Source organism: Allobosea sp. (assembly GCF_030695125.1).
Taxonomy (GTDB): Bacteria; Pseudomonadota; Alphaproteobacteria; order Rhizobiales; family Beijerinckiaceae; genus Allobosea.
Window position 1 is genome coordinate 277303 of record NZ_JAUYTP010000031.1, and the last position, 56621, is coordinate 333923.

Annotated in this window: 51 protein-coding genes (2 of these 51 only partly in view); 29 read left to right on the forward strand and 22 right to left on the reverse strand. The window is 68.4% G+C overall.

Going from position 1 to position 56621, the window contains the following annotated elements; all coding sequences use genetic code 11:
* Window positions 1-163 carry the start of an ATP-binding protein gene (locus tag Q8S38_RS13290; RefSeq protein WP_305680891.1) on the reverse strand. Its footprint begins 1526 nt before the window's first position, so only the first 163 of its 1689 coding nucleotides appear in the window; it begins with the start codon at window positions 161-163; its stop codon lies off the left edge, out of view.
* Window positions 164-416: 253 nt separating this feature from the next.
* Between Q8S38_RS13290 and Q8S38_RS13295 the strand changes: the two genes are divergently transcribed.
* On the forward strand, window positions 417-1166 hold the full coding sequence (locus Q8S38_RS13295) for a pyridoxine 5'-phosphate synthase (protein WP_305680892.1): 750 nt from the start codon (window positions 417-419) through the stop codon (window positions 1164-1166).
* Window positions 1167-1175: 9 nt separating this feature from the next.
* Complete coding sequence (gene acpS / locus Q8S38_RS13300) at window positions 1176-1583, forward strand: holo-ACP synthase (RefSeq protein WP_305680893.1); 408 nt, start codon at window positions 1176-1178, stop codon at window positions 1581-1583.
* A gap of 140 nt (window positions 1584-1723) precedes the next feature.
* On the opposite strand, the gene aqpZ is transcribed toward acpS, so the two are convergent.
* Both aqpZ and Q8S38_RS13310 read right to left on the reverse strand, forming a co-directional pair.
* Window positions 1724-2449 carry an aquaporin Z gene (gene aqpZ / locus Q8S38_RS13305; protein WP_305680894.1) on the reverse strand — a complete coding sequence of 242 codons (726 nt, stop codon included), beginning with the start codon at window positions 2447-2449 and terminating at the stop codon, window positions 1724-1726.
* A gap of 101 nt (window positions 2450-2550) precedes the next feature.
* Entirely contained in the window at window positions 2551-3564 is a 1014-nt protein-coding gene (locus tag Q8S38_RS13310) for a sensor histidine kinase (protein WP_305680895.1), read from the reverse strand.
* 231 nt (window positions 3565-3795) lie between these two features.
* On the opposite strand from Q8S38_RS13310, the gene lepB reads away from it, so the two are divergent.
* The 5 genes from lepB (at window position 3796) to Q8S38_RS13335 (ending at window position 7957) form a co-directional block, all read left to right on the forward strand.
* Window positions 3796-4563: a signal peptidase I gene (lepB, locus tag Q8S38_RS13315; RefSeq protein ID WP_305680896.1), complete on the forward strand. Its 768-nt coding sequence runs from the start codon at window positions 3796-3798 to the stop codon at window positions 4561-4563.
* 63 nt (window positions 4564-4626) lie between these two features.
* Window positions 4627-5358, forward strand: a complete 732-nt coding sequence (gene rnc, locus Q8S38_RS13320; RefSeq protein ID WP_305680897.1) for a ribonuclease III — start codon at window positions 4627-4629, stop codon at window positions 5356-5358.
* Window positions 5351-6280 (forward strand): GTPase Era, encoded by a 930-nt coding sequence (gene era / locus Q8S38_RS13325; RefSeq protein WP_305680898.1) that lies wholly within the window; start codon window positions 5351-5353, stop codon window positions 6278-6280. The genes rnc and era overlap by 8 nt, the downstream gene beginning before the upstream one ends.
* A gap of 314 nt (window positions 6281-6594) precedes the next feature.
* Window positions 6595-7179, forward strand: coding sequence for an orotate phosphoribosyltransferase (gene pyrE / locus Q8S38_RS13330; RefSeq protein WP_305680899.1), 585 nt, complete (start codon window positions 6595-6597; stop codon window positions 7177-7179).
* A gap of 142 nt (window positions 7180-7321) precedes the next feature.
* Window positions 7322-7957: a LabA-like NYN domain-containing protein gene (locus Q8S38_RS13335; protein WP_305680900.1), complete on the forward strand. Its 636-nt coding sequence runs from the start codon at window positions 7322-7324 to the stop codon at window positions 7955-7957.
* A 911-nt stretch (window positions 7958-8868) separates the two neighbouring features.
* Here the strand turns inward: Q8S38_RS13335 and smpB are convergent.
* Genes smpB through dapA form a run of 3 tightly spaced genes read right to left on the reverse strand, consistent with a single transcriptional unit; the run spans window position 8869 to window position 10933 of the window.
* Window positions 8869-9342 carry an SsrA-binding protein SmpB gene (gene smpB / locus Q8S38_RS13340; protein WP_305680901.1) on the reverse strand — a complete coding sequence of 158 codons (474 nt, stop codon included), beginning with the start codon at window positions 9340-9342 and terminating at the stop codon, window positions 8869-8871.
* Window positions 9339-9986, reverse strand: coding sequence for an FMN-binding negative transcriptional regulator (locus Q8S38_RS13345; RefSeq protein WP_305680902.1), 648 nt, complete (start codon window positions 9984-9986; stop codon window positions 9339-9341). The genes smpB and Q8S38_RS13345 overlap by 4 nt, the downstream gene beginning before the upstream one ends.
* 53 nt (window positions 9987-10039) lie before the next feature.
* Window positions 10040-10933 (reverse strand): 4-hydroxy-tetrahydrodipicolinate synthase, encoded by an 894-nt coding sequence (dapA, locus tag Q8S38_RS13350; RefSeq protein ID WP_305680903.1) that lies wholly within the window; start codon window positions 10931-10933, stop codon window positions 10040-10042.
* 169 nt (window positions 10934-11102) lie between these two features.
* Here dapA and Q8S38_RS13355 point away from each other — a divergent pair, with 169 nt between their 5' ends.
* Together Q8S38_RS13355 and Q8S38_RS13360 are read left to right on the forward strand one after the other, a co-directional pair.
* Complete coding sequence (locus Q8S38_RS13355; protein WP_305680904.1) at window positions 11103-13190, forward strand: lytic transglycosylase domain-containing protein; 2088 nt, start codon at window positions 11103-11105, stop codon at window positions 13188-13190.
* A gap of 138 nt (window positions 13191-13328) precedes the next feature.
* Window positions 13329-14234 (forward strand): alpha/beta fold hydrolase, encoded by a 906-nt coding sequence (locus tag Q8S38_RS13360; protein ID WP_305680905.1) that lies wholly within the window; start codon window positions 13329-13331, stop codon window positions 14232-14234.
* A gap of 6 nt (window positions 14235-14240) precedes the next feature.
* Here the strand turns inward: Q8S38_RS13360 and Q8S38_RS13365 are convergent, their stop codons facing one another.
* The 6 genes from Q8S38_RS13365 to Q8S38_RS13390 all read right to left on the reverse strand — a co-directional run bounded on the left by Q8S38_RS13365 (window position 14241) and on the right by Q8S38_RS13390 (window position 26727).
* The gene (locus tag Q8S38_RS13365) at window positions 14241-14909 is read right to left on the reverse strand and encodes a hypothetical protein (protein ID WP_305680906.1); all 669 of its coding nucleotides are present in this window, start codon (window positions 14907-14909) and stop codon (window positions 14241-14243) included.
* A gap of 11 nt (window positions 14910-14920) precedes the next feature.
* Window positions 14921-17302 (reverse strand): OmpA family protein, encoded by a 2382-nt coding sequence (locus Q8S38_RS13370; RefSeq protein WP_305680907.1) that lies wholly within the window; start codon window positions 17300-17302, stop codon window positions 14921-14923.
* Between the two features lie 273 nt (window positions 17303-17575).
* The gene (locus Q8S38_RS13375) at window positions 17576-18952 is read right to left on the reverse strand and encodes a porin (protein WP_305680908.1); all 1377 of its coding nucleotides are present in this window, start codon (window positions 18950-18952) and stop codon (window positions 17576-17578) included.
* A gap of 566 nt (window positions 18953-19518) precedes the next feature.
* Entirely contained in the window at window positions 19519-23850 is a 4332-nt protein-coding gene (locus Q8S38_RS13380; RefSeq protein ID WP_305680909.1) for a translocation/assembly module TamB domain-containing protein, read from the reverse strand.
* Window positions 23850-25859: an autotransporter assembly complex protein TamA gene (locus Q8S38_RS13385; protein WP_371125879.1), complete on the reverse strand. Its 2010-nt coding sequence runs from the start codon at window positions 25857-25859 to the stop codon at window positions 23850-23852. Before Q8S38_RS13385 ends, Q8S38_RS13380 begins: the two co-directional genes overlap by 1 nt.
* Before the next feature lie 115 nt (window positions 25860-25974).
* The gene (locus tag Q8S38_RS13390) at window positions 25975-26727 is read right to left on the reverse strand and encodes a hypothetical protein (protein WP_305680911.1); all 753 of its coding nucleotides are present in this window, start codon (window positions 26725-26727) and stop codon (window positions 25975-25977) included.
* Window positions 26728-26910: 183 nt separating this feature from the next.
* Between Q8S38_RS13390 and Q8S38_RS13395 the strand changes: the two genes are divergently transcribed.
* The 12 genes from Q8S38_RS13395 (at window position 26911) to Q8S38_RS13450 (ending at window position 38073) form a co-directional block, all read left to right on the forward strand.
* The gene (locus Q8S38_RS13395; protein ID WP_305680912.1) at window positions 26911-27408 is read left to right on the forward strand and encodes a DUF4142 domain-containing protein; all 498 of its coding nucleotides are present in this window, start codon (window positions 26911-26913) and stop codon (window positions 27406-27408) included.
* 86 nt (window positions 27409-27494) lie between these two features.
* Entirely contained in the window at window positions 27495-28424 is a 930-nt protein-coding gene (locus Q8S38_RS13400; RefSeq protein ID WP_305680913.1) for a LysR family transcriptional regulator, read from the forward strand.
* Between the two features lie 111 nt (window positions 28425-28535).
* Window positions 28536-29420 carry a shikimate dehydrogenase gene (locus tag Q8S38_RS13405; protein WP_305680914.1) on the forward strand — a complete coding sequence of 295 codons (885 nt, stop codon included), beginning with the start codon at window positions 28536-28538 and terminating at the stop codon, window positions 29418-29420.
* Window positions 29421-29500: 80 nt separating this feature from the next.
* A complete protein-coding gene (locus Q8S38_RS13410; protein WP_305680915.1) occupies window positions 29501-30637 on the forward strand; it encodes an ABC transporter substrate-binding protein in 1137 nt (378 codons plus the stop codon).
* Window positions 30638-30801: 164 nt separating this feature from the next.
* Window positions 30802-31680, forward strand: a complete 879-nt coding sequence (locus Q8S38_RS13415; protein ID WP_305680916.1) for a branched-chain amino acid ABC transporter permease — start codon at window positions 30802-30804, stop codon at window positions 31678-31680.
* A gap of 23 nt (window positions 31681-31703) precedes the next feature.
* Complete coding sequence (locus Q8S38_RS13420; protein ID WP_305680917.1) at window positions 31704-32699, forward strand: branched-chain amino acid ABC transporter permease; 996 nt, start codon at window positions 31704-31706, stop codon at window positions 32697-32699.
* Complete coding sequence (locus Q8S38_RS13425) at window positions 32696-33439, forward strand: ABC transporter ATP-binding protein (protein ID WP_305680918.1); 744 nt, start codon at window positions 32696-32698, stop codon at window positions 33437-33439. Before Q8S38_RS13420 ends, Q8S38_RS13425 begins: the two co-directional genes overlap by 4 nt.
* A 102-nt stretch (window positions 33440-33541) precedes the next feature.
* Complete coding sequence (locus Q8S38_RS13430; RefSeq protein WP_305680919.1) at window positions 33542-34279, forward strand: ABC transporter ATP-binding protein; 738 nt, start codon at window positions 33542-33544, stop codon at window positions 34277-34279.
* A gap of 202 nt (window positions 34280-34481) precedes the next feature.
* Window positions 34482-35531, forward strand: coding sequence for a Gfo/Idh/MocA family protein (locus tag Q8S38_RS13435; protein WP_305680920.1), 1050 nt, complete (start codon window positions 34482-34484; stop codon window positions 35529-35531).
* Between the two features lie 5 nt (window positions 35532-35536).
* Window positions 35537-37432, forward strand: a complete 1896-nt coding sequence (locus Q8S38_RS13440; protein ID WP_305680921.1) for a bifunctional sugar phosphate isomerase/epimerase/4-hydroxyphenylpyruvate dioxygenase family protein — start codon at window positions 35537-35539, stop codon at window positions 37430-37432.
* A 67-nt stretch (window positions 37433-37499) separates the two neighbouring features.
* A complete protein-coding gene (locus tag Q8S38_RS13445) occupies window positions 37500-37787 on the forward strand; it encodes a type II toxin-antitoxin system RelE/ParE family toxin (protein WP_305680922.1) in 288 nt (95 codons plus the stop codon).
* 1 nt (window position 37788) lies between these two features.
* Complete coding sequence (locus Q8S38_RS13450) at window positions 37789-38073, forward strand: addiction module antidote protein (protein ID WP_305680923.1); 285 nt, start codon at window positions 37789-37791, stop codon at window positions 38071-38073.
* Between the two features lie 57 nt (window positions 38074-38130).
* Here Q8S38_RS13450 and Q8S38_RS13455 read toward each other — a convergent pair whose 3' ends face one another.
* The 5 genes from Q8S38_RS13455 to ccrA all read right to left on the reverse strand — a co-directional run bounded on the left by Q8S38_RS13455 (window position 38131) and on the right by ccrA (window position 44091).
* A complete protein-coding gene (locus Q8S38_RS13455) occupies window positions 38131-39201 on the reverse strand; it encodes an HD-GYP domain-containing protein (RefSeq protein WP_305680924.1) in 1071 nt (356 codons plus the stop codon).
* A gap of 103 nt (window positions 39202-39304) precedes the next feature.
* Complete coding sequence (locus tag Q8S38_RS13460) at window positions 39305-40990, reverse strand: acyl-CoA dehydrogenase family protein (protein ID WP_305680925.1); 1686 nt, start codon at window positions 40988-40990, stop codon at window positions 39305-39307.
* Window positions 40991-41093: 103 nt separating this feature from the next.
* The gene (locus Q8S38_RS13465) at window positions 41094-41978 is read right to left on the reverse strand and encodes a DMT family transporter (RefSeq protein WP_305680926.1); all 885 of its coding nucleotides are present in this window, start codon (window positions 41976-41978) and stop codon (window positions 41094-41096) included.
* 104 nt (window positions 41979-42082) lie between these two features.
* Window positions 42083-42742 (reverse strand): glutathione S-transferase family protein, encoded by a 660-nt coding sequence (locus tag Q8S38_RS13470; protein ID WP_305680927.1) that lies wholly within the window; start codon window positions 42740-42742, stop codon window positions 42083-42085.
* 77 nt (window positions 42743-42819) lie between these two features.
* Window positions 42820-44091: a crotonyl-CoA carboxylase/reductase gene (gene ccrA, locus Q8S38_RS13475; RefSeq protein ID WP_305680928.1), complete on the reverse strand. Its 1272-nt coding sequence runs from the start codon at window positions 44089-44091 to the stop codon at window positions 42820-42822.
* A gap of 221 nt (window positions 44092-44312) precedes the next feature.
* Here ccrA and Q8S38_RS13480 point away from each other — a divergent pair, with 221 nt between their 5' ends.
* Window positions 44313-44621, forward strand: coding sequence for a hypothetical protein (locus tag Q8S38_RS13480; protein WP_305680929.1), 309 nt, complete (start codon window positions 44313-44315; stop codon window positions 44619-44621).
* Window positions 44622-44649: 28 nt separating this feature from the next.
* On the opposite strand, the gene ubiG is transcribed toward Q8S38_RS13480, so the two are convergent.
* The gene (gene ubiG, locus Q8S38_RS13485; RefSeq protein ID WP_305680930.1) at window positions 44650-45420 is read right to left on the reverse strand and encodes a bifunctional 2-polyprenyl-6-hydroxyphenol methylase/3-demethylubiquinol 3-O-methyltransferase UbiG; all 771 of its coding nucleotides are present in this window, start codon (window positions 45418-45420) and stop codon (window positions 44650-44652) included.
* Window positions 45421-45568: 148 nt separating this feature from the next.
* Here ubiG and Q8S38_RS13490 point away from each other — a divergent pair, with 148 nt between their 5' ends.
* The 5 genes from Q8S38_RS13490 (at window position 45569) to Q8S38_RS13510 (ending at window position 52040) form a co-directional block, all read left to right on the forward strand.
* Complete coding sequence (locus Q8S38_RS13490; RefSeq protein ID WP_305680931.1) at window positions 45569-46807, forward strand: aspartate kinase; 1239 nt, start codon at window positions 45569-45571, stop codon at window positions 46805-46807.
* An 81-nt stretch (window positions 46808-46888) separates the two neighbouring features.
* Complete coding sequence (locus tag Q8S38_RS13495) at window positions 46889-48271, forward strand: methyl-accepting chemotaxis protein (protein WP_305680932.1); 1383 nt, start codon at window positions 46889-46891, stop codon at window positions 48269-48271.
* Window positions 48272-48341: 70 nt separating this feature from the next.
* Window positions 48342-49382, forward strand: coding sequence for a phosphotransferase family protein (locus Q8S38_RS13500; RefSeq protein WP_305680933.1), 1041 nt, complete (start codon window positions 48342-48344; stop codon window positions 49380-49382).
* A gap of 175 nt (window positions 49383-49557) precedes the next feature.
* Window positions 49558-50835: an acyl-CoA dehydrogenase family protein gene (locus Q8S38_RS13505; RefSeq protein WP_305680934.1), complete on the forward strand. Its 1278-nt coding sequence runs from the start codon at window positions 49558-49560 to the stop codon at window positions 50833-50835.
* Between the two features lie 113 nt (window positions 50836-50948).
* On the forward strand, window positions 50949-52040 hold the full coding sequence (locus Q8S38_RS13510; RefSeq protein ID WP_305680935.1) for an NADH:flavin oxidoreductase/NADH oxidase: 1092 nt from the start codon (window positions 50949-50951) through the stop codon (window positions 52038-52040).
* Window positions 52041-52047: 7 nt separating this feature from the next.
* Here Q8S38_RS13510 and Q8S38_RS13515 read toward each other — a convergent pair whose 3' ends face one another.
* A complete protein-coding gene (locus Q8S38_RS13515) occupies window positions 52048-52326 on the reverse strand; it encodes a hypothetical protein (RefSeq protein WP_305680936.1) in 279 nt (92 codons plus the stop codon).
* Between the two features lie 83 nt (window positions 52327-52409).
* Between Q8S38_RS13515 and Q8S38_RS13520 the strand changes: the two genes are divergently transcribed.
* A complete protein-coding gene (locus Q8S38_RS13520; protein WP_305680937.1) occupies window positions 52410-53903 on the forward strand; it encodes a carboxypeptidase M32 in 1494 nt (497 codons plus the stop codon).
* A gap of 7 nt (window positions 53904-53910) precedes the next feature.
* On the opposite strand, the gene Q8S38_RS13525 is transcribed toward Q8S38_RS13520, so the two are convergent.
* Window positions 53911-54660, reverse strand: a complete 750-nt coding sequence (locus Q8S38_RS13525; RefSeq protein ID WP_305680938.1) for an SDR family NAD(P)-dependent oxidoreductase — start codon at window positions 54658-54660, stop codon at window positions 53911-53913.
* A 294-nt stretch (window positions 54661-54954) separates the two neighbouring features.
* On the opposite strand from Q8S38_RS13525, the gene Q8S38_RS13530 reads away from it, so the two are divergent.
* Window positions 54955-55263, forward strand: coding sequence for an Rdx family protein (locus tag Q8S38_RS13530; protein ID WP_305680939.1), 309 nt, complete (start codon window positions 54955-54957; stop codon window positions 55261-55263).
* A 152-nt stretch (window positions 55264-55415) separates the two neighbouring features.
* On the opposite strand, the gene Q8S38_RS13535 is transcribed toward Q8S38_RS13530, so the two are convergent.
* Complete coding sequence (locus Q8S38_RS13535; RefSeq protein ID WP_305680968.1) at window positions 55416-56030, reverse strand: thiamine phosphate synthase; 615 nt, start codon at window positions 56028-56030, stop codon at window positions 55416-55418.
* An 11-nt stretch (window positions 56031-56041) separates the two neighbouring features.
* Window positions 56042-56621, reverse strand: the 3' portion of a protein-coding gene (locus Q8S38_RS13540; protein ID WP_305680940.1) for a thiazole synthase. 194 nt of this gene lie beyond the right edge of the window; 580 of the gene's 774 nt are visible here — the last part of the coding sequence; the start codon falls outside the window, past its right edge; its stop codon occupies window positions 56042-56044.

Consider the following 56621-nt stretch of genomic DNA (forward strand, 5'->3'; position numbering starts at 1 on the left):
CGGTCCAGGAATCGGGGCCGAGATGGGCCATGCCGCCGACCGTGCTGGCGATGGTCGCGCGCGATCCGTCACAGGACACGACGCGGCCGAGCGCACGCTGCAGATCCTGCGTCTGGTCGCGCCGGTCCTGCGTCAAATTGTTCTCGAACGTCGCCGTCTTCACCGCAAGCTGCACGATCTAAGCCCCATCGACCCCTCGATCCCCAAAGGTGACGCTAGGGCGGAAGCCCTTACGATTGCCTTATCCGGCGCTGGATGCGCGCCCCCCGTGCTGACGCGGTTACCAAATCGCCAAGGCGGCCCGGCCAATGCCGCGCGACCGATCAGCTTGCGTGGTGTCGGCCATGACAATCCCTGCCTTGAGCGCGGCTTGCGTTCTCGTCTATGCACAGGCCGGCTTTGAGGAGAGGTGACCCATGGCGAACCGGCTGCGACTGGGCGTGAACATCGATCATGTCGCGACCATCAGGAATGCGCGCGGCGGCGCCCTGCCCGATCCGGTGCGCGCCGCGCATCAGGCCGTGGCGGCCGGCGCCGACGGCATCACCGCGCATTTGCGCGAGGACCGCCGCCATATCCGCGACGCCGACATGGAGCGCCTCGCCGCCGAACTGACCAAGCCGCTGAATTTCGAGATGGCCGCGACGCAGGAGATGGTCGCGCTGGCCGAACGGCTGAAGCCGCATGCGGCCTGCCTGGTGCCGGAGAAGCGCGAGGAACGGACCACCGAAGGCGGCCTCGACGTGGTCGGCCAGGAGGCGGCGCTGACGCCCTTCATCGCGCGGCTGAAGGCGGCCGGCTGCCGCGTCTCGCTGTTCATCGAGGCCGACGAGGCGCCGATCCGCATGGCGGCGAAGCTCGGCGCGCCGGTGATCGAACTGCACACCGGAACCTGGTGCCATGCGGTCGCAGACGGACATCACGACAAGGCGCAGGCCGAGTTCGCACGTCTCGCCAGGGGCGCGGCTTTCGCGGCATCGCTCGGGATCGAGGTCCATGCCGGGCATGGGCTCGACTACGACACGGCGCGCCAGCTCGCCGCCGTTTCGGAATTCGTCGAATTCAACATCGGGCATTTCCTGATGGGCGAGGCGATCTTCGTCGGGCTCGATGCGGCGATCGGCGCGATGCGGCGGGCGATGGACGAAGGCCGCATCGCGACGTAAATCGTCAGCATGATCCTCGGCATCGGCTCCGATCTCTGCGACATCGACCGCATCCAGAAATCGCTCGACCGGTTCGGCGAGCGCTTCACGAATCGCGTCTTCACGCCAAGCGAGCGCGCCAAATCCGATCGGCGGGCGACGCGGGCGGCATCCTATGCGCGGCGCTTTGCGGCGAAGGAAGCCTGCTCCAAGGCGCTCGGCACCGGCCTGCGCGCCGGCGTGTTCTGGCGCGACATGGAGGTGGTCAACCTGCCCAGCGGCGCGCCGACGATGAAGCTCACCGGCGGCGCCGCGCTGAGGCTAGCCGCGATGACGCCGGCCGGCCACGAGGCCATCCTGCATGTCTCGATGACCGACGACCCGCCGATGGCGCAGGCCTTCGTCGTGATCGAGGCGCGGCCTCTGTCCGGCGGCTGACATTTGCGCCCGAGACCAAGGCGCAGCCCCGTCATTGCGAGGAGCGACGCGACGAAACAATCCAGGGCGGCAGAGCATTTCCGTCTGGATTGCTTCGCTACGCTCGCAATGACGAATGCGACGCGGCGTTGCTCCAGCCCTCACTCCGCCGGCGCGGTTCCCACGACCTGGCCGCTCGGCTCCTCGCTGAGCCAGCGATAGGCGATGCCGCCGAGCGCGCCGCCGATCAGAGGCGCGAGCCAGAACAGCCAGAGCTGCCCCATCGCCCAGCCGCCGACGAAGAGCGCCGGGCCGGTGCTGCGCGCGGGGTTCACCGAGGTGTTGGTGACGGGGATGCTGACGAGGTGGATCAGGCACAGGCCGAGCCCGATCGCCAGCGGCGCGAAGCCCGCCGGCGCCTTGCCATGGGTCGCACCCATGATGATGAAGAGGAACATCATGGTCATCACGACTTCGGTGAGGAAGCCCGCGAACAGGCTGTACTTGCCCGGCGAATGCTCGCCATAGCCGTTCGAGGCGAAGCCCTTGGCGAGGTCGAAGCCCGGCGCGCCGCTGGCGATGAGATAGAGAACACCCGCCGCGACGACGCCGCCGATCACCTGCGCCACGACATAGGGCAGGATCTGGCTGGCCGGAAAGCGCCCGCCCGCCGCCAGCCCGACCGTCACGGCCGGGTTGAGGTGGCAGCCCGAGATGTGGCCGATCGCGTAGGCCATGGTCACGACCGTCAGGCCGAAGGCGAGCGAGACGCCGAGCAGGCCGATGCCGACCTGCGGAAAACCGGCGGCGATGACCGCGCTGCCGCACCCCGCGAAGACCAGCCAGAAGGTGCCGATCGCTTCCGCCACGTATTTCTTGCTGTTCATGATCGCCCCCCGACGTAGGGGAAGATCGTGCATCCGGAGCGGTTTCGCGTCAATCGGGCCGCACCTTCAAACGGCAGGATCCAGCCGCGGCGCGAGGCGGGTCAGAGCGGAAAGGCGATCCGGGTCGAGAGGCCGGACTGGGAGACCTGCTCGCTCGTTCCCTTAAGCTGCTTGGCCAGGGCCTCGATGATGCGGTTGCCGAGCCCGTGGCCGGCCTGCGCCTCTTCGGGCGCCTGTGGCAGACCGACGCCGTCATCGGTCACGGTGAGGACCGCCATCCCGTCGTCCGCGCGCACGATCGTCACAGCGATGCGCCCCGTGCGCCCCTCCGGAAAGGCATGCTTGAGCGAGTTGGTCACGATTTCCGACACGAGCATCGAGATCGTGGTGAGCTTGCGGATGTCGAAGCTCATCGGCGGCACATCGACATGGCAGGACACGCCGGACACGCCGCTCGCCTCGATCACGTCGGCGCAGAGGTCCTCGAGATAGCGCCCGATCGGCAGATCGACCTGATGGGGGTCGTGCAGGCGCCTGTGGATGCGCGCCATCGTCTCGATCCGGTTGCGGGCCTCGTCGATGATCGCCGGCGCGGCGGCGGGATCGGCGAGGACGCGCCGGCGCGACATGTTCAGCAGGCTGGCGACGAACGCCATGTTGTTGGCGACGCGATGCTGCAACTCCTCGAACATCGTGCGCTGCTGCTCGGCCAGAGCGGTGGACACGCCCTTCTCGACCTCGAGCCGGCGCATCGCCCGGGTCATCGCATGGATCAGGGCGATGTCGACGGCGACGATGAAGACATAAAACAGCAGCGCGAAACCGCTCTGGAAATCCATGGCGAAGCCGGCCGGCGGAATGAACCAGTACCACGCGGCCAGCCCGCAGAGCAGCGCGCAGGCCAAGCCCGCCGCGGTCCCGCCGACGAAACTCGTCAGGATCACCGCCGGAAAGAAGGTCAGGAAGGGATAGCCGGGCGGCAGCGTGCCTTCGAGCGCGAAGCGGCCCAGGACAGCCGCCGCCGAAATCGCGCAGGCCAGCACGAGCGCCGGAAGCGGCTCCATCGCGCTGCGGGCATGGGGGAGCAGAGGGTTGAAGCGGTCGAGGAGTTTCACAGGTGCCTGGTCGGAACGGTCGAGAGGGTTGCGAGGGGCAGGCATCCTGGCAGACACCCCGGGGACAGTGTCATCCCGCGCGAATTGACCTCTTAGATCGGTTTCACGCAACCTCCATGTCAAAAAATGGGTGCGCAAGAGACGATCGGGCCGGCCGCACTGTCCCGACGTTGTCTGCCGGCCAACATTCCGCTAGACCGCCGGTCGGACCCCCGTCCCAGGAGCGCCCGCGTGGCCAACGACGTCGATTCCAAGAAAAAAACCGTCAAGGACGAGGGCGGGATCGTCGAGACGATCAAGGTCGTCGTCCAGGCGCTTCTGATCGCGCTGGTGATCCGGACGCTGCTGTTCCAGCCGTTCAACATCCCCTCGGGATCGCTGATTCCGACGCTGCTGATCGGCGACTACCTGTTCGTCTCGAAATACACCTATGGTTATTCCAAGCACTCGATCCCGTTCAGCCCGCCGCTGTTCTCGGGCCGGGTCTGGGCGGCGGAGCCCAAGCGCGGCGACATCGCCGTGTTCAAGCTGCCAACCGACAACACGACCGACTACATCAAGCGTGTGATCGGGCTGCCGGGCGAGCGCATCCAGATGATCGACGGCATCCTGCACATCAACAACCAGCCGGTGAAACGGGAGCGGATCGCCGATTTCGTCACCACCGACAATTGGGGCCGCAGTTCGCCCGCGATCCAGTATCGCGAGACTTTGCCCAACGGCGTCTCGCACCAGATCATCGAACGCGAGGGCGACAGGGGCACCTTCGACAACACGCCGGTCTTCGTCGTGCCGCCCGGGCACTTCTTCATGATGGGCGACAACCGCGACAACTCGCTCGATTCGCGCGACCGCAGCGTCGGCTTCGTGCCGTTCGAGAACTTCGTCGGCCGGGCCGAGATCATCTTCTTCTCGATCGAGGACGGTGAATCGGCCTGGAAGCTGTGGGAATGGCCCTGGACGGTACGCTGGAACCGCCTGTTCAGCGCGATCCGATGACGACGATCCGCAATGAAGAACACCCGCCAGTGAAGAAGATCAGCACGTGAGCCAGAGACACCCGTGAGCAAGGCCAGCGACAACGCGCGCAAGCCGCCCGACACGGCCCGGCTGCAAGCGACGCTCGGGCATGTCTTCGCGGACCAGACCCTGCTGATCACCGCCCTGACCCATATGAGCGCGGAGGGGCCGCGGCTCGAAAGCTATCAGCGGCTCGAATTCCTCGGCGACCGGGTGCTGGGCCTGAGCATCGCCGACATGCTGTTTGCGCGCTATCCGCTCGCCGCCGAAGGCGACATGTCGCGGAGGCTCGCCGATCTCGTGCGCAAGGAGACCTGCGCCGAGGTCGCGATCGCCTGGAATCTCGGCGCCTTCATGCGGCTGGGCGAGGGCGAGATCCTCGGCGGCGCGCGCAAGAACAAGGCGATCCTGGCCGATGCCTGCGAGGCGATCATCGGCGCCGTCTTCATCGACGGCGGCTATGAGGCGGCCCGCGGGCTCGTCGAGCGCGGCTTCGGCGAGCGCCTGCTCAAGCCGGTGCGGCCGCTGCGCGACGCCAAGACCGCGCTGCAGGAATGGGCCCAGGGCCAGGGCTACCCTACGCCGACCTATACCGAGCGGGACCGTTCCGGCCCCGATCACGCTCCCGTCTTCCGCGTCGCGGCCCGCATCACGGGCCTTGTCGATGCGGAAGCGCTGGGGCCCTCAAAACGACTGGCCGAGCAGGCGGCGGCGGAAGCCTTCCTGCGGCGCGAAGGCCTGTGGAGCGAAACGATGGAGAGCGACAATGGTTGAAGCGGAGACAGGCGCGCCCGCCCGCGGGCCGACGCGCTGCGGCTTCGTCGCGCTGATCGGCGCGCCCAATGCCGGCAAGTCGACGCTGCTGAACCAGCTCGTCGGCGCCAAGGTCTCGATCGTCTCGCGCAAGGTGCAGACGACCCGCACCCAGGTGCGCGGCATCGCGCTGTCGGGCCCGATGCAGGTGATCTTCGTCGATACGCCGGGCATCTTCCAGCCCAAGCGCCGGCTCGACCGCGCGATGGTGACGAGTGCCTGGGGCGGCGCCACCGATGCCGACCTGATCGGCGTGCTGATCGATGTCGAGCGCTTCGACAATGAGGAGAACACTCGGCTGCTCGAAAAGCTCGCCGAGCTGAAGCAGCCCAAGTTCCTGATCCTCAACAAGATCGACGTCATCGCCAAGGACAAGCTGCTCGAGATCACCGCCAAGGTGAACGCGCTGGGCACCTTCGAGACGACGTTCATGATCGCGGCCCTGACCGGCTATGGCGTCAAGGACATCCTGACCTGGCTGGAGACGCGGCTGCCGCTGGGCCCCTGGCTCTATCCGGAGGACCAGATCTCGGATGCGCCGCTGCGCTTCCTCGCCGCCGAGATCACCCGCGAGAAGATCTTCGAGCGGCTGCACGATGAACTGCCCTATCGCTCGACCGTCGAGACCGAGCAATGGCAGCAGCGGCCCGACGGCTCGGTGCGCATCGAGCAGACGATCTATGTGGAGCGCGAGGGCCAGCGCAAGATCGTGCTCGGCGAAGGCGGCCAGACGATCAAGGCGATCGGCCAGAAGGCCCGCATCGAGATCGCGGAAGCCGCCGAGGCGACCGTGCATCTCTTCCTGTTCGTGAAGGTGCGCGAGAACTGGAGCGACGACCCGGCGCGGTATCGCGAGATGGGGCTGGAGTTTCCGAAGGGGTAGCTGGGACGCTCGTCATGGTCGGGCTTGACCCGACCATCTCGGAACCCAGCGTCTTCTCGTCACGAGATTCTCGGGTCTGCGCTTCGCTCCGCCCGAGAATGACGTAACGTTACCAAGCCCTCATCCTGAGGAGCCGCGGCACGCGGCGTCTCGAAGGATGCTTCCGATGTCTCCGGAACCTCCTGAAGCATCCTTCGAGACGCGCCTTTGGCGCTCCTCAGGATGAGGGCTGTGAATGAGGGGCTCCTCACGCCTTGCGCCCACCCGTGATCCGACGCAAAGACGCCGCCGACCGTTCTGTTCAGGAGCCAACCATGACCAACGACGAGGTTCTCGCCGAATTCCGCGAGGCGGGTGCGCTGCTCGAGGGGCATTTCATCCTGTCGTCGGGACGGCGCAGCGCCGTCTTCCTGCAGAAGATGTTCGTCTTCCAGGACCCGGTGCGCACCGAGCGCCTGTGCAAAGCGCTCGCGGCCAAGATCGAGGCGCGCTTCGGCAAAATCGACTACGTCGTCTCGCCCGCGGTCGGCGGCATCGTGCCGGGCTACGAGACCGCGCGGCATCTCGGTGCCAAGGCTGTCTTCGTCGAGCGCGAGGGCGGCAGCTTCAGGCTGCGCCGCGGCTTCACCCTGCCGGCAGGGGCCCGCTGCATCATCATCGAGGACATCATCACCACGGGGCTGTCGCTGCGCGAATGCCGCGACTCGGTGATGAACGAGCCCGGCACCATCGTCGGCGCCGCCTGCCTGATCGACCGCTCGGCGGGCCGCGCCGAACTCGGCATGGAGCTGGTCAGCCTGATGGAATACGCCGTGCCGGATTATGCGCCCGACGCGCTGCCGCCGGAGCTCGCAGCGATTCCCGCGACCAAGCCGGGCAGCCGGGGCCTGAGCGCCTGAACGACTTCCGTTTTGCCGGCTGCGGCGAGAGGTCACAGCCCGCGATGGCTGCCGGACGACGATTTCGGCCGATCCGACATGGTTCGACCGTGTTTGCTTTTCATTTGAGTTTTTCAAAGCGATTTCAGACGGAGTGATTTCTATGGCGGCCGACCCGCGCATCGCCCTTTTCATCGATGGCGCCAATCTCTACGCGACCTCGAAGCAGCTCGGCTTCGACATGGATTACCGCCGGCTGCTGCGGGAATTCCAGGGCCGCGGCAACCTGATCCGGGCCTTCTATTTCACCACGCTGATCGAGAGCGAGGAGTATTCCTCGATCCGGCCGCTGGTCGACTGGCTCGACTACAATGGCTACCGCGTCATCACCAAGGCGGCCAAGGAGTTTACCGACGCCACCGGGCGCCGGCGGATCAAGGGCAACATGGACATCGAGCTGGCGATCGAGATGCTCGAGCTCGCTCCCCATCTCGACCAGATCTACCTGTTCTCGGGCGATGGCGATTTCCGCCCGCTGGTGGAGGCGGTGCAGCGCAAGGGCGTCAAGGTTTCGGTGGTCTCGACCGTCTCGACCAGCCCGCCGATGGTCGCCGACGACCTGCGCCGGCAATGCGACGAGTTCATCGACCTCGCGCAGCTGATGCAGAAGATCGGCCGCGACCCCTCCGAGCGCAACGCCCGCACCAGCTCCGCGCCGGGCGCCCCGGTGACGCCGGGCAATCCCGGCCTCGAGCGGCGCTACGGCATCCGCCAGGGCGACGAACCGGTCGAGAGCTGAGCCTCACGCACCGAAAGCCCCGGCCGGCTCGCGCCGCGGGGGTTCGGGCCTTGAAGCGAATCCAAGGGGATGCGCGGGACGATGGTAGCGTCGCAGCCGACGACTGCGTGCCGGTGTCGGTGTCGATGTGTCGTGTCGAAGCAGCGCCAACAGCCGCCACCCCGTCCCGCACGCGGTTATCTGGGGGTCCCTCGTCGTCCCTACGTCCAGGCACGGGCTCGGGCCTGCCCAGTTTCGGCCCTGACGATCGACGGCACCTCCATGGCGTCCGGCCCGCGACGGCCTTCCCCCATGAACACCGCACCTCCCCCGGCCGCACGACGCCTCGCGTCAGCCCCCTTGGTCGGGGAAAGCGCGCGGAGAATAGGGTCGCGTTGGGGGCGCGGGGATAAGATTTGTCGAAGGGTGCAAACGTGCCCGGCCAAGGCGCGGGGAACCCTCTCCTGTAAGGAGAGGGCAGGGTGAGGTGTCGGCCGTTCGCCGCAGAGGGCGAGCCCTCCCCGCCGGCTGCGGTTGGCGCGGCGTCTTACGGGTCAAGGGGCCGACACCTCTCCCCTGCCCCTCTCCTTACAGGAGAGGGGTTCCCCGCGTTCCTCTTGTCGAATTGTGGGCGCCTTGTACCGGCCGCACCGTCATGGTCGCCCTTGTGGCGACCATCCACGTCTTCGCGGGTCGAGGGCGGCGTTCAAGACGTGGATGCTCGGGACAAGCCCGAGCATGACGGGATGCGGAACCGCGACGCCTCTTCCCTTCTCCCCTCGCGGGAGAAGGTGCCCCGGCAGGGGCGGATGAGGGGGCGCCGTGCCCCCTCCGGTTAGCGTCGCGGTCGGTGGAATTCTCACGGCGCCCCCTCATCCGTCGGCGCTGCGCGCCGCCACCTTCTCCCGCGAGGGGAGAAGGGAGGTCGTGCCTCACGCACCCGTCTTCATGATCCTCGCCTTGTCGCGGTTCCAGTCGCGGTTCTTCTCGGTTTCGCGCTTGTCGTGCAGCTTCTTGCCGCGACCGAGCCCGAGCTCGACCTTGGCGCGGCCCTGGTCGTTGAAATAGACCTTGAGCGGAATCACCGTGTAGCCGTCGCGCTGGATCGCGCCCATCAGCTTGTTGATCTGGCGGCGGTGCAACAACAGCTTCCGCGGCCGCTTGACGTTGTGGTTGAAGCGGTTGGCCTCGAGATACTCAGGGATATGGGCGTTGAACAGGAAGAGCTCGGTGCCCATCGGCCCGGCATAGCTCTCGCCGATCGTCGCCTTGCCGCCGCGCAGCGACTTGATCTCGGTGCCCTGAAGCGCGATGCCGGCCTCGAGCGTCTCGATGATCTCGTAATTGTAGCGCGCCTTGCGGTTGTCGGCGGCGAGCTTGTAGCGTTCTGGATCTGGCTTTTTCATTGGGTCCGGCCGAGCGCATGCGCCTTGACGAGGGAGGCCATGGCCTGGGATTCCGATTCAGGATCGGCCGCCAGGCCGTTGAAAACGCCCAGCTTGTCGGCTTCCTGGCGGTTCTGGCTGAGCTTGAACTTGCCGACCAGCGAGGCGATGTCGATCTCGATGCCGACGATGCCGCGCATCTGGGCTGCGACGAAAGGCTCGGGCGCATCGCCGACGCTCCAGGGCTGCGCGCGCGGCGCCTCCTGCTGCGCGGTCAGCGCGTCGAGTTGCGCGCGCAACCAGGCGCCGTCCTCGATCGCGCGGGCCGGCCCGCGTGCCTGCACGGTGACGTAGTTCCAGGTCGGCACGACCTTGCCGTGCTCCTGCTTGGACGCATACCAGGCCGGCGTGACATAGCGCTCGGTGCCGGTGAAGATCACCAAGACCTCGGCGCCGGCCGCGATCGCCTTCCATTGCGGGTTGGGCCGCGCGAGATGGGCGCGCAGCACCCCCTGCTCGCCCTCCTCGGCATGCAGGACGAAGGGCACCGGGTTGGCGATCAGCCCGCCCTCGCCCGCCGTCACCAGCGTCGCGAGTGGATGCGCGCGCATGACCGCAAACAGCGCCTCGCGATCATCGACCTTGAAATGGCTGGGCTCGTACATCGTCGGGTTCCCTGGCGTCGGCCGGGGGGACCGGACGGACGCGACGCTCCTATCTAGGCATTCAACAGGCCGGCGAACACCATGGCGTCGCGGATGATCTTGCCCGTCGGCGCGGTCACCGGCAGCAGCGGCAGACGAACCTCTTCCTGGATACGGCCCAGCAAAGCGAGCCCGTGCTTGGCGCCGGCGAGCCCTGGCTCCTTGAAGATCGCATCATGCAGCGGCACGAGCCGATCCTGGAACCTGAGGGCCGCCGTATAGTCACCCTCGAGGCAATGCTGCATCAACTCCGCGCACAAACGCGGCGCGACATTGGCGACGACCGAGATGCAGCCATGGCCGCCGGCCGCCATATAGGCCAGCGCGGTCATGTCCTCGCCCGAGAGCTGGATGAAATCGGGCCCCATGGCGTGGCGCTGCTGCGAGACGCGGGCAAGGTTGGCGGTGGCGTCCTTCACGCCGGCGATGTTCTTCAACTCGTAGAGCCTGGTCATCGTCTCGACCGACATGTCCACGACCGAGCGTGGCGGGATGTTGTAGATGATGATCGGGATCCCGACCGCATCGTTCACCGCCTTGAAGTGCTGGTACATCCCCTCCTGGGTCGGCCGGTTGTAGTAGGGCGTGACCACCAGGACCGCCTGGGCGCCAGCCTTCTCGGCATGAACAGCGAGGTCGATCGCCTCGGTGGTGTTGTTCGAGCCCGCGCCGGCAATGACGGGCACCTTGCCCTTCGCCTCCGCGACCACGATCTCGACCACGCGCTTGTGCTCGTCATGGGAGACCGTCGGGCTTTCGCCGGTGGTGCCGACCGGAACGAGCCCCGAGGAGCCGCTCTCGATCTGCCAGGCGACCAGCGCGCGCAGCGCGTCTTCGTCGATCCGGCCGCCCTTGAACGGCGTCACCAGCGCGGGAAGCGAACCGGTGAAGGCGGAATGCTTGGTCATGACAGCGGCGTCCTGGCGCGAAACGGGCGTGGAGAGGGCGACACACATAAACTGTCCCCTGCGGCAGGCAAAGCCGGCTCGCCATAAAAACGCGGCGGCGCATGGTTAAGAGTTCATAAACCCGCTTCCGCGAGCATCACAGGCTACGCGTCCGACCGTGGAGCCTGCCATGGCCTCGCCTGCCATCCGCTTGCGGATGATCCGCCTTCTTGTGCCGCTGATCTTCGCTGCCCTGCCCGCCGCCATGCCGGCCAGGGCGGCCGACGACAGCGCGCATGCGCTGCAGCGCGACGATATCGCCGGCATCGAGGTCGAGACCACGGGCGCCTTGCCGCCCTATCCGGGCGAGGCGCTGCGCACCGAGGCGGTCGACATGGACCGGCTGAAGAGCGCGGTCACAGCCTATCGGCGCGGGTCCCTGCGCGACGGCGACGCCATCGCGCAGACGATCGACGACCGGACGGCCCGGGCCCTGCTCGAATGGGTCGCGATCCGCAGCGGCGCCAGCCTGATCCCGTTCGCGCGGATCGACGCGTTTCTGAAGGCGCATCCAAATTATCCGGCGACGAGCCTGTTTCGCCGCCGGGCCGAGGAGATGCTGATCGCCGAGAAGAAGAGCCCGGCCGTCATCCGCGCCTTCTTCCATGGCCAGCGCCCGGTCAGCCCGGCCGGGCGGATCGCGCTGGCGCTGACGCTCAAGGCCGAGGGCCGGATCGAAGAGGCGAACACCCTGGCGCGGCAGAGCTGGCTGCAGGACCATCTCGGCGGGCCACTGGAGGCCATCGTGCTCGACGCCTTCGGCGCGGCGCTGTCCCCGGCGGATCACCGCCTGCGGGCCGAGCGCTACATCTTCCGCGGCAACTCGGCGGCGGCGCTGCGCAACGCGGCGCGCGTCTCGCCCGATTATGTCCTGCTGGCGCGGGCGCGGCTCGCCAGCGGCGCGGCGCGTCGGCCGATCGCACCGGCGCTGATCGCGGCGGTGCCGGCCTCGCTACGCGGCGACATCTCCTTTGCCTTCCTGCAGGCGCAGCAGGCCAGGCGCGCCGACAAGCCCATTGAGGCCGCCGCGGCGCTGGCGAACGTACCCCGCGACCCGGCCCTGCTCGGCGATGGCGACGGCTGGTGGATCGAGCGACGGCTGATCGCGCGCGAACTGCTCGACGAAGGCGACGCGGCCCGGGCCTACGGCGTCGCGGCCGGGCATGGCGCCGAGGATGCCGCCGAGCGCATCGACGCCGAATGGCATTCGGGCTTCATCGCCCTGCGTTTCCGCGACCAGCCCGGCATTGCGCTTGAACATTTCAACGAAGCCGCCCGCCATGCCGAGACGCCGATCTCGGTGTCGCGCGCGGCCTATTGGCAGGGCCGCGCCTTCGAGGCGATCGGCAAGGCCGACGAGGCCCAATCCGCCTATGAGCGCGCCGCCGAGCACCCGATCGCCTATTACGGCCAGCTGGCGCGGGCGCGGCTGCGCCTGCCCGACCTGCCGTTGCGGCGCTCGGTCGCCGCCGCGCTCCAGCATCTGCCGGGCCATCGCGGCGTGCGCCTGCTCTACGGGATCGGCGAGCGCGATCTCGCGGTGCAGATGCTGACCGACCTCGCCCAGCGCCTGCATACGACGCCGGCGCTCGAGGCCCTGGCGACCATCGCCCAGCGCGAGGGCGACACCCGCGCCCTGCTCGCGCTCGGCAAGGCTGCGCTGCAGCGTGGCTTACCGCTCGACGCCGCCGCCTTTCCGACGACAGGGGTGCCGGAGTTTGCGGTCCTGGGGGACCCGATGGAGCGCGCCATCGTCCACGCCATCGCCCGGCAGGAAAGCGCCTTCGACCCGACCGCGATCTCGCATGCCGGCGCGCGCGGGCTGATGCAGATGATGCCGGCGACCGCACGCGAAACGGCGCGGCGCGCCAACCTGCCCTTCGACTGGCCCAGGCTCGGCCGCGACGCGCTCTATTCGGCGCAGATGGGCGCCGCCCATCTCAACGACCTGCTGAAGGAGTGGCGCGGCTCCTACATCCTGACCTTCGCCGCCTACAATGCGGGCTCCGGCAATGTCAGGAAGTGGATCGCAGCCTATGGCGACCCACGCCTGCCGGAGGTCGACGCCGTCGACTGGGTCGAGCGCATTCCGTTCTACGAGACGCGCAACTATGTGCAGCGGGTGATGGAGAACCTGCAGGTCTATCGCCAGCGGCTGAACCAGCGCACGGCCTATCTGATCGACCACGACTTGAAGCGCGGCGGGCGGCGGGATTAGGTTCGCGGGGAGATCGCTGGTGTCGCGCAGCCCTCATCCTGAGGAGCCGCGGTAAGCGGCGTCTCGAAGGGTGCTCCAGCGCGATCTGGAACCATCCTTCGAGACGCGCCTGGCGGCGCTCCTCAGGATGAGGGCTGAGTGTTGACTGCGACAGAAACAAAAACCGGCTTCACCTCGCTCTACACCAGCGCCCGCGACGGTCTGCGGCTGCATGCGCGCGATTATGGGCCGCTGGCGGCAACCGCGCTGCCGGTGATCTGCCTGCCAGGCTTCGCGCGCACGGCCGCCGACTTCCACGAACTCGCGCTGGCGCTGTCGCAGGACGAAGCCAAACCCCGGCGCGTGCTGGCGCTGGATTATCGCGGGCGCGGCCTCTCGGGCTATGACCGCGACTGGAAGAACTACGACATCCGCATCGAACTCGACGATCTGATGCAGGTGCTGGTCGCGGCGGGCATCGTGGCGGCCGTGTTCGTCGGGACCTCGCGCGGCGGCCTGCTGACCATGGCGATGGGCGCCGCGCGGCCGGCCGCGATCAAGGGCGTGGTGATGAACGATATCGGGCCGGTGATCGATGCGCGCGGCCTGCTGCGGATCCGTGGCTATGTCGGCAAGCTGCCCTTGCCGCGCAGCTTCGCCGAGGGCGCCGAAATCCTGAAACGGCTCTCGGACCAGCAGTTCCCGCTCTTCGGCGAGGCGGAGTGGGACGTCATGGCGCGCCGGACCTGGACCGACCGCGACGGCCCGTTGCGGCCGGACTACGACACCAACCTGATGAAGGTGCTGGAGGAGCTCGACCTCGAGGCACCCCTGCCGATTCTCTGGCCCTATTTCGACGGTCTCAAAGCCGTGCCGATGCTGGCGATCCGGGGCGCCAATTCCGACCTGCTCGCCGACAAGACGCTCGCCGAGATGGGCGAACGCCACCCCGATTGCGAGACCTTCACGGCGCCGGGCCAGGGCCATGCGCCCCTGCTCGGCGCCAAGGACATGGTGCGCCGGATCGGCCGGCTGATAGCCCGCGCCGAACGCCGAGCCGCCTGACGCCGCTCACGCCTTCGCGGGCTCGCCCTCGTCGCGCGATGTCTCGACCAGACCGGCGCGGGCCCGCGTGGCGAACTCGGTCTCGCCGCCGGCAGCCAGCGTCATGGCCTGGCCGACCCAGTCCTCGCGCTCGATCCGGCCGGGGAAGGCGAGATAGCTGCCGACCCATTCGACATTCTGCGGCGTCCAGGCGGCGATCTGCTGGAAATGCCAGATGCCGAGCGCCTGCAGCCGGTCCTCGTTCTGGCGGCCGATGCCCTTGATCAGCTTGAGATCGTCGGGCTTGTCATCCCTGGCCGCGACGAGCCCGGCCGGGCGCTGCCCGGCAATGTCGGCCTCGCCGGCGACGGGGGGCAGCGTGGCTGCGGGGGCCGCCGTGGTAGCGTGGCCGGTTGCGACCGGAGCGCCGGCGCCGCGCAGCAGAGCCCCGACGATGCAGCCGGCGACATAGACGCCGGTGAACAACAGCGCGGTCTCGACCCAGATCGCCGGCTCGCCATTCAAAAACTGCAGCCAGGTCAGCGCGGCGCCGAGCCCCCAGAGCGCGGCAAACCAGCCGGCGACAGCGCCGCCGAGCCTGAGCTTGCCACCATCATGGCCGATCCAGCCCATGACGAGGCCGAGGACGAAGGCGGCGGCGAGAAACCAGACGAACTGGCTGGCGAGATACAGCATGTCGGCCCCCCTTACTTCGCGACCGTGAACTGGACGCGCCGGTTCAGCGACCGGGCTTCGGGCGCGCCATGGGGCACCAGCGGCCGCGCGCTGCCGAAGCCCTGCGTCTCCAGCCGCGCCGGATCGATGCCGCGCTGGACCAGCTCGTCGCGGACGCGCAGCGCGCGGCGCGCCGAGAGATCGAGATTGTTGAAGCCGCCGCGCTCGCCGTCCCTGTTGGCGTGCCCCTCGATGGTGATGCGCGCGGCCGGGCATTGCGTCAGGATGGCGACCGCCTCCCCGATCACACGCTCCGTCTGCGGATCGAGCGCCACCACGGCCGTTCCTTGCGCAAACAGCACGGTATTGCGCTTGGTCAAGGCGTCGAGATCGTTCTGGCAGGTCGCCGGCGGATCGACGACGCAGCCGGTCTGGCGCAGGCCGATCGCGGTATCGGCCCGGAAGCCGGCGGGCAGGCCGGTTCCGGCGCTGGTTTCGACCTCGCGCTGGATCAGGTCCCGGCAGGTCAGGCCGCGCAGCGTCACGAGACCATCGACGAGCAGGGCCGTCCCCAGATCGAGGCGCAGCAGATTGGTGACCGCGACGGCGGCCGCGGCAGCGAAGCCCTCGGGCGCGCCGGGCAGGATCTGCGTCTCGTCGTGCAGCCTGCCCTGCAGCGGCGAGGCCTCGACCAGCGCCCGCAAGGCGTCGCGCGTGCGGGTGTCGGGGAGCGAGCCCGTCAGGGTCAGCCCGGTGCGGTCGGCGATGATCGACAGGACATATGGGCGCACCGCGATCGCGGCCGCGCCTTCGCCGGCCAGGCTCAGGCCGGCCGGCAGAGGCTGCCTGCGCAGCGCCGCATCGAGCCGCGACCACGCCGCGCCGTCCGCGACCTCGCCTGCGAGGCCGAGCGCTGCGCCGGCGAGCGAGACCGAACCCCGCTTCAAGGTGCCGAGCAGTTCCAGCGCGAAGCCTGTCGCGGCGGCGAAGTCGGGCTCGCCGCGCAGGTTGGGCTCCAGCGTCAGACGGTCGGAGACAGCGCCCGAGGGGGTGAGGGCGCGCGCCCGCGCCAGCAGCGCCTCGCGGGCCGCCGTGTCGGGCACCAGCCCCTGAAGCGTCACACCCTGTTCGCCGATGATCGCGCTCCAGCCGAGCGCGACGGCCGGCGGCGGTGGAGGCGGCGGAGGCGCAGGCGGGGCTGCGGCTTCGATCGGCGCCCTCGGAGCGGGCAGTTCCGACGGCAGGAAGATCGGAGCCGGGATGTCCGGCAAGGGCGGCATCAGGCTTTCGACCGGCGGCAGCGACGGCAGGTCCGACGGCACGAAAACCGGCTCCGGAATCTCCGGCAGCGGCGGCATCAGGCTCTCGACCGGCGGCGGAGGCGGCGGGCAGGCGATTACCGCCTGAGCGACGGCGCCGCTCACATCGCCTTGTGCGATCTGCACGAGCGCGGCGCGGCACGCTTCATAGGTCGCAGGCCCTTCTCCCGACAGCGCATAGGAGTCGCCGTTCAGGATCGCCTTACCCTGGCGCAGCCGGGCGAGATCGCCGATCGCGCGGCCGACCCGCGCCAGAAAGCCGGACGGTTCTCCCGCGCCGGGCAGCAAACGGTCGTCGATGGCGATCGGACCCGGAAAGGTCCTGCGGAGCAAGGCCAGCATCTGCTGGCGGACGGCCTCCGACGGGTAGAAGCCCTCGAGCTGGAGCCTGTCCTCGGCCAGCCGCTCAACGCTCCAGCGATAGGGCGTGACGACCGGAGGCTCGAGCGCGCAGGGCACGGCCTGGAAGCCGTCGCGGGGCAAACCGGCGATAGCCGCTTGGAGCGACAGGAATTGGCTCGGTGTGTCGGCCCTGCCCTCGATGCAGAAGCGCATGTCGTCGAGCGCGACCTTGCCGGTTGCAAGCCGCGGCAGTTCCGTCAGCACAGAGCCGGCCATCGTCTCGAAGCCCGCAGGCGCGCCGAAGGCGAGGCTCTGGCGATCGACGATGCGCAAGCCCGGCAGGGATTTCTCGGCCGCCGCGACCAAAGCGCGGGCGGTCGCTTCGTCGGGAACGAAGCCATTCAACGTTACGGCATCGCCATCACGGCTTGCCGACCAGCTATAGGGCTTCTGGGCGACGACCTGCGAAAGTCCGCCGAGGGCACGGCGCACGCCGAACTCGCCGCGCAGCCGCGCGATCGCGCGAGCGGCACCATCGGCCGACAGGGCCTCGCCGGAGATCGTGACGTCGCGGCCGTCAATCTGTGCCGTCACCGGACGCGCGCCCGGCGCCTGACCGGCCACGGCCGCTGCGGCTTCGACTGCACGGCGGCCGACATCGCGCTCGATCGCCTGGTCGAGGAAGAGGTTACCGGCGCCCCAGAGCAGCGCCAACGGCACGAGCCCCCAAAGCCAACGTCCCGGCTGCGACATGCCCCCTCCCCCGAAACCCCAGGCCTGGGAGCGAACGCATTCCGCGTCTCGGCTCCAGAACCCACCCCATTCCGCCACCATCCACACGCCAGCGCGCCGCGACCCGCGCAGGCGAGATGGCTTGTGGCGAACAAACGACAGCGATCTCTAGAAGGCGTCTCGCAGGCCGGCTGTCAACCGGCCCGCCAATCGAGCGGGAGCCCTCATCCGCCACAAACATAAAAAAAGCCCCGGGTTTCCCCGGGGCTTTCCGACTAGGACCGCGTGAAGCGATCAGAAGTCGCGCTGGATGCGGAAGCGCGCGGCGACGGCGTCGTCGGACTTCACGAGACGACCACCATTGGCCAACGTCGGGCGAGCGCCAGCGTTGTTGGCAGCCAGGACAGCCTGCTTCAGCTCGGTGCGGGTGTAGACCACTTCGACACCGATATCGAGACCCGAAACCGGCGACCAGATCAGGTTACCAGCAACGATGAACTCCTTCGGATCGAGCGGACGAGCGACAACACCCGGAACCGCCTGGGCGGCGAGGGTGTAGCCCAGCTTCAGCTCGCTATACGAACCGTAGATCTCGGTGCGCAGCTGCGGGGTCCAGAAGTGACGCAGACCAGCGACGAGCGACCAGCCGGTGGCGGTCTTCGTGTTGCCGAGCGCGTTCACGCCGATATCGCCGACGGTGAGCTGGTTGCCGGCGACCGAAGTCGTCTGACGACCGGCACCGAACTGACCACCCCAGCCGAGATAGCCGAGCGCGCCATCAGCGTAGGCGGCCTGCAGGAACAGGTGATCGCCAGCGGCCAGCATCGGGAGGTTGATCTTGACACCGCCCTGAACGGCGAAGCCCATCTCATCCTTCGACGCGTTGAAGAGCGGGCCGACGTTCGAGATGTTGCGCTGGGTGATGGCACCCGAGAGCTGAGCCGAACCCCAACCCTGATCGACGCGCAGCGAGGCGACGACATCCGGGAAGTCCTGGCCGAGCAGGTTCGAAACGCCACCGGGGCTGATGACCGTGTTCTCACGGGTGCCGGTGCCGGTGTTGCGGTCTTCGAGCGAGACGGTGGCCGAGAAGCCCGAACCGAAGGTGGCGGTGTAGGCCAACAGGTTCAGACGGCTGTCAGCCGTGCGCAGGGTCGAGAAGCCGAAGTCGTTGGCGTAGAAGTCGAAGAACGACTGCGCGCGACCAGCGGTGATCGGACCGAACTGGACGAAGGCCAGGTCGAGGTTCGAGGCGGTGCCCGAAGCCGTGTTGCGGCCGGTGCCCGGAGCGATGATGCCCTGGTTGCCGTTGGTCGTGCCGGCGTAGAAGCCCGACGAAACCGTCAGCTCGTAGCGGAAGAAGGTACGCAGCGTGCCGTAGGCGGTCGCGGTGCGGGCGTCGACGTTCAAGCGACCGCGCGAGCGGGTGCCGTAAGCGTCCTGACCTTCGCCGTAGCGGGTGCCGACGGTGTACTCGGCGCGAACACGGCCGCCAACGCGGAGGCAGGTCTCGGTGCCGGGGATGTAGAAGAAGCCAGCGCCGTAAGCCGAGCAGACGCGGACGTATTCAACGGGGGCCGCCTTCCGCGAGGGAAGATCGGCAGCGTGAACCCCGGAGACCGCGGCGAAGCCGGCGGCGGAACCGAGGAGGAGGCTCTTGACGAGCTTCATTGGTAACCTCCAAAAAAAGTTTCGAGACCCTCGGGCTTTCGGCCGGCTCATTGGTGGCTGGCCCCAGGAGACCCAACCACCGAACCTGCTTGTTCCCGGTCTTTCGCCCGCGTCCCTGACCATTCAGAGGCGAAGACGAAAAACAGCGACCGGGAACGTCCCGACGCAGGACAACCATACGAATGCCCGGGGGGCGATCAACCTTCATCACGCCGCCGAGAGGTCCCGGGGGGTGCTTTGGACCCCGGTGTTGCCGGCAAGCCACGCTTTGACCGAGGAAATTTACCGACCGTTAACCGCATCCCGACGGCTGGCCGTTTTTGGAGCCATTCCAGAGCGGAATCACCCTGCAGCGGAGGGGGCGTCGCGGCGCAGCGATTCTGCCGCTGCCGTCAGAAGGCTTTCTGGACCATCCCTCCGCCCCCATCCCGGGGCCCCGTTCCGCAAGGAACGGCGTCTCGAACGAGGCTCGGGCAGACTCCGGGGATATCCGGGGCGTCCTTCGAGACACCGCTTCGCGGCGACTCAGGATGAGGGCGGGAGTGACCGAACCGGCGCCGGGCGGGTCAGTATTCCCACTCGGCTCCGACACCGACGGAGGCGCTGCCATCGGCATTGGTGTCGGCCTGCAGCTTGATCCGCCGGGTGACGTCGATGCCGACCGAAACGCCGCTGTCCTCCGGCTTTGCGCCGGCCTTGATGCCGACCGTGACATTGTCGCTGATCGCGCGCGACACGCCGACGGTGGGCCCGCCGGCGCCGACCTGGATGTCGAGATTGTCGACGCCGAGCGATTTGCGCAGGCGCTCGAAGGAATCGTCCCCGCCGCCGCCGGCGAACTGCGCCGCCGTCTGCGCCAGCTGCAGCGCCTGGAAGGGCGAGAGCGAGCCCGACGCCCTGGCGAAGAGCAGGCGCGACAAAACCTCGTCCTGCGGCAGGTCGGGGGTCGATGTGAAGGCGAATTCGGGCTGGTCGGCCGGGCCGCTGACGAGGATGCGGGCGGTGACGTCGGCGGCGCGCGTCTCGGCGATGAAATCCAGCTCCGGAATCACCCCGCCCGTGAAGGCCAGGCGTCCGCGGCTGAAATCAAGGCGCTGGCTCAGCACCGTCAGGCGCCCGCGCCGGAGTTCGAAACCGCCATCGAGCTGCGGCGCCGCCAGGGTGCCGCCGACGCGGAGCTGGCCGCCGAGTTCGGCATCGATGCCGCGGCCGCGGACGAAGACGCGGCCCGGCGCCGAGACCGTCATCGCCAGCGCCGCGTCGAAGGCCGGGGCCGGGCGCGCGCCGCGCGCCGGGCGGTTGGCGCGCTTCTGCGCCGCGAGACGGGCCGCGGCCGTGCCCTTGGCGCCGACATGCTTGATGCCATCGACCGGACGCAGGGAGCCTGGCAGACGGTCGGGCACCGCGACCTCGAGCGAGAGCACGTCGATGCGCCCGCCGATCTGCGGCCGTTGCGCCAGGGGCCCCGCAAGCTCGAGGTTCAGATTCGCCACCGCGGTGACGATGTCGCTGGAGACGAGCTGGGCGCGATTGCCCTGGATCCGGATCTGGCCCGGGAAGCCGGCCGCGGGATCGAGCGCGACCCGGCCACTCGCCTGGAGCGTGCCGCCATTGGGCGTGGCGGCGCTGGCGCGCTCGATCGTGAGGTTCTCGCCGTTGGCGGCGATGCGGGCCTCGACCGCCGTCAGGCGGATGCCCTGCAGCACGTCGGTGAAGCTGCCATTGCTCAGCGCCGCCGAGCCGCTCAGGCGCGGGGCGGACAACGAGCCGGCCGCGCGCATGTCGAGCGCGACCGCCCCGGTGACGCGCCGGCCCTGCACGCCGATAAGCGGGTTGGCGAGGCCGGCGTCGAGCCGCCCCTGCGCGGTCAGGTCGAGCATCCCGATGGCATCGAGCGGCGCGGTGCCGCGAATGGTCAGGCTGGCGCCGCGGCCGGCGTTGATCGCAGCGTTGACGCTGGTCTCGTCGCCGGCGAGTGCGCCCTCCCCCGTGATCTCGATCGGCGGCAGGCCGGCCTGGCGCGTCTGCGGCGTGACGAGCCGGCTGACGCGGACGCTCCAGGGCCCGCTCAATGCGCCGGGAGCCCCGCCGATGCGGGCCTGCGCGTTGAGCGTGCCGGCGAGGTCGAGCGACGGGGCGAGGATGCGGGCGGCCGAGAGCGGCACGTCGCGCGCGGTCAGATTGAGGTCGAGCGCCTCTCCGGCGCGCCCGTCCAGCGTGACGCGCCCCTTTTCGATCGCCAGCGCGAGACCCGCGATCTCGACGCCGCCACCCGGGAAGCTGATGGTCGCGGGGTTGGCGAGCGCGATGCGGCGCCCGTCGCGGCGCGCCTCGAAGGCGGCGAGTTCGAGACGCAGCGGTTCGGCGGGCACGAGCCGGCCGGCACCGTTCAGGGCAAAGCCGCGTGCGGCGGCGCTCAGGGTGAAGGCGCTGGCCTCGGGGGCGCCCTTCGACTCGAAGCGGATGGCGCTGATCGCCTCGCCCGCGACGACGGCGCGGTCGATGGCGAGAGCCGCGTCAAGCCTCGGCTTGCCGTAGACATCCGTTGCGGCGGCCGTGACGTCGAGGCGGTCGATCGCGACCGAGGGGCCAGCGAGCCTGGCGCCTTTCGCCGTGAGGTCGAGGTTCTGGCGACCTTCGACCACAGCGAGGCGGATGTCGGCATCGAGCTGGCCGCCGAGCTTGGTCAGGGCCAGCGCAGAGAGATCGTCGAGATTGCGAGCGGCCAGCGTCACGCGGCCATCGGCGCGGCTCGTCTGATCGAGCGTCACGGCGCCGTTGAGGCGCACCGTACCGATGGCGATGTCGAGCGCCGACAGGTTCCAGCCATCGCCCGGCAGGCGCGCCAAAGCGAGCGTGCCGGTGGCGGGCCGGGAGTCGATCTCGCCGTCGAGCGTCAGGCGCGTATCGAGCGCCCCTTGTAGATCCTTGATCACGGCGTCGATCGCCAGACGCGGGATCGGCCGGGCGAGCGCGGTGGCGTTGGCGACCGCGATGCGGGCGGTGGCGTCGAGCCGGTCGCGCGGGCCGGTGATCTGCGCGGTGACGTCGCCGCGACCCGAGAGGCGCGGATCGGCGCGCTTGAGGTCGGGCATCGACAGCGCGAGCTTCAGATCGGAGGCCTGCTGGCCGATTCCGCCCTCGGCGGTGATGGCGGCGTGCTCACCGGCCAGCCTCAGGCCGGACACCGTGAGATCGCCGGCTAGCGACCGGACCCCGCCCTCGAGCGTCAGCTTGCCGGCGAGCAGCCGGTCGAGCCGGGCATCGCCGGTGGCGAGGCGGTCCCCTCGCCCGCTCAGGGTCGCGCCATAGTCGTTGCGGCGGGGCGTGGCGTCGATCTCGGCCCCGAACTCGGCCCGGCCGGCGAGCGGGCGACCGGCCAGGCCGCTCAGGCGCGCGAGATCGGGCAGCACGGCCTGCAGGCGGCCGAGCATGCGGGCATTGCCGGCCTTGCCGCGATAGTCGAGCTCGACGCCCGACATCGCCAGCCGCAGCGTTTCGAAATCGGCCGTGCCATCGTCCTGGGCGACGCCGCGCAGGCTGAAGGTGACGCGCTCGCCGACGGCGCGGGCGAGTGCGCGGTCGACCAGCGTGACGCCGGTGGCCTGACCGTCGGCGGTCAGGGCGATGCGCGTGCCGGGCTCGCCGATCGTCCCCGTCGGCGTGGCATTGAAATTGAGGCCGAGGCTGGCGAAGCCGCCGGCCGGCAGCCTGGCCTGCTGCGCGTCGAGCGTGGCGACGATGATCGGCCCGGCGACCGGGCCCTTGATCGTGGCATCAAAAGCGAGCTTGCCGATCTCGGTGCCCGAGGCGACCGTCTTGCCCTCCGCATTGGGGCGGGCGGCGGCGGTGACGCGCAGATCTAGCTGCTTGTCGGCGGTGTAGCGGCCGAGCACGTCGAGCCGCGCCAGCGCCGAGACCAGCGCCATGTTGCGGATGTCGATGCCCCCGGCATCGGCGAAGCCGACCGAGCCGTCGAGGCGGGTCGAACCGGCAAAGACCGGCGCGACAGGCGCCGGCATCAGCCCCTCGATGCGGGCATCCAGCGCGAGGTTGAGCTTGCGCTCGGTCCCGGTGCGGTCGAGCCTGGCATCGCCGCGCGCGCCGATGGTCGGGCCGGCATTAAAGATCAGCGTCGAGCCAAAGGAATCGAGCGGGCCGTCGCCGCCGAGATCGAGCGTGACCGGCGGCTCGCCCGGCAAGCCGGCGACCTTCGAGATCAGTCCGCCGGCGGGCTCGTCGAGCTTGACGTCGAGCTGCAGCCGCGTGGTGTCCGGCACGAAGGCGATGTTGACGTCGAACTGTCCGCCGGCATCGAGGCGGCGCGCCGCGAGCTTGAGGTCGAGCCCTTCGCTCGGAGGCCCCAGCGTCGCCGAGCCAGTGGCCCCCAGCGTCGCGGGCACGCCGAGGACCGGCTCGCCCAACACAAGCTCGTTCAACTGGAAGGCGCGGACGATGACCTTGAGCGGCAGTTCCGGCAGGATCGGCTGGTCGCTCGGCGGGGCGGCGCCCGCCGGCTGCGGCGCCTGACGGCGCAAGAGTTCGAGCCGGCCGATCTCGAGCCGGTCGACGTCGAGCCGGCGCAGCAGCAGCGCGCTGCGCGTCCAGATCAGGCGCACGCGGTCGAGCCGCAGCCAGGGGCCGTCGCGATCCGACAGCATGATGTCGCGGATCTCGACATCCGAGGAGAGCGCGCCGTTGACCGCGCCGATCGAGACCTGGCTGGTGTCGCTCGACAGGGCCTTGGAGATCAGATCGGCGACGATGCCGCGGTCGGTCTGGGCGTTCTGGGCGAAGCCGCCGAAGGGCGCGAAGGCGAGCACGCCGGCCAGCAGCAGCAGCGCCGGGAGCGCCAGGCGCAGCGTCAGGAGCCGCAGCGATGTGAGGACGCGGCGCATCAGAAGGACTGCCCGATGCTGACATAGAGCGCGACGGGCTTGTCGCCCTTGCGTGGGTTGAGCGGCGCGGCGACGTCGACGCGGATCGGCCCGATCGCGGTGTAGTAGCGCAGGCCCAGGCCGGCAGCCATCTGCAGGCGCTGCTTGAAGTCGGGCAGGCTGCCCTCGAAGGCGGTGCCGGCATCGAAGAAGGGCACGACGCCGATGGTGTCGGTGACCTTGATGCGCGCCTCGACCGAGCCCTCGAACAGGCTGCGCCCGCCGGTCAGCCGGTTGAGCGGGCCGAGCGGCGAGAGCGTGCGATAGGCATAGCCGCGCACCGAGCCGCCGCCGCCGGCATAGAAGCGACGCGTCGCCGGGATGTCGTCGAGATCGGCGCCCGAAATCGAGCCGAGCCCGACCCGCCCGGCGAGCACATAGCGGGCGTCGCGATCGAGCGCATAATAGGCAGAGAACGCCGCCTTGCTCTGGATGATGCCGACGGTCGAGCCGAGGAAGGTCGGATAAGGCGCCACCGAAGCCGTGGCGCGGATGCCGCGGGTCGCGTCGAGCAGGCTGTCGGTCGAATCGTATTTTACCGAAAGCGGGATGCCGACGAGGGTGTAGTCGACCTGGCCGAGCACGTCGCTGGTCTGGCCGCGCTCGACCTCGAGACCGGCCTGAACCGAGAAGGTGTCGCTGAAGCGGCGCTGGATCGCGGTTGTGACGTTGCCGTAGCGGGCGGTGTAGCCGCCGAAGCGGTTGGTCCCGACGCGCTGGCGCGTCGCGACGCCGTCGAGCAGCCAGTCATAGCGGCTGCCGCCGAGCGCCGGCTTGAGGAAGCTGAAGGAGAAACGGCCGCCGAGATCGGAGCGCTCGAAATCCTCGAATTTGGTGATCTTGGTGCCGTCGATGCGGGGCGCGAGGAAGATATCGCCCTCCAGCCGCAGACGTTCGGCGCCGCCGAACAGGTTGCGATGCTCCCAATAGGTCTTCACCGCCGGGCCGTCGATCGTCGAATAGCGCGCCGCAAAGCCGATCAGGCGCTTGGGACGCTCGGTGACCTCGACGAAGATCGGCAGGTTTCCGGCGGCGTCGAGGCTTTCGGCCTCCCGGATCCGGACCGAGGCGATGGCGGGAATGGTGGCGATGGATTTGCGCGTGTCGGTCAGCGCCTTCGGCGAATAGGGATCGCCCGGCTCGAGATAGATGAAGGAGCGCACCACGGCGGGCGGGATCCCGGCCGTGTCGCCGAGCGCCACATCGCCGAAGCCCGCAACCGGGCCGGGCTCGACGACATAGGTCACGTCCATGATGCGCGCGGCGTGATCGACGACGGGACGGAGTTCCACCACCTTGGCGAGCGGGCGCGACTGGGCGCGCAGATGATCGACGAGGGCCGCCTGGGCCGCGCGCAGGGCCGACGCGGTCGCCGGGTCTCCGGGGTTCAGCCGCGTGACGCGGGCCGGCTCGGCAATGGCGGGCGAGCCCGTCGCGCTACGCTCGCTGACGGCAATGTCGCGCAGCGCGAAGACCGGGCCCGGCTGGACGCTGACCGTGATCGGCACGGCGTCGCGGTTGCGATGGGATTCGAGCGCGCGGATCAAGCGGACATCCGGCTCGGCTCCGACCTTGAGGGTCACACCATCGACGACGAGCGCGACCTCGGCGTTGAAATAACCCTGCGACCAGAGCGCGTCGACCAGCGGGTTGAGATCGGAGGCCATGCGCCGCGCCAGGGTTTCGCCATCGGGCGGCGCGTCCTGGCGCAGACGATAGAGCAGAGAGGCGTCCTGCAGGGTGCGGGTCAGCGCCTTGGCCTCGTCGGTCTGACCGAGATCGAATTCGAGCCGATAGGGCAAGGTCGCGGCGGTGACGGCCGGCGGTTCGTCCTTCTTGGTGAAGAGCCCGAAGACATCCAGCGACGAGAGATCGAAGGCGTGCGCTGGCACGGCCCGCAAGCCGAGCACCGTGGCGAGAGCAAACCCGCTCAGCGCTACCGCGCTGCTCGCCCTCCGACAAAAACGCATCCGTCCTCCAAGCAACCCCCCGCTCGCCGCAACTTGACCCGGTCTATGATGTTCCGGCCCCCATCATCAATAGCTGACCCTCAGGCGCAAGCTACGACGAATTCGACCGTCATCGCTAACGAAGTGTTAGCGATACGGGGCCCAGGGGGCTCAGCTTCGTGACGATCTCGCCCTTGCCCGGGGACAGAACGCCGCCGCAGAGGCTGCCGGTGGTGACGATCTGGCCGGCGCGCAGGCCGCCCATCAGCTCGTTCTTGCGGTTGGCCCAGGCGAGGAAGGGCGTCATCGGATCGCCATTTCCATGCACCGCCGGCTGATCGTAGATCGTGACGCCGTTGAGCGAGATGAAGCAGCCCAACCCGGTGAGATCGTCGAGGACCTTCATGTCGAGTTCCTGGCCGAGATAATAGCCGCCATGGCCGAGCGCGTCGGCGAGCCAGAGCGCGAAGGGCACGCCCTGCCAGTTCGCCAGCCGGCTCTCGACGATCTCGATGCCGAGATAGGCCTTGTCGCAATGGCCGAGCAGCTCGGCGCGCGAATAGGGCTGATTCGGGCGCATCGGCACGTCTTTGGCCAGCCGCAGCGCGATCTCGATCTCGACGCGCAGCTCGGCGCCGATGGCGCCGTCATAGACGTCGCCGGGAGCGAGCCAGGGGCCGGGCATGAGGCCGGCGACGGGCGTGCCGTCCTCGGCGATGGCGACCTTCCAGCCCGCCTGTGCATGGCCGAGCGTCTTGGCGATGTCGGCCTGGATTGCCAGCCCGTCGAGGAAGGAGCCCGGCACCGGCTGCTCGGCCATCTCGATCAGGCTCTTGTCGCGGCGGGTTGCGACCAGCGCGGCGTGCAGGGTCTCGTGGGTGGTCGGCATGGCGTCTCGTCCCTGTCCTCTTCGTCCCGGCCTGGCCGGTGTTCGGGGCGCACCCTGCACGAGGGGCGCGCGCGAGGCCACCCCTGCGGCGACGTCGCTGGGGATGCAGATGCGGGGGAACCGCTTCGGCGCGCCCGGGTTGACCTCACATCCACCCGCTTTCCGGAAAGGCAGTCCGCCGCGATGAAACGGCTTCTCCCGATCGTGACGGCGACCCTGCTGTGGTCGCTTGGCGCCGTTGCCCAAACCCCGATGCCGCCGCAGGACTTCGTCCACAAGGCGGCGGTTTCGACGATGTTTGCCGTCGAATCGGCAACGCTCGCCTTGCACAAGACGAGCTCGCCCGAGATCAAGAGCTTCGCCCACCGGCTCGCCAACGACCGCGGGACAACCGGCAGCGGCCTGAGGCAGATCATCGCCAAGCGCTCCGACATCGCGCTGCCGGAGCGCCCCGACGGGCGCCAGCTCGACCTGCTGCGCGATCTTGCGGCTTTGCAGGGGCCGGAGTTCGACCGCGCCTATGTGCTGGCCCAGCGCCAAGCGCAGGAGGAGAGCCTCGCGGTGGTGTCCGCCTATGCCGAGACCGGATCGGACCCCGAACTCAAGGCGTTCGCCGAGAACACGCTGCCGATCCTGCAGAAGCTCGACGCCGAGGCGAAAGCGCTGCCCAAGCCGGAATAGCTGTTTCCCCTCGTCCGTCTGCTTGACAGCCGGGCGCCGCTCCCCTCCGCTCGGCGTCAAAAGACGCTCAGGGGACGAAAACGGCCATGCTCACCTTACGCCAGATCGAGGTGATCCGCGCCATCATGATCACGGGCACGATCAGCGGCGCGGCCAAGCTGCTCGCCGTGTCGGCTCCGGGCATCAGCCGGCTGATGAAGCACACCGAGAAGACGCTGCGGCTGAAGCTGTTCGAGCGGCGCCATGGGCGCTATGTGCCGACGCCCGAAGCCAACGACATCTTCGAGCAGATCAACGGCGTCTACAAAAAGGTCGACGATCTCCATTACACCCTGGCGCGGATCGAGCGCGGCGGTGGCGTCGAATTGCGGATCGGCTCGGTGCCGAGCATCTGCCATGTGATGGTGCCGCGCGCGATCGAGAAGCTGAAGCGCAAGCACCCCGATCTGCGGCTGGACATCAACATCCTCAAGATCGAGGAGGCGCTCGACTATCTGCTGCTGGGCCGCGGCGAGATCGCCGCCATGAGCTACAAGCTCGACCATCCCGGCATCGACTTCGTGCCGCTGTCGATGGGCGAGCTGCTCTGCATCGTGCCCGAGGGCCATGAACTGGCGACGCGGACCGTCATCTCGGCCTCCGAGATCGTGCGCCACCCGCTGATCGGCATCGACCCCAACGACCCCTATGGCCGGATCATGGCCGAGATCTTCAGCCGCCAGGGCCTCGCCTACGACATCGTCATCAAGGCCCGCTTCGGCACGACCGTATGCTCGCTGGTGCGCGCCGGGCTCGGCATCGCCGTGATCGACCAGTTCACCGTGGCCCATGGCTCGATGCAGGGCATCGCCACGATTCCGATCGCCGAGCCGACGCAGTTCCAGACCTATGTCGCGATCAAGAACGACAAGGCGCCGTCCGTCTATGCCGAAACCTTCGTGACGCTGCTGCGCCAGGAAATGGACGCGGTGGTGAGACCGCGTGCCCCAGAGGTCCGCAGCCGGCTGGCAGGATAACATCAGGTTAGGTAATGCGATCAAATTGGTCATCGCGTTAGCGCGAGCGATCGGCTTATCTGATGGCGGCAACGCCTGCGATCATGATGGGCGAGCCAAGGGAACGAGACGATGCCGGACATTGCCATCGCCAACCGGACGAAGCGCGTGCTGCTGGGCCTGATCGGCACGCCGATCGCCCATTCCGCCGCGCCGGCGATGCATGAGGCTGCCGCGCGCGCTGCGGGTTTCGAGCTGCATTACCATCTGATCGAGGTGGCGGGCGCCGGCCGCGCCGATCTCGCGGCGATCCTCGACGGCGTGCGGCGCATGGGATTTTCCGGCGTCAACGTCACCTATCCTTACAAGGAGGCGGTGGTGCCGCTGCTCGACGCGCTCTCTCCCGAAGCGCGGGCGATGGGGGCCGTCAACACGGTCGTGGCGCGCGATGGCGTGCTGACCGGCCACAACACCGATGCGACGGGCTTTGCCACAGCCTATCGCGCGCTCGGCCGCGCCGATGGCGACGCTCCCGTCGCGATCATCGGCACGGGCGGCGTCGGCAAGGCGATCGGCTTCGCGCTGGCCGGCTGCGGCGTCACGCGTCTGCGGCTCTATGACAGCGATCGTGCCAAGGCGCAGGCGCTGGCGGACCAGATCGGCGAGCGCGCACGGGTCGAGATCTGCGGCAGCGTCGAGGCGGCGGTGTCGGGCGCGGCCGGCCTCATCAACGGCACGCCGGTCGGGATGCTGCCCAACCGCGACAGCCCGGTACCGGCCGATCTCATCCGAAAGTCGCAGTGGGTGGCGGACGCCGTCTATCATCCCCTCTGGACACCGCTGCTCAAAGCCGCGCAGAAGGCGGGCGCCACGGTGATGACGGGGCGTGAGCTCAGCATCAACCAGGCCGTCGACGCCTTTGCGCTGTTCACGGGGGTGCAGCCCCCGGATGGTGCGATCGCCGACGCCTTCGACCGATCGCTCGCCGCGCAGGAGGCCAAGCACCGCGCAGCGTGAGATCACGCCACTTCAAAGACGGCCCGCGGGCCACCCGCGAAGACCAAGAAAAAACGAAACAGAGCTGGAGGAGACAACCAATGAAGACCCCATGGATCATCGCCGCGGCCGTCACAGTCGGGCTCGCCACGCCCGCGCTGGCGCAGGAGAAGGTGAAGCTCGTCAACGTCGTCGAGCTGTCGGGCGCGGGCGCCACCGCCGGCACGAACTGGAAGAACGGCATCGACCTCGCCGTCGCCGACATCAACGCCAAGGGCGGGATTCTCGGCCGGCAGATCGAGATCGTCCATTACGACACGCAGACCAACCCGGGTAACACCCGCGCCGCCGTGCAGCGCGCCATCGACGAAGGCACCTATGCGGTGCTCGGCCCGGTCTTCTCCGGCCCGATCGGCGCCTCCATGCAGATCGCCCAGCGCGCGGAGATCGCGCAGATCGTCGGCGGCGAGGCGGCCGGCCTGACCAAGCAGGGCAACCAGTACATCTTCCGCACCTCGCTCAGCCAGTCGGCCGCGATGCCGAAGATCGCGAAATATCTCAAGGACACGGTCAAGGCCGGCTCGGTTGCCGTGGTCTGGGTCAACAACGACTTCGGCAAGGGCGGGCGCGACGCGATCATCCCCGAGCTCGAGAAGGTCGGCATCAAGGTCGCGGCCGACGTCTCGACCGAACAGGGCCAGGCCGACTTCGCCGCCGACGCGATCAAGATCAAGAACGCCAATGCCGACGCCGTCTTCGTCTATCTGAACGAGGAGGAAAGCGCCCGCTTCCTGCGCGCCGCCAAGCAGCAAGGCATCACCAAGCCGATGGTCGGCGAGACGACGCTGCTCGGCGCCAAGGTGATCGAGCTCGCGGGCGACGCCGCCAACGGCGTGCGCGGCCATGTCGGCCTGTCGATCGACGCGCCGATCCCGGCCTTCCAGGAATTCGGCAAGAAGTTCCAGGCGAAGTACAACCAGCCTTCCGACCATAACGGCCTGAAGGGCTACATGGCCGTCTACATGATCAAGTGGGCGACCGAGAAGCAGAAGAAGTTCGACAAGAAGGGCGTCGCCGACACGCTGCGCGGCGCGACGATCAAGCCCTCCGACGAGCCGGGCATCCTGATCGAGACCACGATCGAGGCCAATGGCGACCTAGACCGCGAGAGCTTCCTCGCCGAGGTCCAGAACGGCAAGCAGGTGATCACGGCGACGCTGCCGAAGATCAAGCCGTAAGCCGTACGCGTCTCGCCGTCATTGCGAGCGCAGCGAAGCAATCCAGAGCCGCGTGCTCTGCGTCCTCCTGGATTGCTTCGTCGCTTTGCTCCTCGCAATGACGGTTTTCGTCCAGAGATGGTCGGGTCAAGCCCGCCCATGACGCCCCATCGCGAGGCACCCCCATGGCCGAATTCATCGCCTATCTCATCGCCGGCATCGCCACGGGCGCGATCTATGCACTGGCTGCGATCGGCTTCACGCTGGTCTGGCAGACCTCGCAGACGATCAACTTCGCCCAGGGCGAGTTCGTCATGCTGCCGGCCGTGCTGGTGCTGCTCGCGATCAAGCTCTTCGGCGCGCCGGTCTGGCTGGGCGCGCTGATCGGCATCGCCGCCTTCATCGCTATCTTCGGCGTCGGCTTCAAGCTCACCGTGGTCGACCCGATGATCCGCCATGGCGTGCTACCGCTGGCGATTGCCACCATGGCGCTGTCAATCATCATGAAGGAAGGCGCCAAGGACGGCTTCTCGGCAGAGGCGCAGAACTTCCCCTCCTTCGTGCCGACCTCGACGATCGAGGTCTTCGGCGCCGCGATCTCGCTGCAGCATCTGGCGATCATCGCCTGCGCCTTCGCCGTCATCGGCCTGCTGCAATGGTTCGTCGGCGGCACGCGGCTCGGCCGGCAGATGCAGGCGACCGCGCAGAACCCCACCGTGGCGCGCATCCTCGGCATCCCCGTCGAGCGGATGGTGCTGTTGACCTTCGTGATCAACGCCGCGCTCGCCGTCGTCGCGTCGGTGCTGATCTCGCCGATCTACCTGGCGAAATTCTCGAATGGTGAGGTCATCGGCCTGTTCGCCTTCATCGCCGCCATCGTCGGCGGGTTCAACCAGGTCCGCGGCGCGCTGGTGGGCGGTCTGATCGTCGGCGTCGTCGATTCGATGGCGGCGGCCTATGTCTCCAGTTCCTACCGGCTGGCCGTGCCGCTCGTCCTGCTCGTCGTGATCATCCTGCTCAAGCCCGAGGGTCTGATGGGCCGCAAAGAGGAGCGCCGCGTATGACCGTGCAAGCGACACGCAACTCCATGAGCTCCTCCCCTCGCCTCGCGCGGCTGCCGCTCGGCGGCACCTTCGACGGCGCCTTCCTGACCCTGCTCGCGGGCGCCGTGATCCTCTGGTTCGCGCCGGTCGGCATGGGCCGCTACGGCACCTATGTGCTCTCGCTCTGGCTGGTGATGAGCATCGCCGTGATGGGGCTGAACCTGACGCTGGGCTATGCCGGGCTGAAGTCGCTGGCGCAGGCGGCCTTCATGGGGCTGGGCGCCTACACCACCGCGATCCTGACGACGAAATACGGCGTCTCCTGGTATGCCGCCTTCGGGCTGTCGGGCCTGCTGACCTTCGCGGTCGGCATCGTGCTCGGCTTCCCGGCGCTGCGGGTGAAGGCGCATTACCTCGCCTTCGTGACGCTCGCCTTCTCGACGCTGGTCTGGCTGATCCTGCGCAACGAGCAGTGGCTCACCGGCGGCGTCTTCGGCATTTCCAATATCAACCGGCCGGACTTCTTCGGCATCAAGCTGTTCGGCGCGCTGGAATTCCACCGCTTCGTCGTCGTGGTCACCTTCATCCTGGCGGTGGCTTTGTGGTGGCTGATCCGCAGCCCCTGGGGCCGCGCCTTCACGGCGCTGCGCGAGAACCCGATCCGCGCTGCGAGCCTGGGCATCGACACCCGCGCCTATACGCTGCTCGCCTTCGCGATCGGCTCCGCCTATGCGGGTTTCGCGGGGGCGCTCTATGCGCCGCTGGTCGAGTTCATCGACCCCTCGCCGTTCTCGCTGTCGCAGAGCTTCTTCCTGCTGCTGATGGTGGTGGCGGGCGGTTCGGGCTACCTGCTGGGACCTTTTGTGGGGGCGCTGCTCGGCGTCGTGCTGCCGGAATGGCTGCGCTTCGCCGGCTCGCTCTACCTGATCATCTTCGCCGCCATCGTGATGCTCCTGCTGATCGCCTGCCCGCAGGGGGTGAGCGGGCTGATGGAGCGGGCCTGGGCGAAACTCAACGGCCAGCGGGGACAGGCCCGATGAACACGGTTCTGGAAGTCGACAACCTCCACAAGGCGTTCGGCGGCATCAAGGCGGTCAACGGGGTGTCCTTCTCGGTGAAGGAGGGCGAGATCCTCGGCATCATCGGCCCCAATGGCTGCGGCAAGTCGACCCTGTTCAACTGCATCCTCGGCCAGCTCGAGCCGACGGAAGGCCGCGTGAAGCTGGACGGCCGCGAGGTCACCCACATGCGCCCCTCCGAGCTCAACCGGCTCGGCGTCAGCCGCACCTTCCAGCTGCTGCAGGTCTTCCCCGAATTGTCGGTGCGCGAGAACCTGATCCTCGCCGGCCAGGAGCATGAGGGCACGATGCTGTCGCGCCTGTTCGGCGCGCGCGATGCCGGGCTCACCGAGAAGGCCGAGCAGATGATCGGCTTCTTCAAGCTCGGACATCTGGCGGACGCCAAGGCGGGCGGACTCTCCTACGGCCAGCAGAAACTGCTCGACGCGGCGATGGCCTTCATGGCCGGCCCGCGCCTCGTGCTGCTCGACGAGCCGGCGGGTGGCGTGAACCTCACCATGCTCGGCGACCTGAAGGAGCGGCTGCGGGCGATCAATGCCGAGCAGGGCGCGACCTTCGTCGTCATCGAGCACAACATGGATTTCGTGATGAGCCTGTGCTCGCGCGTGATCGTGCTGGCGGAGGGACGGGTGCTGGCGGAAGGCACGCCGGCCGAAATCCGCGCCAACCCCGCCGTGATCGACGCCTATCTGGGGCATTAACATCCGTCATGCTCGGGCTCGACCCGAGCATCTCCTGCAAGAGATTCTCGGGTCTGCGCTGCGCTCCGCCCGAGAATGACGCGGAAGGGAAGGGAGACCGGAATGACCACCCCCATCCTCGAACTCGACGGCGTGGTCGGCGGCTATGGCGCCATGACCATCCTGAACGGCACGACGTTCAAGGTGCGCCGCGCCGCCATCACCACGGTGATCGGCCCCAACGGCGCCGGCAAATCGACCGTGTTCAAGGCAATCTTCGGCCTGCTCAAGCTGCGCGAGGGCGCGATCCGGCTTGAGGGCACCGACATCACCAACTGGAGCCAGCGCAAGCTGCTGGAAGCCGGCATCTGCTATGTGCCGCAGGGGCGCAACATCTTCCCCGAGCTGTCGGTGCGCCACAATCTCGAACTCGGTGCGGTCGCGGCGGGCGCGCACATCACCGACATGCCCCGGCGGATCGAGGCGGCGCTCGACCGTTTCCCGGCGCTGCGCGCCAAGGCCGATGTCCAGGCCTCGACGCTCTCGGGCGGGCAGCAGAAGCAGCTCGAGATCGTGCGCGGGCTCCTGCTCGATCCTAAGCTCGTGCTGATCGACGAGCCCTCGATCGGGCTCTCGCCGATGCTGGTGCAGGAGACCTTCGCGATCCTGATGGAGCTGCGCGCCAAGGGCGTCACCATCCTGATGATCGAGCAGAACGCCCGCTCGGCGCTGGAGATCTCGGACGAGGGCCTCGTGCTCGAACTCGGCCAGACCCGGATGCAGGGCCCGGCCGCGGAGATCCTGGCCGATCCGCGGGTGGCGCAGCTCTTCCTGGGCGGCGCCCTGACGGACGCGGCGTGATGGCTGGCTGCACGCTCGTGCCCTTCTCCCCTCGCGGGAGAAGGTGGCAGCGCGTAGCGCTGACGGATGAGGGGGCGCGCCGCCCTGCGTCAGTTCTGCCCATGCAGAGGACTCATCGGCCCGCGCACGGCGCCCCCTCACCCCAACCCTCTCCCGCGAGGGGAGAGGGGGCCTTTCGTGGCTTGAGCCGGAGATCTGCCCTGTGACCACCCCCCTCAACATCGCCCTCGTCGGCGCCGGTCTGATCGGGCGCGCGCATCTGGAGCGGCTCGACGCCTCCGGCGATTGCGACTGCGCGGCGATCTGCGATCCGACCGATGCGGCGAAGGCGCTGGCGGCCGAGCGCGGCACGCCCTGGTTTGCCTCGATCACGGAGATGCTGGCCGCGATGAAGCCGGACGGGGCGATCATCGCGACGCCCAATGCGTTGCATGTGCCGGGCGCGATCGAATGCCTCGAGGCCGGCGTGGCGGTGCTGATCGAGAAGCCTCTGGCCGAAAGCGTCGCGGCGGCGCAGCGTCTGGTCGCCGCTCAGCAGCGGACCAGCGTGCCGGTTCTCGGCGGCCACCACCGCCGCCACAATCCAATCGTCAAGGCGGCGCGCAAGCTGGTGCGCGAGGGCGGGATCGGCCGGCTGGTCGCCGTGACCTCGCTGTTCCTGATCCGCAAGCCGGACGACTATTTCGACGTCGCCTGGCGGCGCGAGCCCGGCGGCGGACCGGTGCTGATCAACCTGATCCACGACATCGACAATCTCCGCTTCATCTGCGGCGAGATCGAGAGCGTGCAGGCGATGACTTCGAACGCGACGCGGGGCTTTGCGGTGGAGGACACCGCCGCCCTCGTCTTCCGCTTCGAAAACGGCGCGCTGGGCACGGCCACCGTCTCGGACGTGACGCCGACGCCCTGGAGCTGGGAATTGTCCTCGGGCGAGAACAAGGCCTATCCGCAGCGCGACGGGCTCTGCTACCTGCTCGCCGGCAGCGAGGGCTCGCTCTCGGTGCCCGCGCTCGACCGCTGGCATTATGAGGGCCGCCAGGGCTGGTGGGAGCCGCTGCTGCGCGAGACGCTGGCGCTGGCGCCGCTGGAGCCGCTCGCCGAGCAGATCCGGCATTTTTGCGCAGTGATCCGCGGGGCGGAGCAGCCGATTACCGATGCGGCGGATGCAGCCCGCACGCTCGCGGTGATCGAGGCGGTAGCCGAGGCGGCGCGTCGGGGCCAACCCGTCACCATCGACCGGACGAAGGGCTGACAGCCATGACGAACCCCGCGCCGAACCCGACCTCGATCGCGACGGTCTCGCTGAGCGGGGACCTGGCGGAAAAGCTCCAGGCGATCGCGGCAGCGGGGTTCGATGCGGTCGAGGTGTTCGAGAACGATTTCCTGACCTTCGACGGCGGGCCGCGCGAGGTCGGCCGCATGGTCGCCGATCTCGGCATGAGGATCTGCGCCTTCCAGCCCTTCCGGGATTTCGAAGGCATGCCGGAGCCGCTGCGCGCGCGCGGCTTTGCCCGGGCGGAACGCAAATTCGCGATCATGAACGAGCTCGGTACCGATCTGATGCTGATCTGCTCCAACGTCTCGCCGCAGGCGCTGGGCGGGATCGACCGGGCGGCGGCGGATTTCCACGAACTCGGCGAGCTCGCCGCGCGCTTTGGCGTGCGGGTTGGCTATGAGGCGCTGGCCTGGGGCCGGCACGTCAATGACTACCGCGACGCCTGGGAGATCGTGCGCCGGGCCGACCATGAGCGCATCGGCGTGATCCTCGATTCCTTCCACACGCTGGCGCGTCCGTCGCCGCTGGGGCCGATCGCCTCGATCCCCGGCGACCGCATCTTCCTGGTCCAGCTGGCGGATGCGCCGAAGCTCGACATGGACGTTCTCAGCTGGAGCCGGCATTTCCGCTGCTTCCCCGGCCAGGGCGATCTGGCGGTGGCGGACTTCGTGCGGGCGGTCGCCCAGACCGGCTATGCCGGGCCGCTGTCGCACGAGATCTTCAACGACCAGTTCCGCGCCGGCTCGGCCCGGCGGCTGGCCACCGACGGCATGCGCTCGCTGATCGCGCTGTCCGACCAGACCCGTCCGCATCTGCCGCCGCGCGCACCGGTGCTCGGCGTCGAGTTCATCGAATTCGCGCTCGACGAGGAGATCGCGGCCGAGCTTTCCAGCCTGTTCAGCGCGCTCGGATTTCGCCAGACCGGCACGCATGTCAGCAAATCCGTGACGCGCTGGAGCCAGGGCGACATCAACCTGCTGCTCAACACCGAGAAGGACGGCTTCGCGCAATCCCACGCGATCATGCACGGCCCCGGCGTCTGCGCGATCGCGCTCCGCGTCGACGATGTCGGGCAGGCGATGGCGCGCGCGGCCGCGCTGAAAATTCCGAGCTTCGAGCAGCCGGTCGGCCCCGGTGAATTGCAGATTCCGGCCATCCGCGGCGTCGGCGGCTCGCTGATCTACTTCACCCAGCCGACCGGCGACTTGGGCCATATCTGGGAGAAGGATTTCGCGCCGGTCGCCGGCGTCGAGGCGCCGCCGCAAGCCGCGCTTCTCCAGCGCGTCGACCATATCTCCCAGTCGATGGACTATGAGGAGATGCTGTCCTGGCTGTTGTTCTACAGCGCGCTGTTTGCGCTCGACCGCATTCCGCAACTCGCCATCGCCGACCCGGGCGGGCTGGTCGAGAGCCGGCCCCTGGTCAGCGCCAACCAGACGCTGCGGATCGTCCTGAACGGCTCGCAGGCGACGCGCACGCTGTCCTCGCGCTTCGTCTCGGAGCATTTCGGCTCGGGCGTGCAGCACATCGCTTTCGATGCGCCAGACATCTTCGCCGCCGTCGGGGCGATGCGCGCGGCGGGGCTCTCCTTCCTCGATATTCCCGAGAACTACTACGAGGATCTCGAGGCGCGGCACGGACTCGATCCGGATTTCATCGACCGGCTTCGCGACCACCACATCCTCTACGACCGCGATGGCGAGGCGGAGTTCCTGCAGGTCTACACCCATGTCTTCGCGCAACGCTTCTTCTTCGAGATCGTCGAGCGGCGCGGCGGCTATGGCGGCTTCGGGGCGGTCAACGCGCCGGTGCGGCTGGCGTCGCAGGCGCGCGAGGCGCGGCCCGTGACGATGCCGCGCTCGCTGCGGGAGATGTAGGACGTCCGCCGGCCAGAGCGTGTATCGTAGTTGACACTCGGCCGGATGGCCGTGTACCAAGATACACATGTTCAAGGTCGTCGAGACCGCAATGTTCGCCGACTGGCTGCAGGGACTGCGCGATGTGTCTGCCCGGGCGCGGATCGTTGCGAGGATCAGGCGCGCGCAAGGCGGTCATCTCGGCGATGTGAAGTATTTCGACGGCATCGGCGAGATGCGGATCGATCATGGGCCGGGCTATCGGCTGTATTTTGTCCAACGAGGCGCGGAGTTGGTGATCCTGTTGTGCGGCGGCGACAAGCGCCGCCAGGCAGCCGACATCGCCAAGGCAAAACGGATGGCAAAGGACCTGTAGGATGCCCATCGAAACCCGCGATTTCGACGTCCAGAACTATCTGAAGACGCCCGAGGACCAGGCCGCCTATATCGAGGCTGCACTCAAGGAGGGCGATCCTTCTTTCATCGCCGCCGCGCTTGGCGACATTGCGCGGGCTCGGGGGGTGACGGCTTTCGCCGCCGAGACCGGCTTAAGCCGGGAAGCGATCTACAAGGCCTTCAAGCCGGGCGGAAACCCGACGCTCGAAACGCTGGCCAAGGCGACGAAGGCGCTCGGGCTGCGGCTGTCGGTGGTCGCGGCCTGACGGCGGCCCGCAGCGCCCTCATCTTCGGCGTATCATCGCCCCGCCGCCTCCCCGCTTTCAGGCCGCCTGCGCCGTCTTCACGATGACCGTGTGGAAGGCCCGCACCAGCGCAGCGTCCAGCTTCGTGCCCATCAGCACCAGCATGTCATAGGCCTGGTCGGGCGCCAGGGGCGGTTTGTAGCTGCGGCGTTCGATCAGCGCGGCATAGATGTCGCAGATCGTGATCATCCGCACGATGTCGCTGATCTGGCCGTCCTGCAGGCGGTCGGGATAGCCCGAGCCATCGATATATTCATGGTGCGAGCGCACGGCGGCGAGAACCTCCGGGCAGAAGCCGCCCTGCGCCAGAAGCATCGCATGGCCAATCGCCGGGTGGGTGCGCATCACGGCCTGCTCGTCGGCGTCGAGCGCGCCGGGCTTGTGCAGAATATCGAGCGAAATCCGCGCCTTGCCGATGTCGTGCAGCACGGCCGCCCGCGTCACCAGGCGGCGATCGCCGTCCGAAAAGCCGAGCTGATGGGCAAAGCTTGCGGCGAGCCCGGCGACGAGCATGCAATGCTGATAGGTCAGGTCGTCATAGCTCCAGACCACCTGCAACCAGTCGCCGATATCGGAGGCGGCCGCCGCCTGGCCGATCGCCTCGACGGACGCCTCGACGGCGCGCATCGCGATCGGGCGGCCGGCGGCTGCGGAGCCCAGCATGTCGGCCAGGGAGGCCGCCGCCGTGGCCAGATGGGCGCGGGTGAAGGCGCTGGCGCCCCGTTCGAGATCGGCCCCGTCCCGCTCCTGCAGCAATTGTTCGATCGTCACGACGAGGGCCGCCGCGGATGTATCGGCAGGGAGAACCTCGGTCGCACCGATGGCCCGGGCCTGGATCGTCGATCGCGCGGTCATATCGCGCAGGAGGCACAGATAAGGCACGCCCTTTTGCCGATGACGGGCCAATGCGGCGCGCATCGCCTCGACAGTCTGGCGGTTGGCGAGATCGACATCGCTGACAATGAGGGACGGCGGTGCCTGCCGGTCCGTCGCGACCTGCGCGAGGTCAACGACCCGGCAAGGCCCCGCGAGCCCCAGGCGCCGCGTCAGGTCGGGGCTTCCGTCCGATCGGTCAGTGATCAGGATCATTCGGAAAAGTTCCGTTACGGCATATCGCGCCCGAGCCAAGCATGCCAAAGGTGAAGATTGGGTTTTGCCGATCGCCCAAAATACAGGCAGGCCGGCATCCCTCTCAGGCCTCGACCAGCCGGCGTGCAATCACCTGCGCCTGGATTTCCGCCGCGCCCTCGAAGATGTTGAGGATGCGGGCGTCGCAGAGCACGCGGCTGATGGCGTATTCGAGCGCAAACCCGTTGCCGCCATGGATCTGCAGCGCGTTGTCGGCGGCCGCCCAGGCGACGCGGGCCGCCAGCAGCTTGGCCATGCCGGCCTCGAGGTCGCAGCGCCTCTCGGCGTCCTTTTCGCGGGCGGCGAAATAGGTCAGCTGGCGGGTGATCATGATCTCGGCCGCCATCATGGCCAGCTTGTCGGCGACGCGGGGGAAGGCGATCAGCTTCTTGCCGAACTGGACGCGCTCGCGGGCATAACGCAGGCCGAGATCGAAGGCCGATTGCGCCACGCCGACGGCGCGTGCCGCCGTCTGGATGCGGGCGGCCTCGAAGGTCTGCATCAGCTGCTTGAAGCCCTGGCCCTCGACCCCGCCGAGCAGGTTCTCGCCCTTGACGGTGAACCCGTCGAAGGCGAGCTCGTATTCCTTCATGCCGCGATAGCCGAGCACCTCGATCTCGCCGCCGGTCAGCCCCGCGACCGGGAAGGGATTTTCGTCGGTGCCGCGCGGCTTCTCGGCGATCAGCATGGAGAGGCCCTTGTAGCCGCTCTCCGTGGGGTCGGTGCGGACCAGCAGCGTCATGATGTCGGCGCGGACGGGATGGGTGATCCAGGTCTTGTTGCCGGAGACCTTCCAGACGTCACCGTCCTTCACCGCCCGGGTGCGCAGGCTGGCGAGGTCGGAGCCGGTGTTGGGCTCGGTGAAGACGGCGGTCGGCAGGACCTCGCCCGAGGCCAGCTTCGGCAGCCACTTTTCCTTCTGCGCAGCCGTGCCGCCGCAGAGGATGAGTTCGGCGGCGATCTCGGAACGGGTGCCGAGCGAGCCGACACCGATATAGGCGCGCGACAGTTCCTCCGAGACGACGCACATCGAGACCTTGGTCAGGCCCATGCCGCCGAATTCCTCGGGGATGGTCAGGCCGAAGACGCCGAGTTCGGCCATCTTCTCGACGACCTCCATCGGGATGTAATCGTTCTTCAGGTGCCACTCATGGGCGTGGGGCGTCACCTCGGCGGCGCAGAAGCGGCGCATCTCGGAGCGGATCGCTTCAAGAGTCTCGTCGAGGCCGGGATCGCCGACACCGGCGGCGCCGTCATCCTGGCTGAACAGGTCGACGAGGCGGGCGCGGTTCTCGGGCGTGTTGCCCTGCGCGATCAGAGCCTGGGCGGCCGGCGTGTTCGCGGCGGCGATCGCCTTCTCGGAGAGGCCGAGCGCCGCCAGCCTGATGATCTCGCCCTGGCTCATCGGAATGCCACCGAAGATCTGCGCGGCATATTCGCCGGCGCCGATGCGAATGGCGTAATCCTCGATCGCCCCGTAGCGGTCCTCCGCCGAGAGGCGCTCGCCATAGGCCTTGAGTTCGCGAAGCGCCATCACATAGGTCGCGAGCCAGGCGAGGCCGTGGGCGGCGTGCTGCTGCGCTTCGAGCCGGGCGGAGGAGATCTTCCCCTCCACCGTCACCCTCGCCCGCACAGCCGCGATGGCATTCTGCAGCAGGGTCTCGAAGCCCGGCAGCGCGGCGGCGATCAGCGCGGTGGCGCTCTCGGGGGCCGGCTCGGCAACAGGAATGGCGGCGGCTTGTGCGCTCATGGTTTCTCTCCCTTGTGCGACGCAGCATAGGGCGAGATTTCAAAAGCCGGAATGCCTCTTTCGGCGCAAGAATGCCGCATGGCACGCCAATGCCGCTGCCGCGCTATTTGCGGCTGGCCAGCGCGACGCCGATGATGGTGAGCGCCATGCCGGCGATCTGGATCGGCGCCAAAGTCTCGCCGAAGAGGATCCAGGCCTCGACCGCCACCAGAGCCGGCACGAGATAGAGGAAGGTCGCGATGCGCGAGACCTCGCCGCGGCGCAGGATCAGCAGATAGAGCCCGATTCCGCCCAGCGACAGCGCCAGAACCGACCAGGCCAGGACGAGCGCCATGGTCAGGTTCCACTCGATCCGCATCGGCTCGAGCCAGAAGGCCAGCGGCAGCGTGAAGGTGAAGGCGGCGGCGTACTGGATCGTGGTGACGGTGCGCAGGTCGCCGGAGACGATGCGCGCCTTCTGGAAGAAGGAGCCGAAGGTCACCGCGACCATGCCGACGATGTTCACCGCGACGGGGATGAGGATGCCCCAGAGCGCCACCGGATCGACCCCGACCAGCTTGGGCTCCAGCACGAGCGCGATCCCGACGAAGCCGAAGGCGATGCCGGCCCAGCGGATGGCCGAGATGCGCTCGCCGACCAGCGCCGGCGCCAGCAGCGCGGTCAGGATCGGCTGCAGGCCCGCGATCAGGCCGGAGATGCCGGCCGGCAGGCCGTGGCGCACCGCCCACCAGACGCCGCAGAGATAGATCGCGTGGAGCAGGACGCCCGAAATCGCACAGTCGAGCCAGGCGCGCGGCGTCGACGGCCAGTGCGCCCCGACCGCCAGCGACAAGGCCGCCAGCAGCACGCCCGCCGTGGCAAAGCGCACCGCGAGGAAGGTCAGCGCGTCGGCATATTGCGCCGAATAGCCCGCGACGATCCACCCCGAAGACCAGAGGAAGGTGAAGACGAGCGGGACAATGCGCAGGAAGAGGGGCGAGGACAGCATGGGACGCCTTTGCGAGCGCGATGCTCTACAGGCCTTCCGCCGCCTGCAACAGCGCGTCGGCGCCCGCCCGCCATGTCGTGACTGCGGGCGGCGGCGTTACGGCCTCAGTCCCGATCGGGAGCGCCGAGCGGGAAGAGATGGCGATGGGGCCGTGCCGCATCGACAGCGCGCGCAACCGAGGGGCGCGCCAGCAGCCGCGCCCGGTAGGCGCGCGTATTCGGGAAGGCAGCGTCGATCTCGTGGACCCAGTCGGCGTAGAACAGCGAGGGCGCCGCCGCGCAGTCGGCCATGGTGAAGTCGCCGCCGCAGGCCCATTCACGGCCGGCGAGCTGGCCGTCGAGCCATTGATAGGCGGTGTCGAGCAGGGCGCGCGCCTCGGCGACGCCAAGAGGGTCGCGGTCGCCTTCTGCCCGGATCCGGTCGAAGACGATCCGCATCATCGGCGTCATCACGTAATTGTCGAAGAAGCGCTCCATCGCCCGCACGGGAAGCGCCTCCTTCGGCTGCCGGGGCAGCAGGGGGCGCGGGCCGGGGTGATGCAGTTCGAGATGCTCGATGATGATGCTCGATTCGACGACCGTCTCGGCCCCGTCGACTAGCACCGGGAAGCGCTTCAGCGGCCAAAGCGCTGCGAATTCCTCCCCGGTCTTCGGGTCCTCGCTGCTGAGCAGGCGGAGCCGGTAGGGCGTCTGGTTCTCGTCGAGGGCGATCAGCACCTTCTGCGAATAGGAGGAGAAGGGATGGGCAAAGAGCTGGAGCGACATGGGACACCTCGTTCGGCGATTTACTTTACCGAACGTTTAAGTGTTATCGCTCCAGCGCACAAGCCTGATGACCGCGCCTACCCCGCCAGCGCCTCGACCACGTCCTCATAGGTGCGCAAGCCCGTGCGCGGGGCGTAGACCAGCACGGACATGTTGCCGGGCGCGTGCTCGTTCTTCCACATCTTGTGATGGGCGAGCGGGATCTTGTCCCAGGGGAAGACCTCCGACATGCAGGGGTCGAGGCGCCGGTCGATGACGAACTGGTTGGCCGCGCTCGCCTGCTTGAGATGGGCGAAATGCGAGCCCTGCACGCGCTTCTGCCGCATCCAGACATAGCGGGCGTCGAAGGTGATGTTGAAGCCCGAAGTGCCCGCGCAGAACACCACCATGCCGCCGCGCTTGGCGACGAGGCAGGAGACCGGGAAGGTCGCCTCGCCGGGATGCTCGAAGACGATGTCGACGTCCTTCTTGCCGGTGATGTCCCAGATCGCCTTGCCGAACTTGCGGGCTTCCTTGACCCAGGCGTCGTATTCCGGGCTGTTGACGGTCGGCATCTGGCCCCAGCAGTTGAAATCCTTGCGGTTGATCACGCCCTTGGCGCCCAACCCCAGCACATAGTCGCGCTTGGTCTCGTCGGAGATGACGCCGATGGCATTGGCGCCCGAGGCGGCGCAGAGTTGCACGCCGAAGACGCCCAGGCCGCCCGAGGCGCCCCAGACCAGCACATTGTCGCCCGGCTTGATCGTGTGGGGGCTGTGGCCGAAGAGCATGCGATAGGCGGTGGCGAGCGTCAGCGTGTAGCAGGCCGCCTCCTCCCAGGAGAGGTGCCTGGGCTTGACCATGAGCTGGCGCGACTGCAACCGGCAGAACTGCGCGAAGGAGCCGTCAGGCGTCTCGTAGCCCCAGATGCGCTGCGAGGAGGAGAACATTGGGTCGCCGCCATTGCACTCCTCGTCGTCGCCGTCGTCCTGGTTGCAGTGGACGATGACCTCGTCGCCGACCTTCCAGCGCTTCACCTTGGAGCCGACCGCCCAGACGATACCCGACGCATCGGAGCCGGCGATGTGGAGCGACTGCTTGTGGACGTCGAAGGGCGAGATCGGCTGGCCCAGGCCCGCCCAGATGCCGTTGTAGTTGACGCCGCCGGCCATCACGAGCAGCAGCACCTCCTCCTCGCCGATCGCCCAGGTCGGCACCACCTCGACCTGGAAGCTGTCCTGAGGCGGCCCATGGCGCTCGCGGCGGATCGTCCAGGCATACATGTTCGCCGGCACATGGCCGAGCGGGGGCAGTTCGCCCAGTTCGTAGAGGTCCTTGAGCGGTTGCGCGGCGGCCTGCGTCTGCGACATGGTCGTCTCTCCCCTGCTTGGTCTGCCGATTGACGGTCGCGTTGGCGGCTGCGGCAGATTTGACCGAGATCATGCACCATATGTTGCGGCGCGCCATAGGCCGAACGAACTATGATGCGCCGCAAAATCGCTCCGTCGACAGCCCCGGGCGCGCCCGGCGAAACGCAGCAACCCTTTAACGCCCGTGGCGTATGCTGGTGGTCATTTGCCGAGGATACACCATGCGCGCGCTGATGCTGATGCTGGGACTGCCGAACCTGTCGACGCCGCAACTCGTGGTGTTCCTGGCGATCGTCGCGGTCGTGGTGCTGCTGTTCGGCTGGCTTTCGGACCTGCTTCTGGGCGATGGCGGCTTCGGCGTCGCCATCAACAGCGCGGTGGGGCTGACCGGTGCCATCCTGGGCGCCCTGCTCTGGCGCAAGCTCGGCCTGACGATCGGCACCAACCCGGCGCTGACCACGTCCTTCATCGCGCTGGGCGCTAGCCTGGTCCTGCTGATCATGCTGACGACGATCCGGCGCTGGCTTTGACGCAGCCGCGCGAGACGTGCCGCAGCGCTCAGGCGGGGCGGTGCGCCGCCAGCATGTAGTTGACGTCGGTGTCGCGCGATGCCGACCAGCGATCCGTGAACGGGTTGTAGACCACGCCGGTGCTGTCGCCCAGTTCCAGCCCGCCGCGCGTGATCGCGTCGCCCAGTTCGTCGGGCGTCACGAACTTGTCCCAGTCATGGGTGCCGCGCGGCAGCCAGCGCAGAACGTATTCGGCACCGACGATGGCCAGCGCATAGGATTTCAGCGTGCGGTTCAGCGTCGCCATGACGAGCAGGCCGCCGGGCTTCACCGCCGCGCAGCAGGCGGTGACGAAGGCCTCGACATCGGCGACATGCTCGACCACCTCCATCGCGAGCACGATGTCGAAGCGCGCGCCTTCGGCCACCAGCGCCTCGATGGTCTGCTGGCGGTAATCGATCGACAGTCCGCCGGCTTCGGCATGGGCGCTCGCCACGGCGATGTTGGTCGGGGCCGGATCAAGCCCGGTCACCTGTGCGCCGAGCCGCGCCAGCGGCTCGCAGAGCACGCCGCCGCCACAGCCGATATCGACCAGGCTCAGCCCCTCCAACGCCTGCATCGTCCAGGGATCGCGGCCGAAGCGCTCGCAGGCGAGGTCGCGGATATAGGCGAGCCTGACGGGGTTGAACTTGTGCAGGACGGCCATCGGGCCCTTCGGGTCCCACCAGGTCCTGGCGATGCCCTCGAACCGCGCCACCTCGGCGGGATCGATCGTCGAACCGGTCCGGGTCGCGCCGTCGCGCTGCGCGGTCGCCGCCATGGTGATGCTCCATTCGCTGCCGAGCGGGCCTCGTCGCATTGACAGGCCCGCCGCTGCCCGTCATCTACACCCGCCCCGCGCCAGGCGCGAGGGTGACCTTTCGTCCCGGCTGCCGGGATTTGCAAGATGCGAGAGCCTCTGGACCGCCATGGCCCGTCTGGTGATGAAATTCGGCGGCACGTCCGTCGCCACGATCGAGCGAATCCGCAACTCGGCGCTTCACGTCAAACGCGAATTCGACGCCGGCCATGAGGTCGCGGTCGTCGTCTCCGCCATGTCCGGCAAGACCAACGAACTGGTCGGCTGGTGCAAGGAAGCGTCCGCGCTCCATGACCGCGCCGAATACGACGTCGTGGTGGCGTCGGGCGAGCAGGTCACCTCCGGCCTGATGGCGATCGTGCTGCAGGAGATGGGGCTGCCGGCGCGCTCCTGGCAGGGCTGGCAGATTCCGATCTACGGCTCGGACGCGCATGGTTCCTCGCGCATCGAGAGCGTCGACGGGGCAGGCATCCTCGCCGGCTTCGACCGCAACCGCGAGATCGCGGTGTGCTCGGGCTTCCAGGGCATGCACGCGCAGACCAACCGCATCGTCACGCTGGGGCGCGGGGGCTCGGACACTTCGGCGGTCGCGATCGCGGCGGGCCTCAAGGCGGATCGCTGCGACATCTACACCGATGTCGACGGCGTCTATACGACCGATCCACGCGTGGTGCCCAAGGCGCGGCGCATGGACCGGGTCTCCTTCGAGGAGATGCTGGAGATGGCCTCGCTCGGCTCCAAGGTCCTCCAGGTCCGCTCGGTCGAGATCGCGATGGTGCATCGCGTGCCGACCTATGTGCGCTCCTCCTTCGACGACCCCAACCATCCCAATCCCGGCACCCTCATCTGCGACGAGGACGACATCGTGGAACAGCAGATCGTCACCGGCATCGCGTTCTCGCGCGACGAAGCCCAGATCACGCTCCGGCGCGTGGCCGACAAGCCCGGCATCGCCGCCGCGATCTTCGGCCCGCTGGCCGACGCCAACATCAATGTCGACATGATCATCCAGGTCGTCTCCGACGACCAAGCGACGACCGACATCACCTTCACCGTACCGACCGCCGATTACGAGCGCTCGCGGACGCTGCTGGAAAGCCTGCAGGGGCAGATCCACTACCAGGCGCTGCAGGGCGCGACCGACGTGGTCAAGGTTTCGGCGATCGGCGTCGGCATGCGCAGCCATGCCGGCGTCGCGGCGCGCGCCTTCCGGGCGCTGTCGGAAAAGGGCATCAACATCCGCGCCATCACCACCTCCGAGATCAAGTTCTCGGTGCTGATCGACGCCGCCTATACCGAGCTCGCGGTGCGCACGTTACACTCGCTCTACGGGTTGGATTCGGCTTAAAAAGCCACTTAATTTCGCGCAAAATTCTTCAGGGGACTCGTGAGAGGGTCGCATTCGACGACATTTCGGCGAAGGCGCATCTTGACCCAGAATCCGGCTCCCCCTCCCCCCAGCGCGCGGCCCGTGGCGATCACGGGCGCGGCCATCGACAGATTGTTGCTGGCATCGGGCGTGGACGACCGCGCCCGCAGCGTCGCGCGCTCGCTCCTGCCGGTCGTGACGGCTGGAGCCGGTCCGGCCTGCACCGCCTATTGCGAGCATCTCGAGCGATCCGTGCCCGACATGAAGGTGCATGTCGAGCGGCACCGGCAGCCGATCGTCGAGGCCGAGCAGCGGCATCTCGAACTGCTGTTCAAAGGCGAGTTCGGAGAAAGCTACGCGGCGAATCTGAACCGGGCCGCGACGAGCGCATTCGGCGATGCGATGGGCATTCGCACGCGGCTGGGCACGGCGCTGCGGCTGATCGAGCCGTTGTTTGCGGAGATCGGACGGCGGCGGCGCTTCAGCAGCCGCGCCGCGATCGCCGACGCCGCGGCCCTGACGCGGCTGATCCTGTGCGACGCGCTGGCCGCGACCTCCTGCCATCAGCGGGCGAGCCGCATCAGCCTGACGCAGCGCGAAACCGAACTGCATGTCGCGGCGTCCTCCTTCCAGGGCCAGATCGGGCAGCTGTCCCAGAGCCTGAGGATCGCCGCCAGCACCCTGCGCGACTACGCCGCGATGAGCCTCTACCGCTCCGACCAGGCCGACCGGGAGGCGACCCTGGCCGAGGACGCCGCCCGCGCCTGCACAGACCGGATCGACCGTGCGGTCGCGGCCACGAACGATCTGGTCAGCGCGCTCGACCATGTCAGCAGCGAAACCCGGCAAAGCTTCGCGACCACGGCGGAGGCCGTCGCGGACACGCGGCAGGTCGCCGAGTCGATGGCGGTGCTGACCGACGCCACCAGCCGGATCGGCTCGATCGTCACGCTGATCCAGCAGATCGCCAACAAGACCAACCTGCTGGCCCTCAACGCCACGATCGAGGCGGCGCGTGCGGGAGCGGCCGGCCGGGGCTTTGCGGTCGTCGCCAGCGAGGTCAAATCCCTGGCGCACCAGACGGCCAGCGCCACGGGCGACATCGCCACCCAGATCGCGCAGGTGCAATCGGCGACAGAGTCCTGCGTCCGGCATGTCGGCTCGATCAGCCATACGATCGGACGCCTCGAGCAATCGGCGGCATCCATCGCCGGGACCGTGCAGGAGCAATCGATGGCGACCAGCGGCATGGTCTCCGACACGCAGGAGGCGGCGCGGCGTACGCGGGAGGGGCTCGATTCGGCCCAGGCGGCGCGGCTGTCGATCGGCGACGTCGCCAAGATGTCGATCGAACTCGACAGTGCGGCGGTCCAGGTCGAGGCCTCGGCCGGCCTGATCAGCGACGTCGTTTCAGATTTCCTGTCCAACCTGCGCGCGGCGTGACGTCGCGTCGGCAGCCGACAGGGCGCAGGCCGCGTTGACCTTCGCCCCTGCGCTCACGATGATGCCGGCCATGTCAGCCGGCCCAGCCTCCGTCGCCCCCGAATTCGACGCCGCCCGCCTCGATGCCTATCTGCGCTCCGCTTTGCCCGGCCGGGCCGCAGGGCCGATGACGCTGGAACGGATCAGCGGCGGGCAGTCGAACCCCACCTTCTTCCTGTCCTATCCGGACGCGGGCACCCGACTCGTCCTGCGCAAGAAGCCGCCCGGGCCACTGCTGCCCTCGGCCCATGCGGTCGATCGCGAATATCGGATCCTCAAGGCGCTGGCGGGGTCCGCCGTCCCGGTGCCGCCCGTCGTGCTGTTCGAGGCGGATGAGGGCGTGGTCGGCACGCCCTTCTACCTGATGGAGCGGCTGGAGGGCCGCGTCTTCCACGACACCGCCCTGCCCGGCGTGCCCCCCGGCGACCGCGAAGCGATGTATTTTGCCATGGCGGAGACGCTGGCAGCCCTGCACGGCTTCGACTGGCAGGCGGCGGGGCTGGCCGATTACGGCAAGCCCGGCAACTACTACGCCCGCCAGATCGCGCGCTGGGGCCGGCAATGGCAGGAGACGAAGACGCAGGCCATCCCGGCGGTCGACCGCGTCTTCGCCTGGCTGGCGGAGCATCTCGACGAGACGCCCGAGACGACGATCGTCCATGGGGATTTCCGGCTCGGGAACCTGATGTTCGCGCCCGATCGGCCCGAGGTGATCGCCGTGCTCGACTGGGAGCTCTCGACGCTGGGGCACCCGCTCTCGGATGTCGCCTTTTCCTGCCTGCCCTGGCATTCGACGCCCGCCATGTATGCCGGCATCGTCGGCCTCGACCGGCAGGCGCTGGGCATTCCCACACAAGCCGCCTATCTCGACCGCTACTGCAGGGCTGCCGGCCGTGCCGAGGGGCCGGGCCGGTTCCATCTCGCCTTCTCGCTGCTGCGCTTCGCGGTGATCCTCGACGGCATCGCGGCGCGGGCGAAAGCCGGCAACGCCGCGGCCGAGAATGCGGTCGCGGTGGGCGAGATGGCGGCGAGTTTCGCGCTGCGCGCAGAGGCCGTGATCGGGGACGCGTGAGGGACGAAGCCACAATCCAGCGCTCCGTCATCCTGGACCAGCGGCGAAGCCGCGCAGGCCGGGATCCATCATCGGGCCCAGCTTTGCCCTATGGTGGATCCCGGGCCGACCTGCGGTCGCCCCAGGATGACGGCGCGTTTCAGAATTGCAGCGATCAGGCCGACGAGGACACACCATGGATTTCGCCTATTCCGCCCGTGTCGAGGAACTGCGTACGCGTTTGCAGGCGTTCATGGACGCCCATGTCCAGCCCGCCGATGCCCGCTGGCGCGAGGAGGTTGAGGCTGGGCGCTATCCGATCGCGCTGATCGACGGGCTGAAGGCGCGGGCCAAGGCGGAAGGGCTGTGGAACCTGTTCCTGCCGGCGCTCAAGCCCGACGAGCCGGGCACGCGGCTCTCCAACCTCGAATATGCGCCGTTGGCCGAGATCATGGGGCGGATCTACTGGTCGTCGGAGGTGTTCAACTGCAACGCCCCCGACACCGGCAACATGGAGATCCTTCATCTCTTCGCGACGCCGGAGCAGCGGGCGCGCTGGCTGAATCCGCTCCTGAATGGCGAGATTCGCTCCTGCGTCGGCATCACCGAGCCCGGCGTCGCGTCCTCCGACCCGACGAACCTGCAGACCACGATCATCCGCGACGGCGACGACTACATCGTCACCGGCCGCAAATGGTGGACGACCGGGGCGCTGCATCCCAACGTCAAATTCTGCATCGTGATGGGGCTGTCGGACCTCGCTGAGGATGCCGACCCGCACAAGCGCCACTCGATGATCATCGTGCCGATGGACGCAGCCGGCGTCAGCGTCATGCGCAACCTGCCGCTGCTCAACCACCATTCGCCGGAGGGGCATACCGAGACCGATTTCGACGCCGTGCGCGTGCCCGCCACCAACCTGCTGGGCGAGGAGGGCGCGGGCTTTGCGCTGGCGCAGGCGCGGTTGGGGCCGGGTCGTATCCACCACTGCATGCGCTCGATCGGGCAATGCGAAGTGGCGCTCGCGCTGATGGTGGAGCGGGCTTTGCAGCGCAAGGCCTTCGGCCGCACCCTCTCCGACTACGCCAATGTGCAGGACTGGATCGCCGAGGGGCGCATGGAGATCGACCAGGCGCGGCTGCTCTGCCTGCGCGCCGCCTGGATGATGGACACCCACGGCAACAAGGCCGCCCGCACCGAGGTCTCGGCGATCAAGGTGGTGGCGACGCGGCTGCAGACGAAGATCGCCGACCGGGCGATGCAGGTCTTCGGCGCCGCGGGGCTCTCCAACGACACGCCGCTGGCCTTCATCTACTCATGGGGCCGGGCTCTGCGCTTCATCGACGGGCCCGACGAGGTGCATCTGCGCACGGTGGCCCGGGCGGAGGTCAAGAAGCACCAGCAGAGCAACCGGAGCACCTTCGCCGAGCAGGGGGTGCGGGTGCCTTACCGGAAGCCTGCCCCGAGCGGCTGATGGGCTGACAGGATCGTGAGCGCGGACGCCGCATGGCAGTCGCCCGCTGCCGCGACTGGACTCGGCCGCGCGCCGCGTGATGATCGCAAGCTTTTCATGCCACGGGATTTTCCATGAGCCAGCTCTTCAGCCCCTACCAGATCGGCGGGTTGACCCTCGCCAACCGCATCGTCATTGCGCCGATGTGCCAGTATTCGGCCGAGAACGGCCATACGACCGACTGGCACACGATCCATCTCGGCAATCTCTCGCATTCGGGCGCCGGCCTGCTGATCATCGAGGCGACGGCCGTCGAGCCGGCCGGGCGCATCAGCCCGCAGGATGTCGGGCTGTGGGACGACGGGACGGAGGCCGCGCTGGCCAGGACGCTGAAAGCCGTGCGCGCTCATTCCGACATGCCGATCGCGATCCAGCTCGCCCATGCGGGCCGCAAGGCCTCCGTTGCGCAGCCCTGGCATGGCGGCGGTCAGCTCACCCTCGATGCCGGCGGCTGGCAGACGATCGCCCCCTCCCCGGTCGCCTTCGACGGCCATGCACGCCAGCCCCGCGCGCTGACGAGCGACGACATCGCCAGGCTCTGCGAGCAGTTCGCGGAAGCGGCCCGGCGCTCGGTGCGGCTGGGCTTCGCCGCGATCGAGCTGCACGCCGCCCATGGCTATCTGATGCACCAGTTCCTCTCGCCGCTCTCCAACAAGCGCGAGGATGATTTCGGCGGTTCGCTGGAGAACCGGATGCGCTTCCCGCTCGCCGCCTTCGAGGCGGTGAAGGCCGTGGTCCCCGCCGGCTACCCGGTCGGCGTGCGGCTGTCGGCGACCGACTGGGTGCCGGGTGGCTGGGACCTCGAGCAGACGCTCGCCTTTTCGCAGGCGCTGAAGGCGCGCGCGGCCGATTTCATCCATGTCTCCAGCGGCGGCAATTCCGGCGCGCAGCAGATCCCGCTCGGGCCGAATTACCAGGTGCCCTTCGCGCGGGCGGTGAAGCAGGCGACCGGCCTGCCGACCATCGCGGTCGGGCTGATCACCGAGGCCGAGCAGGCAGAGGCGATCGTCGGCACGGGCGACGCCGATCTCGTCGGTATTGCGCGGGGCATCCTCTACGATCCGCGCTGGCCCTGGCACGCCGCCGCGCAGCTCGGCGCCACGGTCAAGGTGCCCAACCAGTATCTCCGCTCGCAGCCCCGCCAGTTCAAGACGCTGTTCGGCTGAGGCAGGCTCAGCCGTAGCGGTAGGAGCTGACCACGATGCGCTTCCAGCCGAAGGACGCCATGCAGGCGGCGTAGGTCTGGTGATAGGCGGGTTCGCCGCCTTGGGCCCAGATGTCGGCGGCCGCCGCGCGCTTGGCCGCCGCCGCACGGCCGAGGCAGGTCGCATCGGCCTCGCCCGACGGGATGGCCGGCGGTCCCGCCAGGGGTTGGAACCCATAGGTCGGGATGGTGCCCTGGCAGGCGCACAGGACCAACAGACCGGCGCATGCCAAAGCCTTGACCGCCATGGGGTTCACGCTCCAGCACCGCATCAGATGACGAATGCTAGCCGCACCCGTGGCGGCCCGCAATCGAGACCCGAGGACACGCCATGACCGCCTATGCCAACCTCTCCGCCCATTTCGGCCGGGCCGCCGCGCTCGGGAACGCCATCGGCATCCTGCAATGGGACAATGACGTGATGATGCCCGCGGGCGCGGCCGGCACGCGGGCCGAGAGCCTGGCGCTGCTGCGGGTGATGCATCACGGGCTGACCACCGATGCCCGCATCGGCGATTGGCTGGCGGATGCCGACGCGGATGCTGGGCTCGGGCCCTGGGAGCGGGCCAATCTGCGCGAGATCCGGCGGCTCTGGACGGTGGAAACCGCCCTGCCGGCCGATCTCGTCGAGGCCTCCTCCAAGGCGATCTCGGCCTGCGAGATGCGCTGGCGGCAGGCGCGGGCGGAGAGCGATTTCGCCGGACTGCTGCCCTTCCTCGCCGAGGTGCTCACGCTGCAGCGGGAGATCGGCCGGGCCAAGGGCGAGAAGCTCGGGCTCTCGCCTTACGACGCGCTGCTGAACGACTACGAGCCGGGCGGCCGCTCGGCCAAGATCGATGCGCTCTTCGACGATCTCGCCGCCTTCCTGCCGGACTTCACGCAGGAGGTGCTGGCGGTTCAGGCGCGGCGCCCACAGGCGCCCGATCCGGAAGGGCCCTTCGCGATCGAGGCGCAGCGGGCGCTGGGCCTCAGGATGATGGCGGCGCTGGGCTATGATTTCGAGCGCGGGCGGCTCGACGTCTCCACCCATCCCTTCTGCGGCGGCGCCGACAACGATGTGCGCATCACCACCCGCTATGACGAGGCCGATTTCGCCAAGGCGCTGATGGGCGTGCTGCACGAGACCGGGCATGCGCTCTACGAGCAGGGCCGGCCGCAAGGCTATCTCCACCAGCCGGTCGGACAGGCCCGCGGCATGAGCCTGCATGAGAGCCAGTCGCTGCTGGTCGAGATGCAGGCCTGCCGCTCCGAAGAGTTCATCGCCTATGCCGCGCCGCTGATGCGCGAGGCTTTCGGTGGCTCGGGCCCGGCCTGGGAGACCGACGCGCTATGGCGGCGCTACACCAGGGTCGAGCCGGGTTTCATCCGCGTCGATGCCGACGAGGTGACCTATCCGGCCCATGTCATCCTGCGCTACCGGCTGGAAAAGGCGCTGATCGCCGACGCCATGCCGCTGTCTGAGCTTCCCGCCGCCTGGAATGCCGGCATGAAGGATCTGCTTGGCGTGACCGTGCCCCATGACCGGCTCGGCTGCCTGCAGGACGTCCATTGGCCGAGCGGCGGCTGGGGCTATTTCCCGACCTATACGCTGGGCGCCATGACCGCCGCGCAGATCTTCGCGGCGGCCTGCCAGGCGCAGCCCGAGATCCTGCCCGGCATCGGCCGGGGCGATTTTGCGCCGCTGCTGGCCTGGCTGAGGACCAACATCCACAGCCTGGGCTGCCTGCTGGAGACCGACGATCTGCTGACGCAGGCGACGGGCCGCCCGCTCGATGCCGGGGTGTTCAAGGCGCATCTGCGGGCGCGTTACACCACGCAGGGCTGAGCCCCTCTCAGGGCCCGACGAGCTGGCCGCCATCGACGACGATGGTCTGGGCGGTGACCCAGCTCGCCTTGGCCGAGGCCAGGAACAGCACGACCTCGGCAACCTCTTCCGGCTTGCCCATGCGGCCGAAGGGGATGCTGGCCAGCGTCGCGTTGTAGAGAGCGGGGTTGGAGGTCCTGCGGTCCTCCCAGGTGCCGCCGGGAAACTCGATCGAGCCCGGCGCGACGCCGTTCACGCGAATGCCCTTCGCCGCCAGCATCTTGGCCTGGCTGGCGGTGTAGTGGATCACGGCGGCCTTGACCGCGCCATAGGGCGCCGAGCGCGACGAGGCCCGCAGCGCCGAGATCGACGAGATGTTGATGATCGAGGAGCCCGGCTTCAGATGCGGGATCGCGGCATGGCTGCCGCGCACGATCGCCATCATGTCGACGCTCAGCGAGGCGGCCCAGCCCTCCTCGTCGTCGCTATGGCCGAAGCCCGAGGCGTTGTTGACGATCACGTCGAGCCCGGCCAGCGCCTTCACCGCCTCCGGCACATAGGCTTGGATGGCAGCCGCATCGGCGAGATCGACGCTGGCCGAATGGGCCAGGACGCCCTGCGCCTCGATCTCGCGGCGCGTCGTCTCGAGCGGGCCTGGATTGCGCGCGCAGATCGACACGGCGGCCCCGCCGGCGGCGAAGCCCAGCGCGATCGAGCGCCCGATGCCCCGGCTGCCGCCCATCACGATCACACGCTTGCCGGTGAAGTCCTTGGTCATGTCGACGCCTTTTCCTGATGGGTGACCACCTTGATAGCAGGATTGAGAGCGCTGATTGCAAATCTCGGCGGCGCGATGAAGGGCGGGCCGCGCTTGGCGCGAATGGCAGCATAGGCCAGTCCCTCATGCCGCCCCTCGGGTGGCCGACGCTCTGATGGCTTATGTTCCCGCTCCTTAAAGCTATTCTAAACAATGACTTAGACGCCTCTTCACGCCGGCCGGTCATGCCTTGAGAGGGGTTGCCAGCCGGACCTCCGCGGCCGATGCATCGGGCATCGACGCCCGAGGTGCCCCATGACCGAGACCAAGCCCCTGCCCCGCATCACCATCACCTATTGCTCGATGTGCCAGTGGATGCTGCGCGCCGCCTGGCTCGGCCAGGAGCTGCTCTCGACCTTCGGGCAGGATCTCGGCGAGGTCGCGCTGATCCCGCGCACCGGCGGCATCTTCCAGATCCATTACGAGGGCGAGCTGATCTGGGACCGCAAGAGCGAGGGCGGCTTCCCCGATTCCAAGGTGCTGAAGCAGCGCGTGCGCGACCGGCTCGATCCCGAGCGCAGCCTCGGCCATGTCGACGGGCATGCGGCGGTGGAGAGCGTTTGAGGGCGCGCGTCTGTCAGACCCAGTTCACGCGCAGGTCATCCCGGACAAGCCGCGCATGCGGCGCAGATCCGGGATCCATTCCTGAACCTACCCGGACAGCGCTCCGGAATGGATCCCGGGTCTCCGCTTCGCTGCGCCCGGGATGACCGCGTTCAGGTGATTTGCGCTTTACCACGCGTCGCCGCGATCCAGGCCTTCAGCCGGGCTTCCGGATCGGCGTTCAGCGTGATGTCGGTGACTGCCGAGACGATGTCGGCGCCGGCCTCGAACACGCCCGGCGCGCGCTCCAGCGAGACACCGCCGATGCCGACGAGCGGGATGGCGCCGATCCGGCGCTTCCAGTCGGTGACACGGCCCAGCCCCTGCGGCGCCCATTTCATCGCTTTCAGGATGGTCGGGTAGACCGGGCCGAGCGCGACATAGTCCGGCTGCGTGCTCAGCGCGCGCTCCAGCTCCGCCTCGTCATGGCTGCTGACGCCGAGCCGCATCCCGGCCTTGCGGATCGCCGCGAGATCGGCGCCGTCGAGATCCTCCTGGCCGAGATGGACGAAGTCGCAGCCCTCCTCGATGGCCAGCCGCCAGTAATCGTTCACGACCAGGACACAGCCGGCCTGCGCGCAAAGGGTCTTCGCCCGGGCGATTTCGCGGCCGGTCTCGGCTTCGCTCCGGTCCTTGACGCGCAGCTGCACCAGTTTGACGCCGAGCGGCAGCATGCGGGCGAGCCAGTCGGCGCTGTCGAAGATCGGGTAGAACGGGTCGAGCTTCACGGTGGATGCTTTCACGAGAGGAACGCCTTGCCCATGACCGGGGTCGAGGGTGCGGCCATGTCGCGCGCCTCGATCGGCTGAGCTTCGAACGCATCGCGACCGGCCTCGATCGCCTGGGCGAAGGCCTGCGCCATCCGGACGGGGTCGCCTGCCTTGGCCACAGCCGTGTTGAGCAGGATCGCGTCATAGCCCAGTTCCATCGCCTGGGCGGCGTGAGAGGGCAGACCGATGCCGGCATCGACCACGAGCGGAATGCCGGGGAAATGCGCGCGCATGCTGCGCAGGCCGTAGACATTGTTGAGCCCCCGCCCGGAGCCGATCGGCGCGCCCCAGGGCATCAGCACCTCGCAGCCGGCATCGAGCAGGCGCCCGCCAACGACGAGATCCTCGGTGGTGTAGGGGAAGACCTCGAAGCCGTCATTGGTGAGGATGCGCGCCGCCTCGATCAGGCCTACGACATCGGGCTGGAGCGTGTCGTCCTCGCCGATGACCTCGAGCTTGATCCAGTTCGTGCCGAAGACCTCTCGCGCCATCTGGGCGGTGGTGACGGCTTCCTTGACACCGTGGCAGCCGGCCGTGTTGGGCAGCACG

Bases quoted from the DNA above. Each gene is read 5' to 3' on its own strand.
- Q8S38_RS13295 (WP_305680892.1), top strand. From the start codon at position 417: ATGGCGAACCGGCTGCGACTGGGCGTGAACATCGATCATGTCGCGACC.
- acpS (WP_305680893.1), top strand. From the start codon at position 1,176: ATGATCCTCGGCATCGGCTCCGATCTCTGCGACATCGACCGCATCCAG.
- aqpZ (WP_305680894.1), bottom strand. From the start codon at position 2,449: ATGAACAGCAAGAAATACGTGGCGGAAGCGATCGGCACCTTCTGGCTG.
- era (WP_305680898.1), top strand. From the start codon at position 5,351: ATGGTTGAAGCGGAGACAGGCGCGCCCGCCCGCGGGCCGACGCGCTGC.
- pyrE (WP_305680899.1), top strand. From the start codon at position 6,595: ATGACCAACGACGAGGTTCTCGCCGAATTCCGCGAGGCGGGTGCGCTG.
- Q8S38_RS13335 (WP_305680900.1), top strand. From the start codon at position 7,322: ATGGCGGCCGACCCGCGCATCGCCCTTTTCATCGATGGCGCCAATCTC.
- smpB (WP_305680901.1), bottom strand. From the start codon at position 9,342: ATGAAAAAGCCAGATCCAGAACGCTACAAGCTCGCCGCCGACAACCGC.
- Q8S38_RS13345 (WP_305680902.1), bottom strand. From the start codon at position 9,986: ATGTACGAGCCCAGCCATTTCAAGGTCGATGATCGCGAGGCGCTGTTT.
- dapA (WP_305680903.1), bottom strand. From the start codon at position 10,933: ATGACCAAGCATTCCGCCTTCACCGGTTCGCTTCCCGCGCTGGTGACG.
- Q8S38_RS13355 (WP_305680904.1), top strand. From the start codon at position 11,103: ATGGCCTCGCCTGCCATCCGCTTGCGGATGATCCGCCTTCTTGTGCCG.
- Q8S38_RS13365 (WP_305680906.1), bottom strand. From the start codon at position 14,909: ATGCTGTATCTCGCCAGCCAGTTCGTCTGGTTTCTCGCCGCCGCCTTC.
- Q8S38_RS13370 (WP_305680907.1), bottom strand. From the start codon at position 17,302: ATGTCGCAGCCGGGACGTTGGCTTTGGGGGCTCGTGCCGTTGGCGCTG.
- Q8S38_RS13375 (WP_305680908.1), bottom strand. From the start codon at position 18,952: ATGAAGCTCGTCAAGAGCCTCCTCCTCGGTTCCGCCGCCGGCTTCGCC.
- Q8S38_RS13380 (WP_305680909.1), bottom strand. From the start codon at position 23,850: ATGCGCCGCGTCCTCACATCGCTGCGGCTCCTGACGCTGCGCCTGGCG.
- Q8S38_RS13385 (WP_371125879.1), bottom strand. From the start codon at position 25,859: ATGCGTTTTTGTCGGAGGGCGAGCAGCGCGGTAGCGCTGAGCGGGTTT.
- Q8S38_RS13390 (WP_305680911.1), bottom strand. From the start codon at position 26,727: ATGCCGACCACCCACGAGACCCTGCACGCCGCGCTGGTCGCAACCCGC.
- Q8S38_RS13395 (WP_305680912.1), top strand. From the start codon at position 26,911: ATGAAACGGCTTCTCCCGATCGTGACGGCGACCCTGCTGTGGTCGCTT.
- Q8S38_RS13400 (WP_305680913.1), top strand. From the start codon at position 27,495: ATGCTCACCTTACGCCAGATCGAGGTGATCCGCGCCATCATGATCACG.
- Q8S38_RS13405 (WP_305680914.1), top strand. From the start codon at position 28,536: ATGCCGGACATTGCCATCGCCAACCGGACGAAGCGCGTGCTGCTGGGC.
- Q8S38_RS13410 (WP_305680915.1), top strand. From the start codon at position 29,501: ATGAAGACCCCATGGATCATCGCCGCGGCCGTCACAGTCGGGCTCGCC.
- Q8S38_RS13415 (WP_305680916.1), top strand. From the start codon at position 30,802: ATGGCCGAATTCATCGCCTATCTCATCGCCGGCATCGCCACGGGCGCG.
- Q8S38_RS13420 (WP_305680917.1), top strand. From the start codon at position 31,704: ATGAGCTCCTCCCCTCGCCTCGCGCGGCTGCCGCTCGGCGGCACCTTC.
- Q8S38_RS13425 (WP_305680918.1), top strand. From the start codon at position 32,696: ATGAACACGGTTCTGGAAGTCGACAACCTCCACAAGGCGTTCGGCGGC.
- Q8S38_RS13430 (WP_305680919.1), top strand. From the start codon at position 33,542: ATGACCACCCCCATCCTCGAACTCGACGGCGTGGTCGGCGGCTATGGC.
- Q8S38_RS13440 (WP_305680921.1), top strand. From the start codon at position 35,537: ATGACGAACCCCGCGCCGAACCCGACCTCGATCGCGACGGTCTCGCTG.
- Q8S38_RS13445 (WP_305680922.1), top strand. From the start codon at position 37,500: ATGTTCAAGGTCGTCGAGACCGCAATGTTCGCCGACTGGCTGCAGGGA.
- Q8S38_RS13450 (WP_305680923.1), top strand. From the start codon at position 37,789: ATGCCCATCGAAACCCGCGATTTCGACGTCCAGAACTATCTGAAGACG.
- Q8S38_RS13455 (WP_305680924.1), bottom strand. From the start codon at position 39,201: ATGATCCTGATCACTGACCGATCGGACGGAAGCCCCGACCTGACGCGG.
- Q8S38_RS13460 (WP_305680925.1), bottom strand. From the start codon at position 40,990: ATGAGCGCACAAGCCGCCGCCATTCCTGTTGCCGAGCCGGCCCCCGAG.
- Q8S38_RS13465 (WP_305680926.1), bottom strand. From the start codon at position 41,978: ATGCTGTCCTCGCCCCTCTTCCTGCGCATTGTCCCGCTCGTCTTCACC.
- Q8S38_RS13470 (WP_305680927.1), bottom strand. From the start codon at position 42,742: ATGTCGCTCCAGCTCTTTGCCCATCCCTTCTCCTCCTATTCGCAGAAG.
- ccrA (WP_305680928.1), bottom strand. From the start codon at position 44,091: ATGTCGCAGACGCAGGCCGCCGCGCAACCGCTCAAGGACCTCTACGAA.
- Q8S38_RS13480 (WP_305680929.1), top strand. From the start codon at position 44,313: ATGCGCGCGCTGATGCTGATGCTGGGACTGCCGAACCTGTCGACGCCG.
- ubiG (WP_305680930.1), bottom strand. From the start codon at position 45,420: ATGGCGGCGACCGCGCAGCGCGACGGCGCGACCCGGACCGGTTCGACG.
- Q8S38_RS13490 (WP_305680931.1), top strand. From the start codon at position 45,569: ATGGCCCGTCTGGTGATGAAATTCGGCGGCACGTCCGTCGCCACGATC.
- Q8S38_RS13500 (WP_305680933.1), top strand. From the start codon at position 48,342: ATGTCAGCCGGCCCAGCCTCCGTCGCCCCCGAATTCGACGCCGCCCGC.
- Q8S38_RS13505 (WP_305680934.1), top strand. From the start codon at position 49,558: ATGGATTTCGCCTATTCCGCCCGTGTCGAGGAACTGCGTACGCGTTTG.
- Q8S38_RS13510 (WP_305680935.1), top strand. From the start codon at position 50,949: ATGAGCCAGCTCTTCAGCCCCTACCAGATCGGCGGGTTGACCCTCGCC.
- Q8S38_RS13515 (WP_305680936.1), bottom strand. From the start codon at position 52,326: ATGGCGGTCAAGGCTTTGGCATGCGCCGGTCTGTTGGTCCTGTGCGCC.
- Q8S38_RS13520 (WP_305680937.1), top strand. From the start codon at position 52,410: ATGACCGCCTATGCCAACCTCTCCGCCCATTTCGGCCGGGCCGCCGCG.
- Q8S38_RS13525 (WP_305680938.1), bottom strand. From the start codon at position 54,660: ATGACCAAGGACTTCACCGGCAAGCGTGTGATCGTGATGGGCGGCAGC.
- Q8S38_RS13530 (WP_305680939.1), top strand. From the start codon at position 54,955: ATGACCGAGACCAAGCCCCTGCCCCGCATCACCATCACCTATTGCTCG.